A 56156-nucleotide genomic window follows, 5' to 3' on the forward strand; every position below is an offset into this window, starting at 1 on the left:
GGATCCGCGACGCGGAGATCAGCTCCATGGCGCGCGTGACCTTCTTGGTCGTCTGCGCCGAGCGGATGCGCTGCCGGTAGACCCGGAGTTGTGCTCCCATTGCTGTCCGTTCTTGTTCGGGAGGTGGAGATCGTCAGGACGCGCGGACCCGGAGGTCAGCGGCGTCCGCGGACGATCTGCTCCTGATCGACGTCGTCGGCGTCCGCTGCGGCGAACTGCTCGTTCCCGACCGAGGCGAGCGTCTTGCCCTCGCCCGTCTGGAACCCCTTCTTGAAGTCGTCGATCGCCGCACCGAGCGCCGAGATCGTGTCGTCGTCGAGGACGTTCGTCTCGCGCAGCGTGTCGAGGATCGACGTGTTGCGCTTCAGGTGGTCGAGCAACTCGGCCTCGAACCGGAGGACGTCCGACACCGGGACCTCGTCGAGCTTGCCGTTGGTGCCGGCCCAGATCGAGACGACCTGGTCCTCGACGGGGTACGGCGAGTACTGCGGCTGCTTGAGGAGCTCGGTGAGCCGGGCTCCGCGGTCGAGCTGACGACGCGAGGCCTGGTCGAGGTCCGAAGCGAACATCGCGAAGGCCTCGAGCGCCCGGTACTGGGCGAGTTCGAGCTTGAGCGTCCCGGAGACCTTCTTGATCGACTTGACCTGGGCGTCGCCCCCGACGCGCGACACCGAGATGCCCACGTCGACCGCCGGACGCTGGTTCGCGTTGAACAGGTCCGACTGCAGGAAGATCTGGCCGTCCGTGATCGAGATCACGTTCGTCGGGATGTAGGCCGAGACGTCGTTGGCACGGGTCTCGATGATCGGCAGGCCCGTCATCGAACCGGCACCGAGCTCGTCGGACAGCTTCGCGCAACGCTCGAGGAGCCGGGAGTGCAGGTAGAAGACGTCACCCGGGTAGGCCTCGCGCCCCGGCGGACGACGGAGGAGGAGGGACACCGCGCGGTAGGCCTCGGCCTGCTTCGACAGGTCGTCGAAGATGATGAGGACGTGCTTGCCGCCGTACATCCAGTGCTGACCGATGGCCGAGCCGGTGTACGGGGCGAGGTACTTGAAGCCCGCGGGGTCGGAGGCGGGGGCGGCGACGATGGTGGTGTACTCCATCGCGCCGGCGTCCTCGAGCGCACCCTTGACGGAGGCGATCGTCGAACCCTTCTGGCCGATCGCGACGTAGATGCAGCGCACCTGCTTGTCGACGTCGCCGGACTCCCAGTTGGCCTTCTGATTGATGATCGTGTCGATCGCGATGGCCGTCTTGCCGGTCTGGCGGTCGCCGATGATGAGCTGACGCTGACCGCGGCCGATCGGGATCATGGCGTCGATGGCCTTGATGCCGGTCTGCATCGGCTCGTGCACCGACTTGCGGGCCATGACGCCCGGAGCCTGGAGCTCGAGGGCGCGGCGGCCCTCCGACGCGATCTCGCCGAGGCCGTCGAGCGGGGTGCCGAGCGGGTCCACGACGCGCCCGAGGTACCCGTCGCCGACGGGGACGGAGAGCACCTCGCCGGTGCGGGTGACTTCCTGGCCCTCTTCGACGCCGGCGAACTCGCCGAGCACGATGACGCCGATCTCGTCCTCGTCGAGGTTCTGCGCGAGGCCGAGCGTGCCGTCCGCGAAGCGGATCAGCTCGTTGGCCATGACGCCGGGGAGGCCCTCGACGTGGGCGATGCCGTCGGCTGCGTCGATCACGTGACCGACCTCGGCCGTGGAGGCCTTCGTCGGCTCGTAGTTCGAGACGAAGTCCTTCAGGGCATCACGGATCTCATCGGGGCTGATGGTGATGTCTGCCATGGGGATATTCCTTGTTGGTTTTCGAGACCGATGGCCCCGAGGTGTGTGTGCCCGTTCGAGTCGGACCTCGACGGCCCCACCCTGGTTCATCTCGGACGCGTTGCTGCTGACCGTGTGGTGTCGAGGGTACGTCCTGCCCCCGACCTCGTGCTCAACCGGCGAACTCGAGGCGCAACTGCTGGAGCCGCGTGTTGACGGTGCCGTCGATGACGTCGCCGCCGACCTGGACCCGGATGCCGCCGACGACGGTGGGGTCCACGACCTCGTTCAAGTTGATCGTGCGCCCGTACCGGTTGGCGAGCGTCCGGCCGAGGCGATCCCGCTGCTCGTGCTCGAGCGGTGCGGCGCTGATCACCACGGCGACGACCTGGTCCGCCTCCGCGGCGACGATCTCGGACGCGGCCCGCACGATCTCACCGATCCGGCGACCGCGCGGCTGCTGCACGAGGGCCGACAGGATCGCGATGGTCTGCGCCGAGGCCTTGCCGTCGAGCAGTCGCTCCACCAGTGCCGCCTTCTGCTCGGGGCTCCCGAGCTTCGTGCCGAGTGCGAGCTCGAGGTCGGCATCGGAACGGACGGCGGTCTCGAACGTGAAGAGCTCGCGCTCGATCGACGTCTCGGGTCCGGCACTGCGCGCGAGAGCGCGGATGCCCGCGTCCTCGATGCCCGCGAGGAGGTCCAGGTGCGACGACCACCGCTCCGCGACGACCGCCGAGAGCACCGCGCGGACCGCGTCCGAGCGCGAGGCGAACACCCGCTGGACGAGCGCACGCTTGCCGTCGGCGTCCGCCGTGGCGTCGCCGAACACACCGAGGAGCTGGGGAGCGCCGGCGATGGTCCGGCCCGCCGAGAGGATCTCGACACCGGCGGACAGGTCCGCGGCGTCTCCGAGCTCCGCGAGGGTCTCGCGGACGGCCTCGAGTGCGGTCCTGGTGGCGCTGCGCATCCTCAGTGCTCCGTTCCGGCCTCGGACCGCGCGGACGACGCCTCGAGGTCGGCGAGGAACCGATCGACCACCGCGGCGGCCTTCGCGTCGTCCTTGAGGGACTCGCCGATGACACCGGACGCGAGGTCGATCGCGAGCGATCCGACCTCGGAGCGCAGCGACTGCACGGCGCTCGCACGCTCGGCCTCGATCTGGGCCTGCGCGTTCGCGGTGATACGAGCGGCGTCGGCCGCGGCCTGCTCGCGGACCTCGTTGCCGATCGCGGTCGCGTCGGCACGGGCCTGCTCACGGATGCGCGCGGCCTCGGCACGGGCGTCGGCGAGCTGCTTGTTGTACTCGTCGAGCGCGGCGACGGCCTGCTGCTGGGCTGCCTCGGCCTTCTTGATGCCGCCCTCGATGGCCTCCGTGCGCTCGTCGAGCATCTTCGTGATGCGCGGCGTGACGACACGCCAGAACACGATGAAGATGATGATGAACGCGACGAGCGACCAGAGGATGTCATACGTCTCGGGGAGGAGCGGGTTGTGCGTCTCCCCGGCCGCGGTGATCAGTGCGTTCTGCATCGGGAGCCTTACGCGAAGATGTAGTACGTGGCGATGCCGATGAAGGCGAGCGCCTCGGTGAAGGCGATACCGATGTACATCAGGGTCGTCAGGCGGCCCTGGAGCTCGGGCTGGCGGGCGACCGACTCGATCGTCTTGCCCACCACGATGCCGACGCCGATGGCCGGGCCGATCGCCGCGAGGCCGTAGCCAACCGTCGCGATGTTGCCGTTGATTGCCGCGAGAACGGTCGTTGCGTCCACGTGTTTTCCTTCCTGGGGGTCGGTCCCGGCGGACGCCGGGACCGGAGTGAGGTTCGTTAGTGCTCGTCAGCCAGCGCGAGCTGGATGTACACAGCGGTGAGGAGCATGAAGACGTAGGCCTGGAGGAGCGCCACCAGGATCTCGAAGAAGCTGAACGCGATCCCGAACGCGAGCGTCCCGATCCCGAAGACCTTGAACAGGCCGTGCGACTCCGTGAAGAAGAACCAGGTCGCCGAGAAGAACAGGACGAGCAGGAGGTGCCCGACGACCATGTTCATGAGGAGTCGCAGCGTGAGCGTGATCGGCCGGAGCACGAACGTCGAGACGAACTCGATCGGCGTCACGATGACGTACAGGTACCAGGGCACACCGGGCGGGAACAGCGCGTTCCGGAGGAACGTCCCGGCGTGCTTCCGGAGTCCGGCGTAGATGAACGCGATGTAGGCGATCACCGCGAGCAATGCCGGCATCGCGATGCGGCTGGTGCCCTGCAGGTTGAGACCCGGGATGAGTCCGCTGAGGTTCATGAACAGCACGCCGAAGAAGATCGAGGCGAGCAGCGGCAGGTAACGCCGACCCTCGCGCTCGCCCAGGTTGTCGAACGCGTTGCGCCGCACGACGTCGAAGCCGTACTCGATCATCGCCTGCCCACGGTTCGGGACGAGCTTGAGCGCCCGGGTCCCGGCGAAGGCGAACACGAGCAGCACAGCGACCGCGATGAACCGGATGATGACGAGCCGGTCGATCTCGATCGGGGTCCCCGCGAAGAAGATCGGGTCGGGGAAGAACTCGTTGATCGAGGGACCCTGGAACGTCGCGGCGTCACTGCTCCCCGCCGCGACGGTCGAACCCGCAGCGGTGAGGGACAGGGGAAGAGCGTGGGATAGCAGCGCTGTCTCCTGTGTCGAGCGCGCAATGAGCACGCGGAGGTGGACTGAGTGGAGGCGATCCGATCGGAGCAACGGGGCTCGGCGACACGGACTTCCAGAAGCCTATCAGGTGTGGGAGCCTTCTCGGTCTCTCAGGCGCGAGGGTCCGACCGGCCGTCGCGGTCTCCCGGCAGCGGCACGTCGATGGGCACACGAGCCCGCGCGACCGCCGAGACGTCGATGACGAGGCTCCCGACGATGCCGACGATGATCGCGATCGCCATGACGACGCGGTCCACCCAGTCCTGGTCCCGCAGGACGGCGAGGATCACCACGAACAGGATGAACTTGACGAGCCAGGTACCCATCACGATGCCAAAGAAGGCACCGCTGATCATCTGCCCGCGGGAGACCCGGAGCGCGACGAGCACGCTCGCGGCCGTCAGGCCCAGGAACACCACGCTCATCACGGCGCCGACGAGACCACCGGCCAGGCCGGGACCACCCGCGACGAGGAGCCCGACGACGCCGCCGACGACGGCGAGGACGACCGCGAGCACGGCTCCCTGGACGAGGATCCGGCGGAAGACGGGGCGGACGTGGTCGAGCGCGTTCGGCGCGGGGGTGCTCATCAGCGGGACTCTCCGGTGGTCGGTCGGCGCGGCGATGGCGCCGCGTCCGGGATGGTGCGGGCGCCGTCGCGGCGGGACGCGGCGCGGTCGAGGGGATCGAGGGCCGGGTCGACCGGGACCTCGCCACCCGCCGCGCTCTGGGCGACGATCTCGGCGCGTTTCCTGCCGAGGGGCGCGAACGTGACGACGGCGCACACGAGGAAACCGACCGTCACGAACGCGAGCACCCAGTACCAGGGCAGGAACAGGAACAGCAGGCCTCCGACGGCCACGACGGCGGTCCAGCCGTAGAAGATGAGCACCGCGTGGAAGTGCGAGTGTCCCATGTCCAGCAGCCGGTGGTGGAGGTGCTTGCGGTCGGCCGAGAACGGGGACTTCCCCGCGCTCACCCGGCGGAACACCGCGAGTCCGAAGTCGAGCATGGGCACGACGAGGATCGCGAACGGCAGCAGGATCGGGATGAACACCGGGAGCAGCTGCGTCCGCGTGTGCACCGCCGCGGGGTCGATGTTGCCCGTGAGCGACACCGCGCTCGTCGCCATGAGGAACCCGACGAGCAGCGCTCCGGCGTCACCCATGAACAGCTTGGCGGGATGCCAGTTGAGCAGCAGGAAGCCGAAGCAGGCACCGACGAGGACCGCGGTCAGGAGGGACGGCAGGTTGAAGAAGAACTCGGTCTGCACGACGATGCGGTTCACGAAGAAGCTGTACAGGAAGAACACGCCGCCGCCGATGATCGCGACGCCCGCGACCAGCCCGTCGAGACCGTCGATGAAGTTGACGGCGTTCATGACGAGGACCACCGCGAGCACCGTGAAGATGAGCGACATGTAGCTCGAGCCGACCGTGAGCGAGTTGCCGATCGGGAGCGACACGATCGCGACGCCCTGCCAGGCGAGGATGCCCGCCGCGATGATCTGCCCGGCGAGCTTCGTCATCCAGTCGAGGTCCCAGATGTCGTCGGCGACCCCGAGCACGACGATGATCGTGGCGCCCGCCAGGACCGCCAGGACACGACCGGGCTCGGCGAACACGAGCCGGAAGTAGTCGACGCCCGCGATGTGCGGGAACACGAACCACGCGCACAGCAGCGACACGATGATCCCGAGGAACATCGCGATCCCGCCGAGGCGCGGGGTCGGCGTCCGGTGGACGTCACGCTCGCGGACCTTCGGGTACCACCGGTACCGCATCCCGAGCTTCCACACGACCCAGCTCAGCCCGAAGCTCACGGCGGCCGCGATGGCCCCGGCGAGCAGGTAGTACCTCATGTGACGAGGTCGCCACCGGCGACGCGCTCGATCTCGGCGTCGGGGATCACCCCGTGCCGGACGATGCGGAGCCCGCCCCCGGTCGCGAGACCGGTCGCGTCGACGATGGTCGAGCCGGTCGAGGCCGCGACGCCCTCGTGCGGGGCGAGCCGGCCACCGTCGAGGTACACCGCGACGCTGTCCCCGAGCATGGCCTCGGCCTCGTCGACGTCCATCGCGGCGGGCACGCCCGTGGCGTTGGCGCTCGACACCGCGAGCGGACCGACCTCGTGCAGGAGTTCGAGCGCGATGCGCTGGTCCGGCATGCGCAGCGCGACGGTGCCCCGGGTCTCGCCGAGGTCCCAGTCGAGCGACGGCTGCGCCGGGAGGATGACCGTGAGGCCGCCCGGCCAGAACTCCGCGACGAGATCACGCACGACCTCCGGGACCTCGGCGGCGAGGGCGTCGAGCGTGGCGATCCCGGGGATGAGGACGGGTGGCGGCGACTGCCGCGTGCGGCCCTTGGCGTCGAGCAGTCGCTGCACGGCCTTCGCCGAGAAGGCGTCGGCCGCGAGACCGTAGACGGTGTCGGTGGGGACGACGACGAGCTCCCCGCGACCGAGCGCGGCCCGTGCGAGCCGCATGCCGGTCAGGAGTCCGTCAGCATCGGAGCAGTCGTGTCGGGAGGCCATGGCCCGCCCATGATAGTGCGGGAGGATGGAGGCATCGTGGACCACCAACACCCTGTCTCCGGCGCGTCCTCGCACGCGACCGCCCCGGCACCGTCGCTCCTGTTCCTGTTCGACATGGACGACGTCCTCTACCGGTACGACTGGCGCACCCGCATGGCGGGCATGACGGCGCTCACCGGGCACGACCTCGACGAGCTGCGCCGACGGTGGTGGAACGACGAGGGTGAGTGGCGGGCCGAGGCAGGACACTGGCCGGACGGCGACTCGTACCTCGCGGCGCTCGAGACCGCGCTCGGGTGCCGCGTCCCCGAGCAGGAGTGGTCACGGATCCGCGGCTCGGCGATGACCCCGATCCCCCGCGCCCTCGACGCCGTCCGCACCGCCGCCCGGGCCGGGCGCGTCGCGCTGCTCACGAACAACGGCCCCCTCGCGGCCCGGCACATCGCGCGTTGGGCACCCGAACTCCCCGCGCTGTTCGGCGAGCACCTGAACACCTCGAGCGACTTCGGTGCCCGCAAGCCCGACCCCGAGGTCTTCCGCAGCGCCCTCCGTCACCACGGCGTGCCCGCCGTCCGCACGTTCTTCGCCGACGACCGGGTCGAGAACGTCGAGGGCGCGCGGCACGTCGGCATCACGGCCGTCCACGTCACGCCCGAGACGGACCTCGTCGCCGCCGTCGCCGCGTTCGTCGCCGGGCACGGCCGGTCGGGAGGCCCAGAGCAGCAGGACTAACGGGTCGCGGTGGTCGTGCGGTCCCGCCCGGTGAGGTCCTGGTGGGTCTCCGGACGCCGGAACCCCTCGGCAGCGAGCACGTCGCGCACCGCCGCCCCCTGGTGCTCCGCGTGTTCGACGACGAGTGCGCCGCCGGGCACGAGCAACCGGCGGGCCGTCCGGGCGAGCGCACGGACGGCGTCGAGACCGTCCGGGCCTCCGTAGAGCGCGACCGCCGGGTCGTGGTCCCGGACCTCGGGATCACGAGGCACGGCGTCGTCCGGCACGTAGGGCGGGTTCGACACGACGACGTGCACGGTCCCGTCGAGGTCGGGCACCGCGTCGGCGAGGTCGCCCTCGACGAGCCGGACCGCCCCGCCGTGGGCGTCGATGTTCCGGCGCGTCCAGGGCAGCGCCTCGGGTGACCGCTCGACGGCGACGACCCGGGCGGTCGGGACCTCGGTGGCGACCGCGAGGGCGATGGCGCCGCTCCCCGACCCGAGGTCGACCACGACGGGCTCCGCGACGGCCGTGGCCCGCGCCGCGTCGATCGCGAACTGCGCGACGGACTCGGTCTCCGGACGGGGCACGAACACCCCCGGGCCGACCGCGAGCGTCAGCGCACGGAAGTGGGCCTCGCCCGTGATGTGCTGCAGCGGTTCGCGGATCCGTCGGCGCGCCACGGCCAGCCGGAAGGCCGCGACGTGCGCCGGCTGGACGAGACCGCCGGTGACCGCGCGGGCGAGCACCGCCCCGCGCGACGTCGTGGTCGCCCACGCGAGCAGCAGCTCGGCGTCGACGTCCGGGGACGGCACACCGGCCGCGGCCAGCGCGGCAGCCGCTTCCCGCAGGAGGCGATCCGCCGCGAACGCGCCGTCGGCCTCGGTCGACTGCCGGACCTCCCCGTCGGAGCGCCCGCCCGGGGTGCTCACGCCGTCTGGTCCCCGATGTCGGCCAGGCGCGCCTCCTCGTCCATGCGGATGCAGGACTCGATCACGGGCTCGAGGGCGCCGTCCATGACCCGGTCGAGGTCGTACGACTTGTACCCGGTGCGGTGGTCCGCGATCCGGTTCTCGGGGAAGTTGTACGTCCGGATGCGCTCGGAGCGGTCCATGCCGCGGATCTGCGACCGACGGGCGTCGGAGGCCGCGGCGTCGAGTTCCTCCTGCTGCCGCGCGAGGATCCGCGCGCGGAGGACGCGCATGGCGGCCTCGCGGTTCTGCAGCTGCGACTTCTCGTTCTGCATCGACACGACGATGCCCGTCGGCAGGTGCGTGATGCGGACCGCGGAGTCCGTCGTGTTCACGGACTGACCGCCGGGGCCGGAGGACCGGTACACGTCGATCTTGAGGTCGTTCTGGTTGATCTCGACCTCTTCGGGCTCGTCGACCTCGGGGAACACGAGCACCCCGGTCGTCGACGTGTGGATGCGGCCCTGCGACTCGGTCGCCGGCACGCGCTGCACGCGGTGCACGCCGCCCTCGTACTTGAGGTGCGCCCAGACGCCCTGGGACGGGTCCGTCGCGTTCGACTTGATCGCCACCTGGACGTCCTTGAACCCACCGAGGTCGGACTCGGTGCGTTCGAGGAGCTCCGTCTTCCAGCCCTTGGACTCGGCGTAATGGGTGTACATGCGCAGGAGGTCGGCCGCGAACAGCGCGCTCTCGGCGCCGCCCTCGCCGCCCTTGATCTCCATGATGACGTCACGGCCGTCGTCCGGGTCGCGCGGGATGAGGAGCCGCCGCAGACGCTCCTGGGTCGCCTGCAGGTGCTCCTCGAGCGCGGGGACCTCCTCGGCGAACGCGTCGTCCTCGCGCGCGAGCTCGCGGGCGGCAGCGAGGTCCTCCCCCGCCGCCTCCCACGCCTCGTACGCCGACGTGATCTGGCTGAGCTCCGCGTATCGACGGTTGATCTTCTTGGCCCTGGCCGCGTCCGCGTGGACGGCGGGATCCGACAGCTGACGCGTCAGGTCCTCGTGTTCGGCCAGCAGCACCGCCACCGACTCGAACACCCGTTACTCCTGGTGGCCGTTGTGGCCGCTCGTCGCGGGCACCGACTTCTGGACCTGGACGAGGAACTCGACGTTCGACTGCGTCTCACGCAGGTTCCGCAGCACGATCTCGAGCGCCTGCTGCGGATCGAGACCGGCCAGCGCCCGACGGAGCCGCCAGGTGATCTTGACCTCGTCGTTCGAGAGCAGCATCTCCTCGCGACGCGTGCCCGACGCGTTCACGTCGACCGCAGGGAAGATCCGCTTGTCCGCCAGGTGGCGGTTCAGCCGGAGCTCCATGTTGCCGGTGCCCTTGAACTCCTCGAAGATCACCTCGTCCATCTTCGACCCCGTCTCGACGAGCGCGGTGGCGAGGATGGTGAGCGAGCCGCCGTTCTCGATGTTCCGTGCCGCGCCGAAGAACCGCTTGGGCGGGTACAGCGCCGACGAGTCGACACCGCCGGAGAGGATCCGGCCCGACGCCGGGGTCGCGAGGTTGTACGCGCGGCCGAGGCGGGTGATCGAGTCGAGCAGCACGACGACGTCGTGACCGAGCTCCACGAGCCGCTTCGCCCGCTCGATGGCGAGCTCGGCGACGGTCGTGTGGTCCTCGGCGGGACGGTCGAACGTCGAGGCGATGACCTCGCCCTTGACCGTGCGCTGCATGTCGGTGACCTCTTCGGGACGCTCGTCGACGAGCACGACCATGAGGTGGACCTCGGGGTTGTTCTTCGAGATGGCGTTCGCGATGGCCTGCAGCGCGACCGTCTTACCGGCCTTCGGCGGCGAGACGATGAGGCCGCGCTGGCCCTTGCCGATCGGCGACACGAGGTCGATGATCCGGGTCGAGAGCTTGCCCGGCTCGGTCTCGAGGCGCAGGCGCTCCTGCGGGTAGAGCGGGGTGAGGTCCCCGAACTCGACCCGCGCGGCGGCCTCGTCGACCGTCTGGCCGTTCACGGAGTCGACCTTGACGAGCGCGTTGTACTTCTGGCGGCCCTGGTGGTCGTTCTCGCGCGGCTGCTTGATCGCGCCCACGACGGCGTCGCCCTTGCGCAGGTGGTACTTCTTCACCTGTCCGAGGGACACGTACACGTCGCTCGGCCCGGCGAGGTACCCCGTGGTCCGCACGAAGGCGTAGTTGTCGAGGACGTCGAGGATGCCCGCGATCGGGATGAGGACGTCGTCCTCGGTGATCTCCGGCTCGAAGTCGTCGCCCTGACCGCCGCGCCCGCGCTTGCGGTCGCGCTGGCGTCGGGAGCGGGACTCCTCCTGCTGCTGCTCCTGCTGGCTGCCGCGACCGTTGCCGCCCTGGCCCTTGGCCTGGTCGCGCTGGCCGTTCTGCTGCCCCTGGTCACCCTGGGAACGGGCCTGCTCCTGCTGGCCCCGGCCCTGCTGCTGCTCGGCACCCCGGCCGGCACCGTTCGGGCCGCCACCGTTCTGGCCGCCACCGTTCTGGCCGGCCGCGTTCTGGCCGGCCGCGTTCTGGCCAGACGCGTTCTGGCCGGCGCCGTTCTGGCCCGCCGTCGCGGCGCCGTTCTGCGCGTCGGCGTTCTGGCCGCCACCGTTCTGGCCCTCTGCGCCGTTGCGGTCACGGTTGCGCCCACGACCACGGCTGCGGCGACCGCGGCGTTCGCCCTGCCCGTCACCCTGGCCGTCGGCCTGAGCGTCGGCGCCGGCCTGCTCGGACGGCTGGCGGTCGGTGCCCTGCGGCTCGGCCGGCGAGCCGGTGCCGCCCTGCTCGACGATGTCGGCGGTGTCGGCCTCCACCGCGGATCCGGCGTCGGCCGGGGCGGTCGTCGTCGGGGCCTCGGTCACAGCGGCCGGGTCCTGGCTGGTGGCACGGCGGCGACGCCGCGGCGTGCCCTCCTGCTGGGCGTCGCGCTCGGCGCGGACGGCGTCGAGTCCGGCGAGCAGGTCCTCGGTGCCGGTGTGGCCGGCGTTGGCGTGGGTGCCGGCGGGCGTGGGCTCGGTCGAGACCGTGCCGCCGCTCGTGGCTCGACGCGACCGCCCGCGACCGGTGGCGACGGCACCGGCCGGGGCGAGGTCGGCGCTGTCCGTGACCTCGGCGCCCGCGTCGTGGTGCTCGTGGCGGGCCGGCGCGGCGGTCTCGGAGACGGCGGCGGCCTCGCTGCCGGTGGCCGACTCGGGCTCGCCCGTCGGGTGCACCTCGGTCGGTGCCGACTCGGCGCGCTTGTCCTCGATCGCGGCGATGAGGTCGCCCTTGCGGAGCTTGGAGAGGCCGGCGATGCCGAGGCCGGCGGCGATGCGCTGGAGCTCCGGGAGGCGGAGTGCCCGCAGGTCGGCTGTGGTGTCCGCCGCGGAGCCCGCAGCGGTGGTGACGTCGGTCAAGATGGATTTCCTTTCGGACCGCAGAACGCGGAGAAATTCGCCGTCCCCCGCGCGGGTACGCCACGACCGCCGTTCAGACGACGATCGGGAGACGGCTTCTGAAAGAGATGGTTCCCGATGCACCGGGCCCTGGGGATCCGCAGGACGTCAGACGCGGGCGATCGGGTTGTTCGCGATCACTTCGAGACGGGTACGACGAGCGGCACATTCGCCCCTGGGGCCGGGTGCGGCACCACTGTAGCACCTCCGAGGTCGACGGCGAGCATGAGCGGCGTCCAGGACGTGTGCGCGTGTCGCGCCACGAGATCGGCCGCCCGGAGGCGCTGCGCCGGGTCGCTCCCGAGCACGAGGAGGCTCGGTCCGGCCCCGCTGACGACCGCCGCGAGCTCGTGCTCGCGGAGCATCCGGATCAGCCCGTCGGTCTCGGGCATGGCGCTCGCGCGGTAGCTCTGGTGGAGGCGGTCCTCCGTGGCCGCGAGCAGCAGCTCCGGGCTCTGGATGAGGGCGGCGACGAGCAACGCCGACCGCGACACGTTGAAGGCAGCGTCGGCATGGGGCACGGATGCGGGCTGGAGGCTCCTCGCCAGCTTGGTCGAGAGCGTCGACGTGGGGACGAACACCACCGGTGACACCCCGCGGTGCACGAGGAGGCGCTTGTACGCCGGCCCGTCGGGTGTCATCCACGCGATCGTGAGACCACCGAAGAGCGCCGGGGCGACGTTGTCCGGATGCCCCTCCATCTCGGTCGCGACGGCGAGCATCGTGGACGCGGAGAGCTCGGTGACGCCGTCGAGCAGGCCCCGCGCCGCCATGAGCCCGGCGACGATCGCGGCCGCCGACGAACCGAGCCCGCGACCGTGCGGGATCGCGTTCGTGGCGCGGAGTTCGAGTCCGGGCTGCTCGACGCCGGCTGCCGCGAACCCGTGACGGACCGCTCGCACGACCAGGTTCGTCTCGTCCTCCGGTACCTCGCCGGCGCCGACGCCCGACACCGACACGACGAGCCCCGGCTCGGGCAGCACCCGGACCGTGACCTCGTCGTACAACGACAGGGCGAGCCCGAGCGAGTCGAACCCGGGCCCGAGGTTCGCCGTGGTGGCGGGGACACGGACGACGACGGTCCGTCCGGCCGGTGCAGTTCGGAGACCGCCGCCGGACCCGGACGGCGTCTCCTGCCGATCGTGTCCGGGGCGGTCCGCGCTCACCGAGGCGCCCCGACCAGGCCGAGCACGTCCGCCACGGCCGCGGTGTCCACGGGCACGGTCGTCGGCGTGACGTGGGTGCCCTCGGGGCCGCGCAACGCCCACTGCGGGTCCTTGAGACCGTGGCCGGTCACGGTGAGGACGACCCGCGCGCCACGCGGGACCGCGCCGGCCTCGGCCTGCTGGAGCAGTCCGGCGACGCTGATGGCGGACGCCGGCTCCACGAACACGCCGACCTCGGCGGACAGGATCCGCTGCGCGGCGAGGATCGCGTCGTCCTCGATCGCGCCGAAGTGTCCGTCGGTCTCCTCGCGGGCCTCCAGCGCGAACTGCCAGGAGGCCGGGTTCCCGATCCGGATCGCGCTCGCGACGGTCTCCGGGTGCTTGACGACCTCACCACGGACGATCGGCGCGGCGCCTGCCGCCTGGAAACCGAACATGCGCGGCAGCCGGGTCGTCCGTCCGGCGGCCAGGTCCTCGCGGTAGCCGCGCGCGTAGGCGGTGTAGTTGCCCGCGTTGCCCACCGGCAGGAAGTGGAAGTCGGGCGCGTCCCCGAGGACGTCGACGATCTCGAACGCGGCGGTCTTCTGTCCCTCGATGCGGTCGTTGTTGACCGAGTTGACGAGGTGCACGAGGTAGTTCGCCGCGAGGTCCCGGGCGATGTCGAGGCAGTCGTCGAAGTTCCCCTGCACCTGCAGCAACTGCGCGTCGTGCGCGACGGCCTGGCTCAACTTGCCCATCGCGATCTTGCCCTCGGGCACGAGCACGGCGGCGGTGATGCCGGCATGTGCGGCGTACGCGGCGGCCGAGGCGCTCGTGTTGCCCGTCGAGGCGCAGATGACGGCCTCAGCGCCGTGCTCGACGGCCTTCGAGATGGCCATGGTCATCCCGCGGTCCTTGAAGGACCCGGTCGGGTTCATCCCCTCGAACTTGACGTACACGTCGGCGCCCGTCCGCTCCGACAGCGCGCGGGCCCGGATGAGCGGGGTGCCGCCCTCGCCGAGGCTCACGACGGGGGTCGCGTCCGTGACGTCGAGACGGTCGGCGTACTCGCGCAGGACACCCTGCCACTGGTGGGCCATCAGGCTCCCTCTACTCTCAGGACACTCGTGACCGCGGCCACGACGGGTTCGGCTCGGAGTGCCACCACGGTCGCCGCGAGGTCGTGCTCGCGGGCCCGGTGCGTGCCGATCACCAATGTAGCGGTGGCCCCGGGGGTGCCCGCGTCCGACGCCGGGGCAGCCCCGGCCACGGTCTGCTCGACGGTCTCGACGCTGACCGAGTGCCGCGCGAGGACCCCCGCCACGGTGGACAACACGCCAGGGGCGTCCGTGACGCGCATCGTGATCTGGTACCGGGTCGAGACGACGCCGATCGGGAACACCGGCAGGTTCGACTGCGTCGACTCCGCCACACCGGGTCCGCCGATCACGTGCCGCCGTGCCGCCGACACGAGGTCGCCGAGCACGGCCGACGCGGTCTCGACGCCGCCCGCGCCGGCCCCGTAGAACATGAGGTCGCCGGCGGCCTCGGCCTCGACGAAGACGGCGTTCTTCGGGCCGTGCACGGCTGCCAGGGGGTGCCCCTCGGGCACGAGCGCCGGGTACACGCGTGCGCTCACGCCCTCGCGGCCGTCCGCGTCGGTCAGGCGCTCGCACAGCGCGAGGATCTTGACCACGTAGCCGGCCTTGCGGGCCGCGCGGACCTGCTCGATCGTGACGCTGGTGATGCCCTCGCGGTGCACGGCGGCCAGCGGCACGGTGGTGTGGAAGGCCAGGGACGCCAGGATCGCGGCCTTCTGGGCCGCGTCGTAGCCCTCGACGTCCGCCGTGGGGTCGGCCTCCGCGTAGCCGAGCCGGGTGGCCGTGGCGAGGGCGTCCTCGAAGCTCTCGCCCTCGCGGTCCATCCGGTCGAGGATGAAGTTCGTCGTGCCGTTGACGATGCCCATGATGCGGTCGATGCGGTCCCCCGCGAGCGAGTCGTGCAGCGGCCGGATGATCGGGATCGCCCCCGCGACCGCCGCTTCGTAGTAGAGCTGTGCGCCCACCTGCTCGGCGGCCGTGAAGAGCTCGGGGCCGTGGGTCGCGAGCAACGCCTTGTTGCCGGTGACGACGTCGGCGCCGGAACCGAGCGCCTGCAGCACGAGGGTCCGGGCCGGTTCGATGCCGCCGATGAGCTCGACGACGATGTCCGCGCCGAGGATGAGCGACTCGGCGTCCGTCGTGTACAGCGACCGCGGCAGGTCGACGTCACGGGGCGCGTCCACGTCGCGGACCGCGATCCCGACGAGTTCGAGCCCCGCTCCCGCCCGTGACGCGAGCTCGTCGCCGTGCTCGAGCAGGAGTCGCGCCACCTGGGCGCCGACGGAGCCGGCCCCGAGGAGCGCGACGCGGACGTTGCGGTATTCGATCATGGGGGTTCGTGTACCTCGTGCGGGTCGGGCGCGGACGGTGGTCAGGATGCGTCGCCGCGGACGCCGTGGGCGGTCGGGCCGCCGAAGGCGCCGCCGCTCGGGACGAGGCCGGCGTCGCGGGCGAGCAGGTCGTCGACCGTTTCGCCCCGCACGAGGATACGGGCGACGCCGTCGGCCACCGCCACCACCGCCGGGCGCGCCACGTGGTTGTAGTTGCTCGAGAGGCTCCAGCAGTAGGCGCCGGTCGCCGCCACCGCGAGCAGGTCACCCCGGTGGACGTCACCCGGCAGGTAGTCGTCCCGCACCACGACGTCGCCGCTCTCGCAGTGCTTGCCGACGACGCGCACGAGGACCGGGGCGGCGTCGGAGGTGCGGGCGAGCCGGGCCGTGTAGTCCGCGTCGTAGAGCGCGGGCCGCGCGTTGTCGCTCATGCCCCCGTCGACGCTCACGTACGTCCGGACGGCGGTCGGTCCGAGGGGACGGTGCTCGGCGGTCTCAACCGGCCCGTGCGGCGCCTCCTCGGCACGCACCGGGTCCTCCGCTCCGGACCCGTCGCCCGGTGCAGCGGTCGAGGCGTCGAGTGCGAGTTCGACGGGCTTGACGGTACCGACGCGGTAGAGCGTGATGCCGGGCGGCCCGACGATGTACCGCCCGGGTTCGACGGCGACGACCGGCACGGGGACGTCCCGTGCCGCGCAGGCGTCCGCGATGATCCGTGCGAGGGCCTCGGCGATGTCCTCCGGCTCGAACGCCCGGTCCGACTCCGTGTAGTCGATGCCCCAGCCACCACCGAGGTTGAGCTCCGGCACGGGCCCCTCGGCGGCGAGGGCGGCGTGGACCTCGACGAGGCGACGGGCGGCCTCGCGGAACCCGCCCTCGTCGAAGATCTGCGACCCGATGTGCGAGTGGAGCCCGACGAACGCCAACGCCGGCTCCGCCCGGACCGCCCGGCCCGCGGCCACCGCCTCGGTCAGGGGGATGCCGAACTTCTGGTCCTCGCGAGCGGTGGCGAGGTACTCGTGCGTCGAGGCGTGTACGCCGCTGTTGATCCGGATGCGGACGCGCTGGACCGCTCCTGCGCGCTCGGCGATCCGCGCGACGCGGCCGATCTCCTCGACGCTGTCGAGCACGATCGTGCCGAGTCCGACCTCGACGGCACGCTCGATCTCGGCGTCGGACTTGTCGTTGCCGTGGAACCCGAGCCGTCCGGGATCGACGCCGCCCGCGAGCGCCACGGCGAGCTCACCGCCCGTGCAGACGTCCACGCGGAGGCCGGCTTCGGCCATCCACGCGGCGACCTGGGTCGTCAGGAAGGCCTTCCCGGCGTAGTAGACGTGCGCCGTCGAACCCACGCGGGCGAAGGCGTCCTCGAACGCGTCACGCACGCGCGCCGCCCGGGCGCGGACGTCGGAGGCGTCGACGACGTACAGCGGGGAACCGTGGCGCGCCACGAGATCGGACGCGGTGACCCCGCCGACGACGAGGTCACCGTCGTCCGTCCGTGTCGCCGAGGCCGGCCAGATGCGGGCGACCAGGGCGTTCGGGTCGTCGGGGACGGACAGACGTGCGGGGGCGAGGGGGTTGCCGGTCACGGGGGCCTTCCGGGGTGGTACGGGGCCCGGGACCACCGGGCCGGTCCAGCCTACCGAGCCGCGGCGGGCCTCCCGGCCGGGTGGACGCGAGGCGTCACGACGGGCCGATCCGTGGGATCAGGAGCACGACCCGGTCGTGCGGAGCGCGTCGTCCGACAGCGGCACGTGCGCGGCGTCGATGCGGATCGTGGCGGCCGAGGCCGTGATCGCGATCGACCGCAGACGCAGCGCGGCCGGGAGGTACCGGGCCGTGCACACGTCGACCGGCGTCCCGGAGACGCCGGGGATGCGGCCGCCGACGTCGATGCCGAGCGCGCTGTTCGTGACGCGCACCTGGTGTGGGGTGATCGTCACGCCCCGTCCGCTCGCCGCTGCGGCGACCGCGGCCGTGACCTGGTACCGGATGTCGGTGCCCAGGAAGCGGGTGCGCCCGGCGTACGCGACGCCGCCGTCGCGGAGACGGACGTCCCCCGCCACCTGGTCGAGCACGCCGGCCTGCCGCACCGCGGACGCGGTGAGACGCACCGTGCCGTCGGCGCGACCCGTCCGTCCCGTCCCCCGCACCGGCACGTCGTGCACCGTGGCGTCGACCGCGAGCGGGACGCCGCGCACGGTCAGGTCGTGCGTCATGATGTCGACGTCGTCGAGTCGCCCGGCGACGAGCTGCGGGATGACCACGCCGTGCGCGTCGGCGACGACGTGGCCGGCCGTGCCGGACGGGAGGGACGACTCGATCCGGTCGGCGATCGTCCGGTCGACGACGTGCCGCAGGACGAGCTCGGCGACGACCGCCAGGACGGCGAGGACCAGCACGAGGACGACCAGGACGACGACGCCGCGGCGCCCGCGGCGCCGGCCCCGAGCGCCGCCGGCGGTCGCCGTCGCTGCCGACACGCGCTACATCCGCTCGGGTGCGGTGACCCCGAGCATCGTCAGGCCGTTGCGGACGACCTGCCCCGTGGCGTCGTTGAGCCAGAGGCGCGTCCGGTGCAGGTCCGTCACGGGTTCGTCGCCGAGCGGCGTCACGCGGCAGGCGTCGTACCAGCGGTGGTACAGACCGGCCAGCTGCTCGACGTACCGGGCGACGCGGTGCGGCTCCCGGAGTTCCGCCGCCTGGCGCACGACGCGCGGGAACTCGGCGAGCGCGCCGAGCAGTGCGCTCTCGGTCTCGTGGGTGAGCAGCGAGCCGTCGAAGACCGACCGGTCCACGCCGCTCGCCCCGGCGTTGCGGTCCACAGCGCACGTCCGGGCGTGCGCGTACTGGACGTAGAACACCGGGTTGTCGTTCGTGCGCTTGACGAGGAGGTCGAGGTCGATGTCGATCGCCGTGTCGGATGCGAAGCGGACGAGGGCGTACCGGGCGGCGTCGACGCCGACCGCGTCGACGAGGTCCTCCATCGTGACGACGTTGCCGGCCCGCTTCGACATGCGCACGGGCTCGCCGTCCTTGAGCAGGTTGACGAGCTGGCCGATGAGGATCTCGAGGTTGACGCCGGGTTCGTCGCCGAAGGCGGCGCACATCGCCATCATCCGGCCGATGTAGCCGTGGTGGTCGGCGCCGAGCATGATGAGGTTCCGCTCGAACCCGCGTTCGCGCTTGTCGAGGTAGTACGCGATGTCGCCCGCGATGTACGCGGGCTCGCCGTCGGACTTGATCACGACGCGGTCGCGGTCGTCACCGAACGTGGTCGTGCGGAGCCACAGGGCGCCGTCTGCCTCGTACATGTGCCCGAGCTCGCGGAGGCGGGCGATGGCGCGCTCGACGGCCTTCGACTCGTGCAGCGAGTTCTCGTGGAAGTAGACGTCGAAGTCGACGCCGAAGTCGTGCAGGGACGCCTTGATGTCGGCGAACATGAACTCGACGCCCTCGCGCCGGAAGAGCTCCTGCGCCTCGTCCCGCGGGAGGTCGGCGACGTCGCCGTCGAAGGTGGCGAGGACCCGGGCGGCGATCTCGGTGATGTAGGCACCGCCGTAGCCGTCCTCGGGGGTGGGTTCGCCGAGGGCGCTCGCGATCAGGCTGCGGGCGAAGCGGTCGATCTGGCCGCCGTGGTCGTTGAAGTAGTACTCACGGGTGACGAGCCCGCCCTGCGCCGTGAACACGCGCGCGAGGCTGTCGCCGACCGCGGCCCAGCGGACGCCGCCCATGTGGATCGGGCCGGTCGGGTTCGCGGAGACGAACTCGAGGTCGATCCGGACGCCGTCGTAGAGGTCGCCGCGCCCGAACGCACCGCCCTCCTCGACGATGGTCCGCGCGATCGCTCCGGCGGCGGCGGCCTCGAGCGTGATGTTGATGAAGCCGGGACCGGCGACGTCCACCGCGTCGACGCCGTCGAGCTCGGTGAGCTCCCCGGCGATCTCGGTGGCCAGCTCACGCGGGTTCGTCCCGAGGCGCTTGGCGAGCTGCATGGCTGCGTTCGAGGACCAGTCCCCGTGTGCCCGGTTGCGGGGGCGTTCGAGGGCCGCGTGGGACTCCCCCACCACGACGGTGTCGGCGGCGCCCCGTCGCTCGACGATCCCGGCGAGGATCGACAGGTACGCGGCGGAGAGTTCGGCTGGGGTCACGGCGGTCGAGTCTACCGGGGCGTCGTCGCACGGTCCGCGCCGCGGCGACGGCTCGTGCGCGCCGCGCTGCGAGCGGGGTTCGCGCGTCGGGGACGGGGTGCGTCATCATGGTCGGATGACCTCCCGCACCCTCGTCCGGGCGATCACCACGGTCGCGATCGCCGCTGCGAGCGTGCTCGCCGTCAGCGGGTGCACCGGTGGCCACGCGTCCTCCGCCGGACGGAGCGGGACGACGTCCTCCTCGACACCCCCGGCGCCGATCGGCACCCGCGTCGACGTCCCCTGCGCGGCCCTGGTGCCCGAGCAGGTGCTCGCCACGTACGGCCGGACCTTCACGCTGGACACGGACGCGACACCGGCGCACGGCAGCACGGCGGCCGGCATCGCGGCCGAGCGCGGGGACGTCTGCACCTGGCGGGACGCCAGCGGCGGCGCTCGTCTGACGCTGGCGGTCGCCTCGCTGCCGGAGTCGACCCTGACGAAGCTCAAGGACACCCTGTACGAGGACAGCAACAGCGTGCCGACGTACACCGTCGAGGGCTACTTCGAGGCGCGGAAGGGCATCGGGCGGGCCGATGCGTTCACGGATCCGTACTGGATCCACGTGGAGTCGACGGTGTTCGGTGAGCCGGGCGACGCGCAGCCGGTCGTCGACGCGGTCCGCGCGGTCCTCTCGTCCGCCACGGCGAGCGCGTCCGCGACGCCGCAGGCCGGGTAGCGCGGTTCAGAGGCCGATGTGACACGTGCCCTCCGGGGCCGGGCAGGGGACAGTCCGTCGACCGCCTCGTGGCACGCAGCGGTGGCCCGGCCCCGGCGCTGACGTCGACGACGGCGAGCAGCGGGCGACGGATCGGAGCGGGTCGTCCATCCGCTGCCCGGGCACCGTCACCGGTGTCCGGGAGCGGTCGTGGGACCTGCTACGGTGGGAGCACCCCGGGCCCCCATAGCTCAGGGGATAGAGCACTGCCCTCCGGAGGCAGGGGCGGAGGTTCGAATCCTCCTGGGGGCACCATCGGTCGCTCAGGGCCGTCCGTCGCTAGGCCGTCCGTCGCTCAGGGCCGTCCGTCGTTCACGGCACGACCACGATCCGCTGCCCCGGCTCCTCGTCCCGACCCCACGCCTGCTCGATCTCGCCGAGCGCGACGGGAACGGGCTCGACCACGATGCCGCCCGCGTCGATCTCCGCGACGAGGGACGGCAGCTCGGCCAGGTAGCCCGCCGGCGAGACGGCACCCTGCCCGTTGCCGAGCAGCCGGAGGTCTGCGCCGCGGAGCACGGCCGACGGCAGCGTGATGTCGGGACCGGCCACGGACCCGATCTGGATCCAGTGGAGCGCGGCGCTCCGGTCCCTCCTGGCGGTGAGGACGGCGCGGATCGCCTGTTCGGTCGGCGCGCCCCAGAGGTAGTCGAGCACGATGTCGACGTCGGCGGCCGCCGCACCGAGCGCGGCGTCGGCGGCCGGTACCCCGAGCTGCACGAGGCTGTCGGCGCCGACCTCGGCGAGGGCGTCGAGGCGCCGCCGGTCCCGACCCGCCGCGACGACCCGCCCCGCGCCGAGGTGCTTCGCGATGCGGACCGCCATGGAGCCCGCGCTGCCGGTGGCGCCGAGCACGAGCACGGACTGTCCCGGGCGGACGGGGACGCGGCGGCGGAGCGCGACCCACGACGACATCGCGGGGTTCATGGTGGCGGCGACGCGGAGCGGGTCGATGCCGTCCGGCAGGACGACGGAGCGACGACGGTCGACGACGGCTCGCTCGGCCATCGTCCCGATCACGTCGTCGTCCGCGACGAAGTACACGAGCGCCCCGTCCGCGCGCCGTCCGACGGCGTCGACGCCGGGGACCATCGGCAGGACGCCGGTGCTCGTGTAGTGGGCACCCGCCGCACCCGAGCGGGTGCGCGGATGGAGGCCGACGGCGACCACGTCGACGAGTTCCTCGTGGCCGGAGCGCGGTTCGGGGACCGGGACCGCACCGCTCCGGGGTGGCTCGCCGAACGCGGTGACGACAGCGGCGTGCATGGTGGGCATCGGTTCCTCCTCGCGCCACACCAATTTGGTACGTGGCACAAACCAGTTTAGTTGGTGCCACGTACCACCACAAGTACGATGTCCGTGTGACCACTGCTCCGGACCCCGACCTCGGGATCGTCGACGCACTCGCACAGCTGTCGTTCCTCGTCCAGAACACGCTCGCCCGCACCGCGGACGCCGACGACCTGTCGCTCGTGCAGACCCGCCTGCTCGGCGTGCTCCGCGACCGGGAACCGGGCATGCGAGAACTCGCGGCCCTGCTCGACCTCGACAAGTCGAGCGTGACCGGACTCGTCGACCGAGCGGAGCGGCGCGGCCTGGTCCAGCGCGTGCCGTCCCGGGAGGACCGACGCATGGCCCACGTGCGACTCACCACCGCCGGACGCGACGTCGTGGACCGCGTCACGGCCGCCTTCGGTCGGGAGGTCGAGGACATCGTCGCTCCGCTCGGACGGGACGACCGCGACGTACTCCGAACGCTCGCCACCCGGGTGCTCGCCGCTCGGGCGGAGACGACCGGCGTCGAGCTGGTGCCGACCGCACCGCGTCCCTAGGCTCGGCATGTGTTCACGTTCCCCGAGCCCGACGTCCCTCCGCTCCGCGGTGGCCCCGCCCTCCGGTGGGGCGTGATCGGGCCCGGGGAGATCGCGAACGACTTCACCGCCGCCCTGCACGCGGCCACCGACCAGCGCGTCGTCGCCGTCGGATCACGATCGCGTGACCGGGCTGCGGCCTTCGCCGACCGGCACGGCGTGCCCCGGGCCCACACCTCGTACGAGGACCTCGTCGGCGACCCCGAGGTCGACGTCGTCTACGTGGCGACCCCGCACGTGCACCACGCCGAACAGGCACTCCTCGCGATCCGCGCCGGCAAGCACGTGCTCGTCGAGAAGCCGTTCACGACCTCCGCCGCAGACGCCGTCCGGGTCGCGGACGCCGCACGAGCGGCAGGGGTGCTCGCGATGGAGGCGATGTGGACGCGGTACCTGCCGCAGTCGGCCGTCCTCCGGGCCTGCATCGACCGTGGCGACCTCGGCGAGGTCCACCTCGCGCTCGTCGACGTCGGCTGGCCGCACGACCTCGGCGGCCTCGACCGCATCACGGACCCGGCGCTCGGCGGCGGCGCGCTGCTCGACGCGGGCGTGTACGGCCTGTGGTTCGCACAGTTCGCGACGGGGGCACCGGTGCGCATCGACGCGACGGGACGGACCAGCCGAAGCGGGGTGGACCTCCAGTCCGTCGCCGTGCTGACCGGCGCGACCGGCGCTCAAGCGTCGGTGACGACCACCATGCTCGCCTCGACCGACGGGCTCCCGACCATCGCGGGCACCGAGGGCACGGTCCGGTTCACCGAGCACTTCGTGTTCCCGGCCGCGTTCACGCTCCGCCTCGGGGACACCGTGCACGCCTGGCGCGACCGCTCGGGCCTCCGCGGCCGGCAGGGACTCGTCTGGCAGGCCGTCGCCCTGGCGGCGTGGGCCACCGAGGGCCGCACGGACTCCCCCGTCCACTCACTCGACGACTCGATCACGCTCATGCGCACACTCGACGAGGTCCGACGACAGGTCGCGCTCGCGCGCACGTGATCCCGCCGCGCGCCACACCGTCGCCCGCGCCGATGCCCCTGACGACGGGCCCGGGCGGCGTCGGCCCACCACCGCACGAAGCGGGGCGGGCCGACGACGACGGGGCCGCTGATCAGGCGTGGGTCAGCCCGATCAGGCGTGGGTCAGGGCGATGAGCGCGACGTTCATGGTGGAGTACATCCCCTCGGACCGCGTCGCCTGACGCACCCGTCCTCGGAGGACCTCGTACCGCCCGTCGCGCTCGCGCACGAACCCGATGACACCGCTCGCCGGTGTCGACACCCGGTGGAACCCGTCCTCGAGGGGGACGACTTCTGTCCTGGTCGCTCGCTCCATTGCCCGCTCCCTTCGTCGCCGATGCCGGTCCATGCTACTCCCAACTCGGGGGACATGGACGCCGGACCCGGAGGTCCTGCCCGGGACCCGCGGGAGGAGCGACGCGCCCCGACGGGGTACGAACGCCACCCCGCGCGGACGCGGTCCACCGACCGCCCGGCGACACGGCCACCCAGCGGTGCGGCTCGCTAGACTCCGGGGTCCCAGGGTCCTGCGGCCCACCGCCCGCGGCACGAGGAGGACGGATGCGCGGAACCCGCGACGGCAGCACACGACGAGGACGACACCCGTACGCTCGTCGGGCCGCCGGGCTCGTCACCGTGCTGCTCGCGGCGCTCACCGTCCTCGGGCCGGCCGCCGGCGCATCGGCCACCGCACCGGTCGACCTCGACGGCGCCTACGTCGTCGACGACGCGAACGCCCTGAGCACCGCCCAGGAGCACCGGGTCCGGAAAGCGCTCGACGACCTCTACGACCAGACCCACACCCGGCTGTTCGTGGTCTACGTGCCGCGGTTCACGGACCCGTCCGACCAGGCGGCGTGGGGACGCGCGACGCTCGAACGGAACCAGCTCGACACCGACAGCGTGCTGCTCTCCGTCGCGGTCGACGATCGCGTGTACAACGTCACGCAGTCGGACACGTCCACGACCCTCTCGAAGGACGACGTCCGGACGGCCACCGACGACGACCTCGTCCCGAGACTGCGCGCCGACGACTGGGACGGCGCCGCGACCGCGTTCGCGCAGGGACTGGCGGCCACCCAGGCACCGCCCGACCTGACGTGGCTCTGGGTCGTGCTCGCGGTGGTCGTGGCCGGTCTCGTCGTCCTCGTGCTCGTCATCCGGGCCCGGAACCACCGCCGCGCTGCCCGTGCCGCCGCTGCCGAGGCCGCGGACCTCGCCGCCCTCGAGCGTCGTGCCGGTGTGGCCCTCGTCACCATCGACGACGAGATCCGCAGCGCCGACCAAGAGGTCGGGTTCGCCGTCGCACAGTTCGGCACCGACGCCGCCGCACCGTTCACCGCAGCACTCGACCGCGCCCGACGCGCGGTGCGCGAGGCCTTCACGCTCCGCCAGCAGCTCGACGACGAGGTGCCGGACTCCCCCGCCGACCGTGCCGCGTGGTCGCGGCGCATCGTCGAGATCTGCTCCCGCGTGCACGGGGAGCTCGCCGAGCAGACGGCGGCGTTCGACGCGCTGCGCGCACTGGAGGACGGCGTCGAGGCGAACGCGGCCCAGGTGACCGCCGCGCTGCCCACGGCGAGACGGCAGGTCGCCGACGCGGACGCCACGCTCACCACGCTGCGCGGCCGGTGGACCGGACGCACCATCGCGACGGTCGACGGCAACGTCGACCAAGCACGCGACGTCCTCGCGTACGCCGACGAGCGCGCACGCGCCGCGACGGACGCCATCGCGAGCGGCGACCGTGGTCAGGCGGTGATCGCCGTCCGCGACGCGCAGCACGCCCTCGCCCAGGTCGCCCAGCTCGCCGGGGCCGTCGCGAGCGCACCTCGGACCTTCGACGAGACCGCCGGTCGTGTCGAGGCCCTCCGTGCCGATGTCGAGGCCGACGTCGCAGCCGGTCGATCGCTCCGCGACCCCGGTCCGGACGTCACGACCGCCGTCGCGCGCGCCGCGACCGTGCTCCGCCAAGACCTCGACCCCCGCGATCCGATCAGTGCGCTCGACCGCCTCACGCAGGTCAACGCCGCCATCGACACCGCACTCGCTGCCGCCCGGTCGCGCGAGGAACGCCGCCAGCGGGCCGCGGCCGCGCTCGACGCCGCACTCCGTGACGCCCGGGCCCGGATCGACCAGGCACGGGACTTCATCTCGATGCGGCGTGGCGGCATCGGGCCCCGCGCCCGGACCCGCCTGTCCGAGGCCGAGCGCGCCTTCGACGACGCCGTGCGCGCCGCCACCTCCGACCCCGACACGGCGATCCGCGCAGCGCGCGCCGCCGAGCAGTACGCCGCCGCGGCGATGGACGAGGCCGACCAGGACATGGGCGGTTGGCCGGGCGGCGGCGGCTCGAACGGCGCGCAGCTCGGCGGGCTCGTGACCGGTCTCGTGCTCGGCGGCATGTTCGGCGGTCGCGGCGGGGGCGGGAACGGCGGCGGCTTCTCCGGCGGCGGCCGGTTCTGATGACCAACCGGACGCACGGGCGTTCCGGGACCAGTGACGACACCACCACCAGAAAGGACACGACCATGGCGAAGCAGACCATCTTCGGACGGATCGCGCAGCTCGCGAAGGCGAACATCAACGCGATCATCGACAACGCGGAGGACCCCAAGCTGGCGCTCGACCAGCTCGTCCGCGACTTCACGAACAACATCGCCGACGCCGAGAGTGCGATCGCCCAGACGATCGGGAACCTCCGTCTCCTCGAGCAGGACCACGCGGAGGACGTCGCCGCCGCCGCCGACTGGGGCCAGAAGGCAGCGAGCGCGAGTGCCGCAGCGGACCGCTACCGCGCCGAGGGCAAGACCGCGGACGCCGACAAGTTCGACGACCTGGCCAAGATCGCGCTCGGTCGGCAGATCAGGAGCGAGCAGGAGGCGAAGGACGCCGAACCGCAGATCGCCGCGCAGACGGAGGTCGTCGATCGGCTCAAGTCCGGACTCGAGCAGCTCAAGCAGAAGCTGGTCGACCTCAAGGCGAAGCGCGACCAGCTCGTCGCGCGGCAGAAGACCGCCGAGGCGCAGTCGCGCGTGAACGAGGCCATCGGCAGCATCGACGTCATGGACCCGACGAGCGATCTCGCCCGGTTCGAGGACAAGATCCGCCGCGAGGAGGCCCGGGTGCTCGGGCAGCAGGAACTCCAGGCCTCGAGCCTCGACGCGCAGTTCCAGAGCCTCGACGACCTCGGCAAGGACGCCGAGGTCGAGGCGCGACTGGCGGCCCTGAAGAACGGACACTGAGCCGCACCGCCCCGCTCGGCGACGACGCCGGACCGAACTGACAGGATGGGGACGTGCAGTTCCTCGTGGTCGGTCAGTGGCAGGGTTCGGCGTCGTCCCGCGCGATGCGACTCGCCGACGGCGCGAGCGCGATCGCCGCGGACCTCCCCCGGTCGGCCACCACGACCGTTCCGGTCCCGGCGGGCGCCGGCGACCGGCTCGAGACGGCCGTCGCCCGCTACACCGCGGTCCGCTCCGTCGCCGAGGCGGTGAGCGAAGAGGTCCGGGTGGCCACCGAGCCGGTCCTCACGATCGGTGGGGACGGCGCCGTGGTGCTCGGCGCGACCGCCGTGTGCACGCCGACCACCGCCCTGGTCCGCCTGTCCGGGTCGAGCGGGTTCCGGCCCCTGAACCGCGCGCAGCCCGTCGCCGCCGAGACCGCCGCGGTCCGCCTGCTGGTCGACCGCCCCGACGACCTGTTCCCGGAGGCGGTGACGTTCGCCGCGCCGATGGTCGTCATCGCGGGTACCCGCGGCCTCGACGACGTCGAACGTGCGGCGCTCGCCCGTGCCGACGTGCGCGCCCTCGACGCGGACGACACCGACACGGCCTCCCTCCGCGCGGCTGTCGTGGCCACCGGGGCCGACAGCGTCTTCGTGCACGTCGACCTCGACGTCCTCGACCCGTCCGAGGTGGACGGCCTGCTCGAACCCGTGCCGTTCGGTCTGGGCGGGGGGACGCTCGTCGACCTCATCGCCGCCGCGACGGACGGCCGACGCCTCGTGGGCGCCGCATTGACCGGCTTCGCGCCGGTGGATCCCGACCGGGCCGTCGACGACCTCGGTGTGATCCTCCGGGTCGTCGGGGCGTTGTCCGCCGCCGCACGCATCTCCTGACCCGTCCGCACCAGCCGGGAGCCCGCCCGGAGCGGAGCGCCCCGTCTCGCGTACGCTCAGCGGCATGACGGACTACGACCTCATCGTGATCGGCGCCGGAGCGGTCGGCGAGAACGTGGCGGACTACGCCCACAAGCGTGGCCTGTCCACCGCCATCGTCGAAGCGGAACTCGTCGGGGGTGAGTGCTCGTACTGGGCCTGCATGCCGTCCAAGGCACTCCTCCGCAGCGGGCACGCGGTCCGCGCCGCCCAGCGGCTCGGCGGCGCGGCGGAGGCCGTCACCGGGACGGTCGACCCCGCGGCCACGTTCGCGCGCCGCAACGGGTTCACGAGCAACTGGCAGGACGACAGCCAGGTGTCGTGGCTCGACTCGGCCGACATCGCCCTCATCCGCGGCCACGCCCGCATCACCGGACCGCGCACCATCGAGGTCGACGGCGTCGAGCACCGGGCACGTGCCGCCGTCGCCGTCGCCACGGGCTCCCTCCCGCAGCTCCCCGACATCCCGGGGCTCGCCGACGCGGCGCCGTGGGGCACCCGCGAGGCCACGAGCGCCCAGTCAGCGCCGGACAGCTTGCTCGTCATCGGCGGCGGGGTCGCCGGCTGCGAACTCGCCACCGCGTACGCGTCGTTCGGCACCACCGTGACCCTCGTGGCCCGCGGCGGCCTCCTCGGTGCGATGGAGCCCTTCGCGGGCGAGATGGTCACCGACGCACTCCGCGAGCTCGGGGTCGACGTCCGCATCGGCGCGACGCCCGTCCGGGTGGATCGCGACGAGCACGGACTCGTCACCGCCACGTTCGAGGACGGCTCGACGCTCGTCACGAGCGAGGTCCTCGTCGCGACCGGACGGACCGCGCACACCGCGGAGCTCGGCCTCGAGACGGTGGGCCTGACCCCCGGCGCGTGGCTCGACGTCGACGACACGATGCTCGTGCACGGGACCGACTGGCTGTACGGCGTCGGTGACGTCAACCACCGCGCGCTCCTCACGCACCAGGGCAAGTACCAGGCCCGGGCGGCGGGCGAGGCGATCGCCGCCCGGTTCCAGGGGACGCCCCTCCAGACCGCTCCGTGGGGCGCGCACGTCGCGACCGCCGACCACGCCGCGGTCCCCCAGGTCACGTTCACCGACCCGGAGGTCGCGAGCGTCGGACTGACCGAAGCGGCCGCCCGGCAGCAGGGCCTGAACGTCCGCGCGGTCGAGTACGACCTCGGTGCCGTCGCCGGCTCGGCGCTGCAGGCGGACGGCTACACCGGACGGGCGAAGGCCGTCGTCGACGAGGACCGCCATGTGCTCGTCGGCGTCACGTTCGTGGGGCAGGACGTCGCCGAGATGCTGCAGGCCGCGACGGTCGCCGTGGTCGGGGAGGTCCCGATCGACCGGCTCTGGCACGCGGTCCCGGCGTACCCGACGATGAGCGAGATCTGGCTCCGACTGCTCGAGACCCTCGGCCGACCGTAGTCGGAACGGAGACGACGCCATGCGGACCGACCACCCCCGTACCATCGCCCTCACCGGCGCCAGCTCCGGCATCGGTGCCGCCGCGGCGCGCGCCCTCGTCGCCGACGGCCATCGCGTCGTCGTCATCGGGCGCGACCCGGATCGCACGGCCCGGATCGCGGACGAACTCGGGATGCCGCGGTTCGTCGCGGACCTCGACCGCCTGGAGGCCGTGCACGGCCTCGCGGCGGACCTGCGGCGGGAGGTCCCGGACCTCGACACCCTCGTCAACAACGCCGGTGGCCTCGTGTCCCACCGCTCGCGGACCGTCGACGGGTTCGAGACGACCCTGCAGCGCAACGTGATCGCGCCGTTCGTGCTCGCGAACGCACTCGCGGACGTGCTCACCGCGGCACAGGACGGTCGGATGGTGGTCACCGCGAGCCTCGCGCACCGCTTCGGGCACGTGGTGCTCGACGACCTCGACGGCGCGCGGCGACCCTGGTTCGGCGGCTGGCGCGCGTACGGCACCGCCAAGCTCGCAGCCGTCCTCCTGACCCGGCAGTGGACCCAGCGCACCGGCGTCCCGGCGTACTCGTACCACCCGGGGCTCGTCGCGACGGGCTTCGGGGCCGACTCCCCCTCGATGCGGCTCATGTCGTTCGCGACGGGTGGGAACTACGGTCTCTCGCCGGAGGCGGGTGCGGTCGGACTCGTCCGGCTCGCTGGCGACGACGTGGTCGAGGAGCGGCCCGGCACGTACCTCGACGGGCTCAACGCCGGGACGCTGTCCCGCGAGGCCCGGGACGACCGCGTGGGTGCCGAGCTCTGGGAGCGACTCGCGGCCGTGGTACCCGGCTGGAACTGAGGCGGGTCAGTCCGCCTCGCGGACCGTCGCCGACTCGGCGTCCCCACGGACGGTCGAGGCGGCGCGCCCGCCGGTGCCGTCAGCGCCCCGTGCGGCCGAGCGCGCGGCCGCGGCGGCGCCCGCGCGCGGGACGACGAGCGGCGTGCCGGTCTCCGGGTCCGGGACGACGACGCACGGCAGACCGAAGACCCGTTCGACGAGGTCGGCCGTGAGCACCTCGGCGGGCGGCCCCTGCGCGACGATCCGCCCGCGGTCCATGGCCACGAGGTGCGTCGCGTACCGGGCGGCCTGGTTGAGGTCGTGCAGCACGGCGACGACGGTGCGCCCTGCCGCGTGCAGCGAGGCCGCGAGCTCGAGGACGTCGTACTGGTGTGCGATGTCGAGGAACGTCGTCGGTTCGTCGAGGAGCACGACGTCGGTCTGCTGGGCGAGGACCATCGCGATCCACACCCGCTGGCGCTGGCCACCCGAGAGCTCGTCCACGCTCCGGTCGGCGAGCGCCGCGGTGCTCGTCTGCTCGAGCGCCGCGTCCACGGCCGCGCGGTCGTCCGCGGACATCGGGTGCCAGAGGTCCTGGTGCGGGTAACGACCGCGCGAGACGAGGTCGCGCACCGTGATGCCGGCCGGCGCGACGGGGGTCTGCGGGAGCATCGCCACGCGTCGGGCCACGGCCTTCGACCGGTACGAGCGGATCGGCCGGCCGTCGAGGGACACCGTGCCCGCGGTCGGGGTGAGCGTGCGCGCGAGCGCCTTGAGCAGCGTCGACTTGCCGCAGGCGTTCGGCCCGACGATGACGGTGAGCTCCCGGTCCGGGACGTCGATGTCGAGCGACTCGACGACGACGCGGTCGTCGTACGCGAGGGTGAGCCCCCGCGCCGCGAGCACCGGGCTCGGTGTGCCGGTCGTGGTCCCGCTCAGCACTCGGCGCGCCCGCGGCGCCAGTACCCCATGAAGGCCACGGAGCGCCGGTCCATGCCGGCCCCACGGACGAGGTGGCGGCGGATCTCCTTGACACATCCGGCCTCGCCCGCGATCCACGCGTAGACGCTGTCGTCGGCACGGTCGTCGTCCGGGACCTCCCAGAGGATCCCGTTGTCGACGTCGACGTCCGCCAGGACCGGTGCCGCGGTCGCGGCAGCCCGGGAGGCCCGGTGTGCGAGCGCCCACGACCGCACCTGCTCCGTCATGTGGAGGCCGTGGTCCGCGCCGTTCCGCGGGAGCCAGGTGACCTCGACCCCGCGCGGTGCGGCCACCGGAAGCCGGTCGGCCTCGGTCGGGACCTCGATGAAGACGTGCCCGACGGTCCCCGCGTCGAGGGCTTCGAGGATCGCGCAGATGGCCGGGGCGGCGGTCTCGTCGCCCGCGATCATGACGCGCTGCGCGCTCCCGGGTGCGAACTCGGCGGCGCCCCGTCCGGTGTCGGCCTCGGCGCGGGTCCCCCGCGCGACGACCGGTCCGACGACGCGGAGCTCGTCACCGACCGTGGCGCCACCGACCCAGCGCGACGCCGGTCCGATGTCGCCGTGGTCGACGAAGTCGATGTCGAGCTCGCGCGCGGCCGGCCGGAACGACCGGACCGTGTAGGTGCGGATCGGGTTGCGGCGCTCGTCGGGCAGCGCACGCCAGGCGGTGAACCAGTCCCCGGCGTCGTCGCCCGGGACGCTCTCGTAGCCACCGTGCGGCAGTGGCAGGACGACCTTGATGCGCTGGTCGAGACCGACGGCGGCGAAGTCGGCGAGTTCGTCACCCGTCAGCGTCACGCGGACGAAGTGCGGCGTGAGGGGCGTGATGCGCAGGACGCGCACCGCGAAGGTCCTGTACCGGGTCGACACCATCCGAGTATGGCATGCCTTACCTAAATCACCGCAGCCGGTCCAGCAGGTGATCGGCGGACTGCCAGGATGTCGGGGTGACCGAGCCCGACCCCGACGAGTTCAGCGACCTTCCCGCACTCGCGGCGCACCTCGGCGTGACGGAGCCGCTCCGGGCCTCCCGGCTGACCGCGACCGTCGGCGACGGTGCCACGGTGAGCGCCGTCCGCTGGCGCGCCACCGCCGCGGCGACCCGGGATGCCCACGACGTCCGCGTCGTGTTCCTGCACGGCGTCGGACTCGAGGCGCACACGTTCGACGCGACCGCGCTGCTGCTCGGCGTACCGGCACTCGCGGTCGACCTGCCCGGACACGGCCGGTCCTCGTGGCGGGCGGACGCCGTCTACTCGGCGGACACCGTCGCGCCGGCCGTCGTCGACGCGCTCGACGCGCTCGGCACGCCCCCCGTGGTGCTCGTCGGCCACTCGCTCGGTGCGATCGTCGCCGCCCGCGTCGCCGCGATCGCGCCGGGCCGCGTGACCGGTCTCGTGTTGCTCGACATGTCACCGGACTTCACCCAGCGCGCCGTGGACCGCATCGTCCGCGCCCTCGAGGAGGAACCCGACTTCGCCGACCTCGACGAGGTGGTCGTGCGGGCCCTGGCACTCCGGCTCGGCGACGACCCCGTCGCGCTCGCCCGGGAGGCCCGCCACGCCACCCGTCGCGCCCCCGACGGCCGGTGGGTGCGGCGGCACCACTTCCCGCACCTCGAACCGGGGGCGGCGCACATCGGTCGGTTCGCCGACGCGTGGGACGACCTCGAGTCCCTCCCAGTGCCCGTCCTGCTCGTGCGCGGGGACCGCGGCTACGTGTCCCAGGCCCTCGCCCGCCGGTTCGCGGAGCGATTGCCGTCGGCCCGGATCGTCACGGTCCCCGCGCGACACACGGTGCAGACCCAGGCGCCGCGGGAACTCGCGGACGTGCTCCGGCGTTGGGAGCCGTCGAACCCCCGGTGACCGCCTGCCGGTACGCTCGTCCGAGCGCACCGCGGCGACCGCCGCCGTCCGCACGGAAGGAACCCCCACGACATGCGTCCGCTCCGCAGCTCCGGGCCGCGCCGCTCCGGCCTCATCGCCGCCGCACTCGCCCTCACCGCGGCACTCGCCCTGACCGGCTGCTCCGGCGCGTCGGACGACACCTCCGGCGGCCGGGACGCCACCGTCCGGGTGGGCCTGGTGCTCGAGCCCACGAGCCTCGACATCCGGAAGCAGTCGGGCGCCGCGCTCGACCAGGTGCTCCTCGACAACGTGTACCAGGGCCTCGTCGGACGCACGCAGGACGGTGGCATCCGGAACGTGCTCGCGTCGAAGCGGTCGGTGTCGGCGGACGGTCGCACGTACACGTTCACGCTGCGGAACGGCATCCGGTTCCAGGACGGCACCCCACTCACCGCATCGGACGTCGCGTGGTCGCTCGACGACTTCCGCGCGAGCTCGACCTACGTCGACGCGGGTGACCTCGCGTCGGTCTCGGACGTCACGGCGCCGGACGACCACACCGTGGTGGTGCGGCTCGCCCGTCCCGACTCGAACCTGCTGTTCGCGCTGACCGGTCGCGCGGGCGTCGTCCTCGAGCGTGGCGCCCACAACGACCGCTCGGACAGCGCGATCGGCACGGGGCCGTTCCGGGTCAGCAGCTGGAAGCAGGGCGACTCGCTGACGTTCACCCGCTGGAAGGGCTACTGGGGCGCGAAGGCGAAGGTGGCCAAGGTCGTCTTCCGCTACATCACCGAGGCGTCGACCGCCGTCAACGCCATGGCGAACGGCGACCTCGACGTGGAAACGGCGGTGGACGGCACCCTGAAGGGCCAGCTCCAGGGCGCCTCGGGCATCACGCTGCACACCGGCGAGACGACCGACAAGTACACCCTCGCCTTCAACGACCGCGAGGCGCCGTTCACGGACGTGCGGGTCCGGCGGGCCATCCGCGAGGCCATCGACCCGAAGGCGCTCATCAAGGCCATCGGCGGCACGGGCGTCGAACAGGGCGGACCGATCCCGGCGCTCGACCCGGGGTACCAGGACCTGACGGACATCGACGCGTACGATCCCGCCGACGCGCGGAAGCTCCTGCAGCAGGCGGGGAAGCACGACCTCGACCTCACGCTCACGTACGCGAACATCTACCCGTCGACGATCGGCGACGTCCTCACCTCGCAGCTCGCGAAGGTCGGGATCACCCTGCACGTCAAGCGCGTCGACTTCACCACCTGGCTCGACCAGGTGTTCGGGAAACACGACTTCGAGTTGAGCATGGTCGACCACACCGAGTCGCGCGACTTCGGCAACTGGGCGAACCCGGACTACTACTTCGGGTACGACAACCCGCGGGTGCAGCAGCTCTACGCCGACTCCCTCGCCACCACCGACACGAGCGAGCGGGACGCGGACCTGCGGAAGGCCGCCCGCATCGTCAGCGAGGACGCCGCGGGCGAGTGGCTCTACACCGCGACGACGATCACCGCCATCCGCCACGGCGTGACCGGCTTCCCCACGAACTCGACGAGCACGCGACTCGACCTGTCGAAGCTCGCCGTCACGGGGTGACGCCGCTCGTAGGCTTGACCCCGTGACCCGATTCCTCGTCGGGCGGCTGCTCCTGCTCGCCGTCGGCCTCCTCGTCGCGAGCGTCATCGTCTTCGCCGCGCTGCGGGTCCTGCCCGGCGATGTCGCACAGGTCGTCGCCGGGACGCAGGTGTCGGCCGCGCAGGTGTCCGCCGTCCGTCGGCAACTCGGGCTCGACCGTCCGCTCGTCGTGCAGTACCTCAGCTGGATCGGTGGGGTCCTGCACGGCGACCTCGGCCGTTCCCTCGTCACGGGTGGCGCGGTGGCACCGCAGATCGCGCAGAAGCTCGCCGTCACCCTGCCGCTCGCGGGCCTGTCCCTGCTCTTCGCCCTCGTGCTCGGGGTGCCGCTCGGCGTGGTCGCCGCGGTCCTCCGACGTCGACCCGCCGGCGTGGTCATCTCGATCGTGGCGCAGGCCGTCGCCGCGATCCCGGTCGTCTGGGCCGCCATGCTCCTGGTCGCCGTGTTCGCGGTGCGGCTCCGGCTCCTGCCGACCCAGGGGTTCCCGCTCGACGGCTGGCACCAACCGGGGCGCGCGTTCGCCGCCCTCGTCCTGCCGGCGCTGACGATCGGCGCGGTCGAGGGTGCGGTCGTCCTCCGGTTCACGCGCTCCGCGACGCTCGGCGTCCTCGGTGCCGACCATCTGCGCACCGCGGCGGCGGTCGGGCTCACCCGGCGGGCAGCGCTCCTGCGGCACGGGCTGCCGTCGGTCGCGCTCACCGTGCTCGCGGTCCTCGGCGTGCAGATCGCGGGGCTGCTCGTCGGCGCCGTCCTCGTGGAACAGGTGTTCGCCCTGCCGGGCGTCGGACGCATGCTCGTCACGGACGTCGGTCGCCGGGACCTGACGAAGGTGCAGTCCGAGCTCCTCGTGCTCACCGGGCTCGTGCTCGTCGTGGGCTTCGCGGTCGACGTGGCGCACCGCCTCCTCGACCCCCGTCTCCGGGAGGCAGCGTGACCGCCCGGGCCGCGGGACGGGGCGAGCGCGGCTTCCTCCGACGACTCGTCACCCGGCCGTCCGGCGCGGTGGCGGTCGTCGTGCTCGGGCTCCTCGTGGTGGCCGCGGTCGTCGCGTCGTTCTGGACGCCGTACGACCCGTTCGACACCGACCCGTTCCACCAGTGGCGAGCCCCGAGCGCCGCCCACTGGTTCGGCACCGACGCCGTCGGCCGCGACATCGCGAGCTACGTGCTCGCGGGCGCGCGGACGACGGTCCTGGTCGCCCTGGGGTCCGGCGTCATCGCCTCGGTGGTCGGGATGCTGCTGACCGCCGTCGGGTCGTTGACGAGCCGGTGGGTCCGCGAGGGCATGGCCGTGCTCCTCGACGTGCTCGTCGCGTTCCCGACGCTCCTCACGGCGATGCTCCTGACGGCCGTGTTCGGCGGCTCGCTCGGCGTCGTCGTCGTGTCGGTCGGCCTGAGCTTCGGCGTGACGATCGCCCGGGTCGCCCGCGGCGAGATCCGCCGCATCGCACGGAGCGACTACGTGACCGCGGCACGCGCCGCCGGCGTCGGGCCGGTCGGCGTGCTCCTCCGCCACCTCGTGCCGAACGCGGCACCGCTGTTCACCGTGCAGCTGTCGCTCGCCATGGCGACGGCCGTGCTCGCCGAGGCCGGGTTGTCGTACCTCGGGTACGGCGCGTCGTCGTCCACCGCCTCGTGGGGCAGTCTCCTCGCCGACCTGCAGACCTACATCGGCGTGCACCCGTGGAGCGCGGCCTGGCCGGGTGCGGCGATCGCCCTCGTCGTCGTCGCGCTGTCCCTGCTCGGCGACGCCGTGCGCGACGCGTCGGACCCACGACTGACCGGACGACGGCGCGACCTCGATGCCGACACCGGCGCGACCGCCGGTGCGGCCGACGCCCGGGAGGCCCGTCGTGCGCCCGCAGTGATGCCCGCCACCGCCGACGCCACGGTCGAGGTCCACGGAGGGACCGCATGACCGCCGTCGACCGCGCCGAGCACGCCGGCGGTCCGGGTCGTGGCGCGACGACGGACCTCACCGTGCGCGGCCTCACCGTGCGGATCGGCGGGCGGACCGTGCTCGACGACGTCTCGTTCGCCGTCCCCGCCGGGGCCCGTGTCGGTGTGATCGGCGCGTCGGGGTCGGGCAAGTCGATGACCGCGTTGGCGGTGATGGGCCTGACGCCCCCGGATGCCGCCGTCTCGGGCAGCGTGCGCCTCGGCCCCGACGAGCTCGTCGGTCTGTCGGACCGCGAGCACGCCCGCTACCGCGGTCGTCGGATCGGCATGGTGTTCCAGGAGCCCGGGACGGCACTCGATCCGATCCGGCGGGTCGGGTCGCAGATCGCGGAGCCGCTGCGGCTGCACCGCGGACTCGACCGCCGCGCCGCCGCCCAGGCCGCCGTGGACCTGGCGGTCGCGGTCGACCTGCCCGACCCGGAGCGCCTGCTGCGGCAGTACCCGCACCAGCTGTCCGGCGGCCAACGGCAGCGCGTGTGCATCGCCATGGCCCTCGCGGGCGAGCCGGCCTTCCTCCTCGCGGACGAACCGACGACGGCGCTCGACGTGACGACGCAGGCCCGGGTCCTCGAGCTGTTCGACCGCACCGCCGACGAGCGGGGCACCGGTCTGGTGTTCGTCACGCACGACCTCGCCGTCCTGGCGCGCATCGCCGACACCGCGGTCGTGCTCGACGCGGGACGAGTGGTCGAGTCGGGTCCGGTGACGGGCCTCCTGGCCGCGCCGCGGCACCCCGCGACCGCCGCGCTCGTCGCGGCCGCCGCCGCCACCGCGAGGAGGACCCCGTGAGCGAGGACACCACGAGCGGCGGGAGGGGGGTCGGGACCGCCGCGGCGGGGCACACCCAGCACGAGGACTCGCCCGCGCTCGAGGCGCGCGGACTGTCACGGACCTACCGGCTCCCGCGTCGCGGCCCGTTCGAGCCCGGCGCGACGCGGACCGCCGTCGACGCCGTCGACCTCGCCGTCCCCGCGGGTGCGCGCCTCGGCGTCCTCGGCGCGTCGGGCTCGGGCAAGTCGACGCTCGTCCGCCTCCTCACCGCGCTCGAGGCACCGACGTCCGGGAGCGTCAGCGCCTGGGGTCGCCCGCTGTCGGCAGCCGCCTCCGCGCGCACGACGCGCTGGTTCCGGCGCCGCACGGGCATCGTGTTCCAGGACCCGTACGCGTCGCTCGACCCGCGCATGCGCATCGGTCGGACCGTCGGTGAGCCGTTGCGCGCCCTCCGCGTGCCGGGCGACCACGCGGCGCTCGTCGCCGAGGCCCTGCGCCGGGTCGACCTGCCGGACGACGCCGCGGACCGGTTCCCCCACGAGTTCTCCGGCGGTCAACGCCAGCGCATCGCGATCGCGCGCGCAGTGGTGCACCGGCCCGCGCTGCTCGTCGGCGACGAACCGATGAGCGCGCTCGACGTCGTCGTGCGTGCCCGGGTGATCGACCTGCTCGACCGCCTGACCGAGGACCTCGGGATGACGCTCGTGCTCGTGTCGCACGACGTCGGCGTCGTGCAGCGGCTGTGCGACCGGGTCGCGGTGATGGACGCCGGGCGGATCGTGGAGCAGGGCCCGGTGACCCTGCTCGACGACCCGCGGCACGACGTCACGCGGGGACTCGTCGCGGCCGCGCCGACGCTCCCGCCGGTCTGAGGTCCGGCCCGACCGCTGCGCCGGACGGGAGGCCGTCGCCCTGCACCGCGGACGGCGTCCGGCCCACCGACCTCACCACTGCGGCGGGTGCCGCCGCTGCCATCGCACCCGACGCTCGAGCTGGGCGCCGAGGGCGAGGACCGTGCGCTCCCCACCGGGGCGGCCGATGAGCTGCACGCCCATGGGGAGGCCGGCGTCCGTGGTCGACACCGGCAGCGTGATCGCCGGCAGCCCGGCGACGTTGCACATCGAGGTCCACGGCGAGTACCGGCACTGGTCCGCGAAGTTCTCCTCGGGGTCGTCCGAGTACCAGCCGAGCGGTCGCGGGGGGAGCGCGAGCGTCGGGGTGAGCACGGCGTCGTACGACGCGAACGCCTGCACCAGGGCGACCGAGAACGCATCGAGTCCGGCCATGGCCTCGAGCACCGCCACGCCCGAGAGCTCCCGTCCGCGTTCGACGAGCCACGCGGTGAGCGGTTCCAGGCGTGACGGGTCGAGACCGGGCACGTCCGGGATGCGTGCCGCGGAGGCCTGCCAGGCGACACGGAACCACCGGGCGTACTCCACCCGCGGCATCGCGACGTCCTCGACGCCGTGCCCGAGCGCGTCGAGGAGCGCCAGGGTCTCCGCGACCGCCGCGGCGGCCTCGGGACTCGTCCGCACGTCGACGGCGTCGTCCCACGGTGACCCCTGCAGGAGCCCGACCGTGAACCGGCCCTCGCCGCGGGTCGCCGCGGCCGTGAAGGGACCGTCGCCCTCGTCCGGCGTGCGGAGCGCGAACGGCTCCGGGACCGCGCGACCGCTCGGCGCCACGAGGGCGTCGAGCAGCATCCCGGCGTCCGCGACCGACCGCGTGATCGGCCCGGCCACCACGAGTCCGCCGAGTCCGGCGCGCCCGGGCATCGCCGGCACCCGCCCGCGGGACGGCTTGAGCCCGACGAGGCCCGTCGCGGCGGCCGGGATCCGCACCGACCCGCCGCCGTCGGACCCGACCGCGGCGGGCAGCAACCCGGCCGCGACCGCCACCGCCGCACCACCGCTCGACCCACCCGGGCTCGCCGACGTGTCCCACGGGTTCCGCGTCGCACCGGTCGCGAGCGATTCGGTCGTCGACGACAAGCCGAACTCCGGGGTCGCGGTGCGGCCGAGGGACACCGTCCCGGCGTCGTCGAGCGCCCGCACGAGCGGGCTGTCCGCGACCGCCGGCGTCGCGGCGACCGCTCGGGAGCCCGCCCGCGTCACGAATCCGGTCCGGTCCACGAGGTCCTTGTCACCGCTCGGGAGGCCCCACAGCGGCCTGGACGTCGGCACCCGTTCGGCGAGGTGGGCAGCACGATCACGGGCGGCGTCGGCGGTCACCGCGGTGAACGCCCCGAGTCCCGGGTCGATGCGCTCGATCCGGCCGAGGTAGTGCTCCGCGACCTCCAGCGGGGAGGCCTCGCCCCGACGGATCCAGTCCCACAGGTCCTGCGCGCTGAGGTGGTGGAGTTCGAACACGGCTCCCGAGCCTAGCCAGCGGCGCCGGCGGCGGCGCGGAGGCGGAGGCTCCCGGCGGTGCGGACGGTCATGCGAGCGGGCGTCGGCCCCGGCCGCCCCGCAACCGGAGCTGCATGGTGACCGTCCCGAGCCACCGTTCGTACTTGTAGCCGACGCGCGCCATCCGTCCGGTCTCGGTGAAGCCGAGCGACGCGTGCAGCCGGATCGACGCCTCGGCGGCCCGGTCGGCGATCACCGCGACGACCTCGCGCACCCCGGCGACCGCACTCTCCTCGAGCAGCGCGGTCAGCAGGGCACGTCCGAGCCCCTTGCCACCCGACGCCGGGCGGAGGTAGATCGAGTCCTCCACCACGCGGTTCGAGCGGTCCCGGGGGTTCCAGGGCGTCACGAGCGCGTACCCGAGGATCTGCCCCGAGGGGTTCTCGGCCACGAGGAACGGCAACCCGCGGCGGCGCACGTCGTCGTAGCGCTGCTTCCAGGCCGCGAACGAGAACGCCGACGCGTCGAACGTGACCGACGAGTTCCGGACGTAGTGGCCGTGGATGTCACGGACGTCGGGCAGGTCGCTCGGCTCGGCCGCCCGGATCACGTAGGTGAACGCCGGTTCGGGTGTGGTCGCGGGCCGGAGGTGCCGGGGCAACCGCCGACGCGGCTGGTATTCCTCTTCGAGCACCGCACCCGTCCCTCCCGGCCGCGGTGGCCGCGACGCCCGCCAGCCTACGGACCGGCGAGGCGGGGCGTCCGGCGCTCACACCGTGTCGGGGAGGGTCCAGTCCATCGGCTCCGCGCCCTGTGCCTCGAGCAGCGCGTTCACGCGCGAGAACGGGCGCGAGCCGAAGAAGCCGCGTGCGGCCGACAGCGGACTCGGGTGGGCCGACGCCACCACCGGTGTGTCCCCGAGGAACGGCTGCACCGCCGCCGCCTGCGCACCCCACAGCACCGCGACCAGGGGCGCCTCGCGGGCGGCGAGCGCCCGCACGGCCTGCTCGGTCACGCGCTCCCAGCCCCGCCCGCGGTGCGACGCCGGCGCGCCGACACCGACCGTGAGCACGCGGTTGAGGAGCAGGACGCCGCGCGACGACCAGGCCCGGAGGTCGCCGTGCACCGGCGGCTCGACGCCGAGGTCGTCCCGGAGCTCCCGGTACACGTTCGCGAGGCTCCGCGGGACCGGCCGGACGTGCGGGTCGACGGCGAACGACAGACCGATGGGATGCCCCGGCGTCGGGTACGGGTCCTGACCGAGCACGAGCACGCGGACGTCGTCGAACGGGTCGGCGAAGGCCCGCAGGACGGACGGCCCCGCCGGCAGGTACGGACGTCCGGCGCGGACCTCCTCCCGGAGCCACGCCCCGATCGCGTGGACGTCGTCCTCCACGGGTGCGAGCGCCCGCGCCCAGCCGGGGTCGACGAGCTCGGCGAGGGGGTGCACCGCGACGCCGTCGGTCATGCGCCGATCGTCGCCACCGAGACGAACTGGTCGCCCTCGCCGTCCTCCGATGCGATGACCCGCCAGACGCTGCCCGAGCCACGGACCTCGAGCGCGCCCTCGCCGACGATGAGGACGGTGTCCTCGTCGATGGCGACACCACCCGCGACGACGCCGGCCTCGGCGGCTGCGACGAGCCGCGAGAGCGTGCCCGCCTGCGCCGCGTGGACGTCGATCGCGAGGTCGACGAGGCCGAGGCCCTCCTGCAGCGTGACCTCGTCGAGGCCCTCGCTGGTCCACTCCGGCGAGACGTCCACCCCGCCGATGCGGAACCCGCCGACGAGCGCTCGGTCCGCCGCGATCATCGCGCCCGCCGAGTACCCGAGGTACGGCAGCGAGTCGGCCACGAGCAACCGGATCTGGTCGACGAGCGGCACCGTCGCCGTCACGTAGTCCGGCGTGCGACCACCCGCGATCACGAGGCCGTCGACGTCGCTGAGCACGCGGGTGTCGAACGTGGCGCCGGCCGCGACGACGTCGGGGAGGAGGTCGCCACCGCCCGCCTCGCCCAGCAGCGCGACCAGGGTGTCGGCCGCGTCGGGTGCGCCGACCGCGAGGACGGCGACCCGCGGCGCGGACCGGCCGACGATCGCGCCGCGCTGTGTCGCCTCGGCGAGGAACCGTCCGTACACGTCGGAGGCCTGGGTGGCGTCGGTGCCGCCACCGACCAGGTGGACGCTCACGATTCGGCCGTCACGGGTGCGAGGGCGCTCCACGGGAACGTGATCCACCCGGAGACGCGCCGCCACACGTGGTCGGGCTCGAGGACGGTTCCGGGCTTGGAGTAGAGGCAGGCGCTCCGGACGTCCGCCCCCGCCTGCCGGACGATGTCGACGACGAGCGCGAGGGTGCGGCCGCTGTCCGACACGTCGTCGACGACGAGCACGCGCTTGCCGGCCAGGCTCGGCGCGTCGAGTGCCGGGGGCAGGACGATCGGCGCGGCGAGCCGTTGCTCGACGTCGGTGTAGAACTCGACGTTGATCGACCCGCACATCTTCGTGCCGAGGGCGTAGGCGACGGCACCGCCGATGAGGAGCCCGCCGCGGGCGACCGCGACGACGACGTCCGGCACGAACCCCGCGTCGAGGACGTCCTTGGCGAGGTGCCGCGCGGCGTCCCCGAACTCGAGCCACCCGAGCACCTCGGCGTGGGACGGGGGTGCGTCGGCACCCGCGGACGTGACGGTGGCGGGCGCCGGATCGGCGGGCGCTGCCGCGGGGACGGCGTCGGCGGGGCAGGTCATCCCGCCACGCTATCGCCCTCACGGTCCGCGGGCGCTACCGGGTGCGGAGTTCGCCCCGGGCGACCTTGTGCTGCGCGGACTGGGCGACGGGCTTGATCGTCACGAGGTCGAGGTTGACGTGCGCGGGGAGCTCGACCGCGTGCACGATGGCGGCGGCGACGTCCTCGGCGACGAGCGGGTCGGCGACGCCCTGGTAGACGGCGTCCGCGCGGTCCTGGTCGCCGCCGAACCGCACGAGCGAGAACTCCTCGGTGCGGACCATCCCCGGGGCGATCTCGACGACCCGGATCGGCTCGCCGCTCAGCTCGAGGCGGAGGACCGCGACGAGCGCGTGCTCCGCGGCCTTCGCGGCGTTGTAGCCCGCGCCGCCCTCGTACGGCACCGTCGCCGCGGTCGACGTGACCGTCACGACGTCCGCGCCGCCCGTGACGTCGGCCCGGGTCCGGAGATGGGGCAGCAGCGCGCTCGTCACCTGCTTCGTGCCGATGACGTTGACCTCGAACATGGCACGCCAGTCGTCGACGCTCGAGGTCTCGACCGGCTCGAGCCCGAACGCGCCACCCGCGTTGTTGACGAGGGCGTCCACGCCGCCCAGCTCCCCGACCCGTGCGGCGAGCGCCGCGACGGCCGATGCGTCGGTGACGTCGGCGACGAACGCCTCGCAGTCGGTCTCCTCGGCGAGCGCCGTCAGCCGGTCCTCGCGCCGGGCGACCGCCACGACCTCCCATCCGTGCGCGCGGAACAGGCGGACCGTCGCCGCTCCGATGCCCGAACTCGCTCCCGTGACGACCGCGCGTCGTGCTGCCATGTGCTGTGTCCTCCTGTGCCGACTCCGGTGCCGACTCCTGTCGTCCAACGGTACCGGGGCGACCCCGAGGGGGCGGTCATCATGGTGCGCGTTCGGGTAGCGTGGCGGGGCATGAGCACGGACGTCCTCTCGACCGCGCCCTCGGCTCCTCCGGTCGCTCCCGACGGGCCTGCACCAGCGCGGGTGCGGGTGCCGTTGTGGGACACCGCGCGGTTCCTCGCGGTGACGCTGGTCGTCATCGGGCACGCGATCCAGCGGCAGACGACCGCGAGCGACCACGCGATGGCGCTCTACACGTTCATCTACGCGTTCCACATCCCGGCGTTCGGTGTGATCAGCGGGTACTTCTCGTCGTCCGCGACCCCGACCGCCGTGCGGATGCGACGCACGATCGCCGAGATCGTCGTGCCGTACATCGTCATGCAGACGATCTGGACGGTGGTGGAGTCGATCGTCGAGGGCCGGAAGCAGTTCAACCCGACGCAGCCGACGTGGACGCTCTGGTTCCTGCTCGCGCTCGGGATCTTCCGACTCGTGCTCCCCTACCTGGCGCAGCTCCGGTGGCCGCTGCTGTGGACGGTCGCCGCGAGCATCGGCGTCGGGTACCTCGACAACGTCGACTCCACCCTGTCGCTGTCCCGTGCGATCGGACTCATGCCGTTCTTCGTCCTCGGCTGGCAGCTCAAGGGCTGGGGGGTGATGGACCGGTGGGCCGGCGCGCCGCGGCGGGTGGTCGTGTGGGTGCGGTCGGCCGCGGTCGTGGTGCTCGCGGCGTGGGGCTCGGCGTGCGTCGTGTTCGTCCGGCCGTTCCGCTCGTTCGAACTGCACCACTGGTTCTTCTACGACGACTCGTACTCGGGGCTCGGACAGGACGCCTGGTGGGCCGGGTTCCTGCGACTGGGGCTCATGGTGCTGGCGAGCGCCCTCACGGCGTCGTTCCTGCTGCTCGTCCCGCGGCGGCGGGTGTGGTTGTCGGCCTTCGGGCAGGCGACGATGTACGTGTACCTGCTGCACACCTTCGTGCTCTACCCGATCCGGGAGTCCGGGGTGCTGTCGGGTCCGCACTCGGCCTGGCCGTACCTGCTGCTCATGGTGGCGCTCGCGATCACGGTGGCCGTGCTGCTCGCGACGCCACCGGTCCGGGCCGCGACCCGGTGGCTGCTCGAGCCGCGGGTGCCGCTGCTGTTCCGGCGCGACCCGGACCAGGAGCCGACGTCGGAGGCGACGCGCGCCTCCTGACCCGACCCGCGCCTCCCGACCCGACCCGCGCCTTCCGGAGCGGGTCGCCGACGAGTCCCGACGCCGCCGTGTTACGCGCGCTGACGCCCGACGTTGCCGTGGGTGGAGGGCGGTCCTAGCCTGGCCGGACCGCGAGGGTGCGCCGTCCCTCCCGACGTCACCACGGCGCGTGCGGACTGCGAGGACGGACACCATGACCGAGACCACCGACCCGACGACCTGGCGTTTCGAGACGACGCAGGTGCACGCGGGTGCCCGGCCGGACCCGACGACGGGGGCGCGCGCGACGCCGATCTACAAGACGACGTCGTACGTCTTCGAGAGCTCGGACCACGCCCGCGACCTGTTCGCCCTGGCCGCGCCGGGCAACATCTACTCGCGGATCATGAACCCGACGAACGACGTCGTCGAGCAGCGCATCGCGGCGCTCGAGGGTGGTACGGGCGCCCTGCTCGTGTCCTCCGGGCAGGCGGCCGAGACGTACGCCGTGCTCAACATCGCGGGCGCCGGCGACCACATCGTGTCCTCGTCGTCGATCTACGGCGGCACGTACAACCTGTTCAAGTACACGCTCGCCAAGCTCGGCATCGAGACGACGTTCGTCGAGGACCAGGACGACCCGGACGAGTGGCGCCGGGCCGTGCGGCCGAACACGAAGCTCTTCTTCGCCGAGACGATCGGCAACCCGAAGATCAACGTGCTCGACATCGCGACGGTGTCCGGCGTCGCCCACGACGCCGGTGTGCCCCTCGTCGTCGACAACACCATCGCGACGCCGTACCTCATCCGTCCGTTCGAGCACGGCGCCGACATCGTGGTGCACTCGGCGACGAAGTTCCTCGGCGGCCACGGCACCGTGATCGGCGGCGTGCTCGTGGACGGCGGCCGGTTCCCGTGGTCACAGCACGCCGAGCGGTTCCCGGAGCTGAACCAGCCCGACCCGTCGTACCACGGCGCCGTGTTCACGCAGGCGGTCGGCGACGGCCTCGCGTACGTCGTCAAGGCGCGGGTGCAGCTCCTCCGCGACCTCGGTGCTTCGAACTCGCCGGACACCGCGTTCGCGCTGCTCCAGGGCATCGAGACGCTGAGCCTGCGGATCGAACGACACGTGCAGAACGCGCAGGAGATCGCGGAGTGGCTCGACCGTCACCCGGACGTGGCGACGGTCGCGTACGCCGGACTGCCGACGAGCCCCTGGTACGCCGCGGCCACGAAGTACGCCCCGAAGGGCGTCGGCGCGGTGCTGTCGTTCGAGCTCAAGGGCGGCGTCGACGCCGGCCGGGCGTTGGTCGACAACCTGTCGCTGTTCAGTCACCTGGCGAACATCGGTGACGTGCGGTCCCTCGTGATCCACCCGGCGTCGACGACGCACTCGCAGCTCACGCCCGAGCAGCAGCTCACCACGGGCGTGACGCCGGGTCTCGTCCGGCTGTCGGTGGGCATCGAGAACGTCGCGGACCTCATCGCCGACCTGGAGGCCGGGCTCGCCGCCGCGCGTCGGGTCGCCGAGGCGGGCCTCACCGCCTGACGACCGACCGGGCCCGGCTCGACGCCCTCCCGCCGAGATCGCGCAACACGCCGCTTCGACCGCTGCGACAACGGCGTGTTCTGCGATCTCGGCTGAGGAGGGCGAGCGGCGGCGGGCCCGGCCGACGAGGGCTAGCGGCGGCGGCCCCGGCCGACGAGGAGCGCCTCGGCGACGCCGAGCCCCACCGCGATCACGAGCTGGGACGCCCCGAGCCGTCGCCACCGACCGCCGACGAGCAGCAGCGGCAGCATCGAGACCGCGTGGGTCGCATCGACCACGGCGGCGACCGTGTGCGCGTCGGGGGTGTCGACCCGACGCAGCACCACGGCCTCGACGAGTTGCCGCAGCCCGAGCACCCGGTGGAACGCGGCGACCCCGCCCCGACGCGCACCCGTTGCCCGGTCGGGTGCACCACCTCGCGCCGCGAGGAGGTGCAGGACGCCCAGGCCGCCCCGCATCACCTCCACCCCGGCGGCGGAACCGGGCCCTGCGGACGGGTGCCGGGCCTCCCGACCGGTGCGGCGCCCCGGTGCTGCACCGAGACTCATCGGCCGCGACCCACGGAACGGGTGGCGGTGGCGACGACGCCGGCCACGCCGATCGCGCCCGCGAGGATCGCGGAGCCGAGGCGGCGGTGCTCGACGAACCAGGTCTGCGGCGACCACGCGTGGGCGGTGTCGTCGAAGATCCCGTGCGCACCGTGGTCCCCCGGCACCGGCTCGTAGAGGTTGTCGGGCAGCATCGGCTCGTCCTTCTGCGGCGCCTGCTGGCCGTCGACGAGCGTGCGGGCGGCGTACCAGTCCGCGAACCGGCCGCTGATCCGGTTCCCGATGATCGTGTAGACGGTCGACTCTCCGACCCACGTCCGCGGGCGTGGCCGCTCGGCGACGGTCGCGATGGCGCGGGCCCCGACCTCGGGCTGGTAGATCGGCGCCACGGGCTGCGGGTGGTGTGGCAACTTCGACTTCACCCAGTTGAACTGGATCGTGTTGAGCGCGGGCATGTCGACCCGCGAGACCGTGACGTTGCTGCCCTCGTTGCGCAGCTCGCTGACGACCGACTCGGTGAACCCGACGATCGCGTGCTTCGCGCCGCAGTACGCCGCCTGCAGCGGGATCCCGCGGAACCCGAGCGCGGAGCCGACCTGGATCACCTGTCCACGGTCCCGCGGCCGCATGTGACGCAGTGCGGCACGGGTCCCGTTGACGAACCCGAAGTACGTCACCTGGTTCGCCCGCGCGAAGTCGTCCGGGTCGGTGTCCATGAACGAGCCGAACACGCCGACCATGACCCCGTTGACCCACAGGTCGATCGGCCCGAGCTCGGCCTCGACGCGGTCGGCGGCGGCCTCGACGGCCTCGCGATCCGCGACGTCCGCGACGAGCGCGAGGCCGCGCCTCCCGGCTCGCCGCACTTCGGCGACCGCCGCGTCGACGCCCTCCTGCCCGCGGGCGAGGACGGCGACGTCCCAGCCCCGTGCGGCGAGTTCCCGCACCGTCGCCCGGCCGAGTCCGGCCGAGCCTCCCGTCACCACGGCGATCCCACGAGCCATCCGGTCCTCCTCGCGTCCTGCCGTCGCCCGAGCGGCGCGGCCCTCCACGTCTACCGGACGGCCGTCGGCGGCGCTCAGCGAGCGTGGGGCGGCACACGTCCGATCGCCCCGCTCCCTCAGACGGACGTGGATCCCGGCCGGGGCCGGCCGGGAGGCCCGGAGCCCGCCCGCCACGCCCCTCGCGTAACAAAGCACCCACGCCGTCCGCGACCCCGGGAGAATGGGCGGACGATGGACTGGCAGACGACCCCGGAGGACTCGGTCCCCTCGACCCTGGTCCCCGGTCCCGCCCTGCTCGGTGGCGGCCTCGGGATCGTCGGCAAGCCACCGGTGACGGGCGCCTGGCGACCCGGCGACCCGGCGGGCTCCCGCCGGTTCCTGGACCTCGGCGCCGTGACCGTCCGCGGCGGGGTGCTCCCGTCGACCCGCGTCGCCTACGAGACCTGGGGCGAACTCGACGCCGAGCGCTCGAACGCCGTGCTCGTGTTCCACGCGCTCACCGGCGACTCGCACGTCACCGGCCCGGCGGGGCCCGGACACCGGACGGCCGGCTGGTGGGAGGACGTCGTCGGCCCCGGTCGGGCGATCGACACCGACCGGTGGTTCGTCGTCGCGCCGAACATGCTCGGCGGCTGCCAGGGCACGACGGGGCCGTCCGCACTCGCCCCCGACGGCGTCGAGTGGGGGTCGCGGTTCCCGTTCCTCACCGTCCGCGACCAGGTGGGCGTCCAGGCGCGCCTGGCGGACCACCTGGGCATCGACCGGTTCGCGGCGGTCGTCGGCGGTTCGATGGGCGGCATGCACGCCCTCGAGTTCGCCGTGACGTACCCGGAGCGGGTCGAGCGGCTGGCGGTGCTGTCGGCACCGGCGCAGACCACGGCGGACCAGATCGCGGGGAACTCCCTGCAGCGCGCCGCGATCCAGATGGACCCCGGGTACGCCGGCGGCGACTACTTCGACGCCGAACCCGGCGACGGCCCGCACCGCGGCCTCGCGCTCGCCCGCCGGATGGCGCTCCTGACCTACCGCGCTCCCGACGAGCTCAACGGGCGGTTCGCCCGGAGCTGGCAGAGCGATGTGTCGCCGCTCGGCGACGACGGACGGTTCTCGGTCGAGAGCTACCTCGACTTCCACGGGAACAAGTTCACCCGCCGGTTCGACGCCGACTCGTACCTGACGCTCCTGCACGCGATGGACTCCCACGACGTCGGGACCGGCCGAGGCGGCGTCGTCCCGGCACTCGGGCGGGTCCGTGCCCGCACCCTCGTCGTCGGGATCACGAGCGACCGCTTGTTCCCCCTCGAGGACCAGGACCGCATCGCCGCGGGCATCCCGGACACCCTCGACGGCGACCGCGCGACGGTCATCGCGAGCGCGTACGGACACGACGGCTTCCTCATCGAGCACGAGGCCGTGGGGCGGCACCTCCGGCGGCTGCTGCACGACGCGTGACCGCCGCGATCGTTCGCTGGTGATAACGATTCAGCACCAGACCGGGGACCCGGACCGTGCCGGATCCCCTCGAACGGGTGCCGTCTGTGCGAGCATGGTCGAACGCGAAGGAACCACCTCGCGGATCCGTTTCCCCCTGCAGGACATCGATGGACCTCATCGCGCAAGAACGTGACCGGTTGCTCCGGACGACGACGCGCGTTGTCGGCATCGTCTGCGCACTCGTCAGCGTCGTGGCGGTCCTGTGCGCGGGCAGCATCCCGACCGCGCCGCTCGTCGTCGGGCTCCTCGGCGTCGCGGTGCTCGTCGGCGCGCTCTGGGGTGTCGGTGCGAACGGCGCCTGGTACTGGACCGTCCTGGCGGTCGTGGGCGGGGTCGGTGCCCTCGTCGCGCTCACCCAGTCGGTCGGCGACGCCGGCGACCGCGACGTCGTCGCCGCGGGCCTGGTCCCCCTCGCCGCGGGTGGCCTGTCGTCGCTCGTCATGTCGCAACGCGGCCGTCCGGAGCTGCTCGTGCTCGTGCTCCTGTCCGGCGTCGCCGCGGTCGGCATCGTCGTCTGGACGTGTCGCTCGCCGTTCGCGAGCCCCGTCGGCGGCGTGCTGCTCGGCTGGGTGCTCACCTGCGTCATCGCCTACTGGGTGTCGCTGAGCATCCCGCGGGTCGCTCGCAGGATCTTCAGCATCGGCAACGCACACCGCGCCGAGCGGCAGGCGAGCGAGACCGAGGCCCAGCGTCGCCAGGGGGCCCGCCTCCTGCACGACACCGTCCTCGCGACCCTGACGCTCCTCGCCCACTCCGGGGTCGGCGTCTCGGAGCAGGCGATGCGCGAGCAGGCAGCGGAGGACGCCCGACTGCTCCGCCACCTCCGCCTCGGCGCGACCCCGCAGCCCCAGGAGTCGAACGGCTACACGCTGACCCAGACCGAGGAGTCACCCCTCGGGCAGACCCTCGAGTCCGTCAAGCAGCGGTTCGGCCGCATGGGACTCGAGGTGAGCTGGCACGGCACCGGACAGGTCCTCCTGCCCACACACGTGCTCGACGCATTCCTGCTCGCGCTCGCCGAGTGCCTGGAGAACGTGCGCCGCCACGCGGGTGTCGCCGAGGCGCACGTCACGATCGTCCACGACACGAGCATGGTCCGCGCCATGGTGACCGACTCCGGCGTCGGATTCGAGATCGACTCCATCAACGAGGAGCGCCTCGGGTTCAAGGAGAGCGTCGTGAACCGCCTCCGCGAGGTCGGCGGCGACGCCCGCCTGTTCTCGGCGCCCGGCTCGGGCACGACGGTCGTCCTGGAGGCCCCGCGATGACCTTCCCCGAGGACACCATCGGCCGCGAGACCATCGGCAGCCGGGAGGAACCCCCACGCACACGGCGCGAGGCCCGCGAGCGCGCGAAGGGCAACGACCGGCGCCAGGCGCGTGGTCTGCCGTCGACCTCGACCGGGGCGCGCTCGTTGCAGCAGGCGGCGCAGCCCGGGGCGTCGCTCGGCACCGGTCACCTCGGCCTCGGTGCGGCCGTGCTCACCGCCCTGCAGGCCGTGTCGGGCATCGTGCTGTTCCTCGTGCACTGGCCCGACTACAGCGACCCGTACGCCGCCGCGGCCGCGTGGCTGCTCTACATCGTCGCCGCGATCGGGGTGACCGCGACGGTGCTGACGTACGGCGAGCGCCTCACCGGGCTCGCGTTCACGCTCATCTGCCTCGTGCTCGCCTGCGTCGTCGCCCTCGACTTCATCGCGGTCTGGCCCGAGCACGACATCGCCCACACCGCGACCGCGTCGATCGCCGCCGGATTCGCGCTCCTGCCGATGACCACGCTGCGTCCCGCCCGCGAGGTCGTCGTGGCGATCGTCGCGCTCGGTGTGGCGTTCGTCGTCATGACGTTGGTCTCGACGCCGATCGACCGGACGACCCTGCCCGGGCAGGTCTCGATGCTCGCGCTCGTCCTCGTCCCGCCGTCGGTCGCGCTCTTCATCGTGCATCGGTTCCGACAGCTCGTGCAGCGCGAACTCGACCGCGTGCTCGTCCAGAGCACCGTGACGGCGCCGCAGTTCGCCGTGGGGATGCTCGCGTCCGAGGAACTCGCGCGCCTCGACCTCGCCGCCGAGAAGCTCCTGGACAGCGTCGCGAACGGCACCGATCCCCTGCCGCTCTCCCCCGCCAGTGCGTCCGTGGCCGCGCAGCTCGCCACCGAGCTCCGGCTGCACCTCATCGAGGGGCGCCGGGAGACCTGGCTGTACCACGCGATCACGGAATCCGACCACCTCGGGCGCGCCGTGAGCGTGACCGATCCGGGCTCGCTCGCCGGCCACCTGACCCCCGCGCAGCGCGACGGTCTCCTGCAGGCGATCTGGCTCATGGTCGGCGACGGACGCGCCGCGACGACCGGCAGCGCGACCGTGTCGGTGACCCTCGGTCCGATGGGCGCCGCCGGTCATCCCGTGTCGGACGAGACGATGGACGTGCCCGTCGTCATCGAGTCACGCGGCGTCCCACGACGTCGGCTCGGCCCGGCGGCGTGGAGCGCGCTCCAACGCGTGGGGCCGTACACGGACACCGTCCGCGACGGCGTCCTGCACGTCGTCGTGCACTGCGTCGTCAACCGACACCCGTCGATGTGACCGCCGTCACCGGATCCCGGGCACCAGCCGCGACACACTGACCGCCTGTTCCTCCACCGCCGATCGATCCACCTAGGATCCCGGTACCGCCAAGAAAGGACGCCGCTCGTGGCAGCTCCCGAGGACCCCATCCGACTCGCACTCGTCGACGACCACCGCATGCTGCTCGGAGCGCTCACGGAGTGGATCCGTGGAGCCGCCGACGACATCACGCTCGTCGCGGCGGTCACCACGTGGCCCGAACTCCTGACCAATCCGGCGTTCCCCGTCGACGTCGTGCTCCTCGACCTCGACCTCAAGGACTCGATCCCGATCTCCCTCAAGATCTCCACGCTGAAGACCGCGGGCGTCACGACCGTCGTCATGAGCACCTACTCGGAGCCGAACGTCGTGCGCGAGGCCCTCGGCTCCGGCGCGATGGGCTACCTCGTCAAGAGCGAGGGCGCCGAGATGATCGTCGAGGCGATCCGCTCCGCGCACCGCGGCGAGCCGTACATCTCCGCCGAGCTCGACCTGGCGCTCAACGCCGGGGACGTCGGCGGCGTGCCGAAGCTGAGTGCCCAGGAGCGCCGCGTCATGGCGCTGTACGGCGGTGGCGAGCCGGTCAAGAGCGTCGCCTACCAGCTGGGGATCTCGGAGGAGACCGCGAAGAGCTACCTCAAGCGCATCCGCGAGAAGTACCGGGTCGCGGGCTTCGACGTCGGCACGAAGGTCGCCCTGCGGAAGCGTGCGATCACCGACGGCATCATCATCCAGACGGACGCTCCGCACGGGCTCTGAGGATCCGCGACGGCCGAGACCCCGAGGGGTCTCGGCCGTCTCGCACGTCAGACGGTCGGCACCGGCGACGTGATCGGGCCGGTGCGCGGGTGCTGGTCCCGCGCCAGGGCCGTGCGACGGTTCGTCCGCCGCTCCATCGAGAAGCTGATGGTGATGATGCCGAGGCCGAGCAGTGCCAGGACGATGCCGATCCAGCCCGGGGCGGCGTAGCCCCAGCCGGCGGCGATCGCGCTGCCCCCGAGGAGCGCGCCGAGGCTGTTCCCGATGTTGAACGCCGAGTGGTTGAGCGCCGCGGCGATGCCCTTCGACTCCCCCGCGACGTCCATGAGCCGCGACTGGACACTCGGCGAGATCATGGACGAGGTGGCACCGAGGGCGAACATCCCGACGAACAGCCCGACGACGGTCGCGGCGGTGAGCGTCACGAGCAGGAGCGCGGCGATGAGCGCGGCGAAACCGACGTACGTGGCCCGGCGCAGGTCGACGTCGGCGAAGTGACCACCCGCGATGTTGCCGACCGTCATGCCGACGCCGACGGTGACGAGCACGAACGGAACGAACGACACGGGCAGGTGCGTGACGTGCTGCACCAGCGGTGAGATGTACGAGTACACGGCGAAGAAGCCGCCGAAGCCGATGGCACCGCACGCCATCATGATCCACACCTGCGGGACCCGGAACGCGCGGAGCTCCCGCCGGAACGACGCGCCCGGCTCGGCCGGGTGGAACGGTACGAGCGTGGCGACCGCGACGAAGGTGAGCGCGAACAGCGCCGCGACGATGAGGTACGCGGCGCGCCATCCGGCGTGCTGACCGATGAACGTGACGAGCGGGACGCCGACGACGTTCGCGATGGTGAGTCCGCCGAGCACCATCGACACGCCCTTGCCGCGGCTGCCCGGGCCCATGATCTCCGCGGCCACGAGCGAGGCGATGCCGAAGTACGCCCCGTGCGGCAGGCCGGCCACGAACCGCGCCGCGAGGACGAGGCCGAACGACGGGAGCACCGCGCTGGCGACCGTGGCGAGCGTGAAACCCACGAGCAGGCCGAGCAGGAGCTGCTTGCGGGGGAACCGCGCCGCCGCCGCCGCGATCGTCGGAGCGCCGACGACGACGCCCAGCGCGTAGGCGCTGACCAGCCAGCCCGCGTGGGCGATACCGGCCTCGGGGTCGACCACGTACTGGTGGTGCAGCAGGGAGGACGCGAGGTTCGGCAGGAGGCCCATGGCGACGAACTCGGTCGTGCCGATGGCGAACCCACCGAGGGCGAGCGCGAGGAGCGCCGCGGTCTTGCGCGCGGGCGTGAGCGTGGTCATGGCGTGTCTTCCGGCGGGGGTCGGACGGGATCGCACCGCGGAGCTGGTGTCAGGGCCCCGCTGCTCCCTCGCCGCGCCGACGGGGCCGTCACGACCGGCGGAGCCGGGGCGCTCGGCGGCGAGCATGCCCGTTCGCAACGGGCTCCGTCCATGCTAGGTCGGCATCAGTGGCCTCGGAAGCACAGCTCGGCGTGTCCGGTCGAATCGGTTCGACCTGCTCGACGTCCGGCCCACGCCTCGGTTCGAGCCGTGCATGCGCTCAGGCCGCGCGAGCCGCGACCTCGTTGTCGTCGCTGCGGTCACGGGCGGACGACCTCGGCTCGGGAAGCGCGTCACGCCAGGTCCAGCCGACACCGCACTCGGTGCAGGTCGCCCACGCCTGCTCGCCGTGCTCCGGCCCGTCGCCGGTGTCCACCAGCACGGTCTGCAGATCGCAGTCGGGGCACCATCCCTCGAAGATCATCCGAGCCTCCTGTCCGTGACCACGCCGTGGCCCGTCGCGCTTCGTCCTGTCGACCGGGTCGGGCAGGTCCCTGGTGTGGCGATCACGTCCGCCCCGATGATCCAAGGACACACCCGACCACCGACATCGCCGGAACCACCGCGGCGTGTCGGCCGATCACGCACGCGGCGCTCCCAGGTCTGCGCATGCGCCGCTCGCGGCGAGCACCGGAGCCGGCCGAAGTCGCGGCCAGGTCAGCGCTCAGCCACGGCCCCCGCAGTGCTCAGTCGCGGCGCCAGCAGTGCTCAGTCGCGGCCCAGAGCGCGCTCGAGGCGGGCGAGCTTGCCGTCGATCTCGCCCGTGTGCCCCGGCCGGATGTCGGCCTTGAGCACGAGGGACACGCGCGTGCCGAAGGGTGCGACGGCCTCGGTCGCGGCCTTGACCACGGCCATGACCTCGTCCCACTCGCCCTCGAGCTCGGTGAACATCGACGAGGTGCGGTTCGGGAGCCCGGACGCCCGCACGACGCGGACAGCCGCGGCGACGGCGTCGTGCACCGAGCCGTCCTCGGCGGTGGGACCGCCGGACGGGGCGACGGAGAACGCGACGATCATGCGTCCATCGTGCCACCGACCCGTCGACCGTCCTCCCGGTCGCCGGCGGTGACGGGACGTCGCATGCGGACGAGCGCGACGACCGCCCACACGAGGATCGCCAGCTCGAGCGCGTTCCGCACGGACAGGACCGCGAGGGTCACCGGGTCGAGCGCCAGCAGCCGGTCGTACGGGGCGGGGTACACCAGCTGCGTGGTGAACGCGGTGACGAGGGCGAGCCCCGCCGGCGCCAGGAAGCGCAGGGCGCTCGCCCGACCCGCCAGGAGGCCCCACACCACCGGCACCGCGAACCACCCGATGTACTGCGGGGACCCGACCTTGTTCGTGACGAGCAGCGCGCCGACGAGCGCGGTCGCGAGGACCGGAGCGACCTCGGCTCGTCGTGCGCCGCCGGTCACGGCCCACAGGGCGAGGAGCACCACGGCCACGACGACGAGTGCCATGAACGGTGTCGAGAGGGCGGCGGCGGCGGCCGTCCCGGATCCACGCACCTGGAACGTCAGGATCGTCTGGTCGTAGTACACGACGGTGCCGGGCACCCCGGCGTGCGCGCGCCACAGGAACGCGGTCGCCAGCGGCGCCTCGATCTGGAGGCCCCGCCCGGTCTGCTGCCCGACGAACGACAGCAGGTGGGCGCCCCCGCCGAGCACGAGGTCGACCAGCACCACGACGAGGGTCGTCGCCCCGGCCGCCATGAGCACCGGCCGACGACCGCGCCGCAGGAGCACGAGCGTCCCGACGAGCACGGCCGGCCAGACCTTGATCCAGGCTGCGAGGGTGAACAGGGACGACGCGACGGCCGGACGCGCGGCGAGGACGACCACGCCGGCGAGGGCGAGACACGTCGCCACGGTGTCGATCCGACCGAGGGCGATCGGTCCGAGCGCCACGAGGAACACCGTCCACCACCACGCAACGCGCACCCCGAGGACGCGGTGCCGCCAGAGCAGCACGAACACCCCGAGGTCGAGCACGGTCATGAGCACGAGCCAGCCGGTGCCGATGGTCGCGACACCCCCCGCCGCGGCGAGCACCATCGGCACGAGGGCGACCACCGGGTAGACCCAGTCGCGGTCGATGCCGACCCAGGTGCAGGATGCGGCGCCCTCGGCGACCCAGTTCCGGTAGGTGTACGTGACGTCGCCGAGCGGCAGGTTCGGGAGCACGCGGTCGAGGTACCAGAGCAGTGCGTGCACGCCGAGGAACGCGACCACGAGCGCGATGTCCGCCGAGCGGGCGACGAGGGCGCGACGCGCGTGCGACGCGACGGCGTCAGGCGGGGCGGTCACCACCGGACGAGCGTAGCGGTGGCCGGTGCGGGTGCCCGCGGCGACGGGCGGCGTTCCTGCGGTCCGTGGCGGGGTCTCCAGGGGCCTCCCAGGGGTGACGCAGCGCGCCGTGCCACGGTTCGGCCATGCGCAAGCGGACGATCTGGATCGGCATCGGCGTCGTCGTGGTGGTGTTCGCGGTGATCGCCGCGGTCGTCGGCCCCGTGGTGTACCGGAACCACGTGGATGCCCAGGCCGAGGCGACCCCGAGCGTCGCCGCGAGCCGGGCACCGTCGACGCTCCACACCGCGGAGATGGACGGCACCTGGCGCGTGGCGAGTGGCTCGACCGCGGGGTACCGCGTGCACGAGG

General features: G+C 73.0%; 56 protein-coding genes and 1 tRNA gene (2 of these 57 only partly in view). 23 read left to right on the forward strand and 34 right to left on the reverse strand.

The window, feature by feature from the left end; translation table 11 throughout:
• The 9 genes from DEI86_RS03645 to DEI86_RS03685 form a co-directional block, all read right to left on the reverse strand.
• Positions 1–100, reverse strand: the 5' end (the start) of a protein-coding gene (locus tag DEI86_RS03645; RefSeq protein ID WP_111013230.1) for a F0F1 ATP synthase subunit gamma. It extends 803 nt beyond the left edge of the window; the window shows 100 of its 903 coding nt (coding positions 1–100); it begins with the start codon at positions 98–100; the stop codon falls past the left edge of the window.
• A gap of 55 nt (positions 101–155) precedes the next feature.
• Positions 156–1793 (reverse strand): F0F1 ATP synthase subunit alpha, encoded by a 1638-nt coding sequence (gene atpA / locus DEI86_RS03650; protein ID WP_111009193.1) that lies wholly within the window; start codon positions 1791–1793, stop codon positions 156–158.
• A 151-nt stretch (positions 1794–1944) separates the two neighbouring features.
• Entirely contained in the window at positions 1945–2739 is a 795-nt protein-coding gene (locus tag DEI86_RS03655; protein WP_111048836.1) for a F0F1 ATP synthase subunit delta, read from the reverse strand.
• Between the two features lie 2 nt (positions 2740–2741).
• On the reverse strand, positions 2742–3302 hold the full coding sequence (locus DEI86_RS03660; protein ID WP_111009195.1) for a F0F1 ATP synthase subunit B: 561 nt from the start codon (positions 3300–3302) through the stop codon (positions 2742–2744).
• Positions 3303–3310: 8 nt separating this feature from the next.
• Positions 3311–3544 carry an ATP synthase F0 subunit C gene (gene atpE, locus DEI86_RS03665; protein ID WP_092096151.1) on the reverse strand — a complete coding sequence of 78 codons (234 nt, stop codon included), beginning with the start codon at positions 3542–3544 and terminating at the stop codon, positions 3311–3313.
• 56 nt (positions 3545–3600) lie between these two features.
• Complete coding sequence (gene atpB, locus DEI86_RS03670) at positions 3601–4461, reverse strand: F0F1 ATP synthase subunit A (protein WP_111013381.1); 861 nt, start codon at positions 4459–4461, stop codon at positions 3601–3603.
• Between the two features lie 104 nt (positions 4462–4565).
• Positions 4566–5045, reverse strand: coding sequence for a hypothetical protein (locus DEI86_RS03675; protein ID WP_111013228.1), 480 nt, complete (start codon positions 5043–5045; stop codon positions 4566–4568).
• Positions 5045–6316 (reverse strand): MraY family glycosyltransferase, encoded by a 1272-nt coding sequence (locus tag DEI86_RS03680; RefSeq protein ID WP_111013227.1) that lies wholly within the window; start codon positions 6314–6316, stop codon positions 5045–5047. Before DEI86_RS03680 ends, DEI86_RS03675 begins: the two co-directional genes overlap by 1 nt.
• Positions 6313–6987 (reverse strand): L-threonylcarbamoyladenylate synthase, encoded by a 675-nt coding sequence (locus DEI86_RS03685; protein ID WP_111009198.1) that lies wholly within the window; start codon positions 6985–6987, stop codon positions 6313–6315. The genes DEI86_RS03680 and DEI86_RS03685 overlap by 4 nt, the downstream gene beginning before the upstream one ends.
• A gap of 36 nt (positions 6988–7023) precedes the next feature.
• On the opposite strand from DEI86_RS03685, the gene DEI86_RS03690 reads away from it, so the two are divergent.
• The gene (locus DEI86_RS03690) at positions 7024–7719 is read left to right on the forward strand and encodes an HAD family phosphatase (protein WP_258370144.1); all 696 of its coding nucleotides are present in this window, start codon (positions 7024–7026) and stop codon (positions 7717–7719) included.
• On the opposite strand, the gene prmC is transcribed toward DEI86_RS03690, so the two are convergent.
• The 9 genes from prmC to argS all read right to left on the reverse strand — a co-directional run bounded on the left by prmC (position 7716) and on the right by argS (position 19806).
• On the reverse strand, positions 7716–8549 hold the full coding sequence (gene prmC / locus DEI86_RS03695; RefSeq protein WP_181435107.1) for a peptide chain release factor N(5)-glutamine methyltransferase: 834 nt from the start codon (positions 8547–8549) through the stop codon (positions 7716–7718). The genes DEI86_RS03690 and prmC overlap by 4 nt on opposite strands.
• Before the next feature lie 77 nt (positions 8550–8626).
• Positions 8627–9709: a peptide chain release factor 1 gene (prfA, locus tag DEI86_RS03700; protein WP_111009201.1), complete on the reverse strand. Its 1083-nt coding sequence runs from the start codon at positions 9707–9709 to the stop codon at positions 8627–8629.
• Positions 9710–9712: 3 nt separating this feature from the next.
• Positions 9713–12037 carry a transcription termination factor Rho gene (gene rho, locus DEI86_RS03705; protein ID WP_111048838.1) on the reverse strand — a complete coding sequence of 775 codons (2325 nt, stop codon included), beginning with the start codon at positions 12035–12037 and terminating at the stop codon, positions 9713–9715.
• A gap of 176 nt (positions 12038–12213) precedes the next feature.
• Positions 12214–13242, reverse strand: a complete 1029-nt coding sequence (gene thrB / locus DEI86_RS03710) for a homoserine kinase (RefSeq protein ID WP_111025668.1) — start codon at positions 13240–13242, stop codon at positions 12214–12216.
• Entirely contained in the window at positions 13239–14321 is a 1083-nt protein-coding gene (gene thrC / locus DEI86_RS03715; protein ID WP_111048839.1) for a threonine synthase, read from the reverse strand. Before thrC ends, thrB begins: the two co-directional genes overlap by 4 nt.
• The gene (locus DEI86_RS03720) at positions 14321–15652 is read right to left on the reverse strand and encodes a homoserine dehydrogenase (RefSeq protein ID WP_111009205.1); all 1332 of its coding nucleotides are present in this window, start codon (positions 15650–15652) and stop codon (positions 14321–14323) included. Before DEI86_RS03720 ends, thrC begins: the two co-directional genes overlap by 1 nt.
• Positions 15653–15693: 41 nt before the next feature.
• A complete protein-coding gene (locus tag DEI86_RS03725) occupies positions 15694–17244 on the reverse strand; it encodes an alanine racemase (protein ID WP_111048840.1) in 1551 nt (516 codons plus the stop codon).
• 117 nt (positions 17245–17361) lie between these two features.
• The gene (locus DEI86_RS03730) at positions 17362–18138 is read right to left on the reverse strand and encodes a hypothetical protein (protein ID WP_111048841.1); all 777 of its coding nucleotides are present in this window, start codon (positions 18136–18138) and stop codon (positions 17362–17364) included.
• Positions 18139–18141: 3 nt separating this feature from the next.
• Entirely contained in the window at positions 18142–19806 is a 1665-nt protein-coding gene (gene argS / locus DEI86_RS03735) for an arginine--tRNA ligase (protein ID WP_111048842.1), read from the reverse strand.
• Between the two features lie 115 nt (positions 19807–19921).
• On the opposite strand from argS, the gene DEI86_RS03740 reads away from it, so the two are divergent.
• On the forward strand, positions 19922–20524 hold the full coding sequence (locus tag DEI86_RS03740; protein ID WP_111035926.1) for a hypothetical protein: 603 nt from the start codon (positions 19922–19924) through the stop codon (positions 20522–20524).
• A 219-nt stretch (positions 20525–20743) separates the two neighbouring features.
• A tRNA-Arg gene (locus tag DEI86_RS03745) sits at positions 20744–20818 on the forward strand.
• Positions 20819–20875: 57 nt separating this feature from the next.
• On the opposite strand, the gene DEI86_RS03750 is transcribed toward DEI86_RS03745, so the two are convergent.
• Positions 20876–21838: a zinc-binding alcohol dehydrogenase family protein gene (locus DEI86_RS03750; protein WP_258372349.1), complete on the reverse strand. Its 963-nt coding sequence runs from the start codon at positions 21836–21838 to the stop codon at positions 20876–20878.
• An 86-nt stretch (positions 21839–21924) separates the two neighbouring features.
• Between DEI86_RS03750 and DEI86_RS03755 the strand changes: the two genes are divergently transcribed.
• Positions 21925–22395 (forward strand): MarR family winged helix-turn-helix transcriptional regulator, encoded by a 471-nt coding sequence (locus DEI86_RS03755; RefSeq protein WP_111009210.1) that lies wholly within the window; start codon positions 21925–21927, stop codon positions 22393–22395.
• A gap of 9 nt (positions 22396–22404) precedes the next feature.
• Positions 22405–23427 carry a Gfo/Idh/MocA family protein gene (locus tag DEI86_RS03760; protein ID WP_111013771.1) on the forward strand — a complete coding sequence of 341 codons (1023 nt, stop codon included), beginning with the start codon at positions 22405–22407 and terminating at the stop codon, positions 23425–23427.
• Positions 23428–23559: 132 nt separating this feature from the next.
• On the opposite strand, the gene DEI86_RS03765 is transcribed toward DEI86_RS03760, so the two are convergent.
• Positions 23560–23763: a hypothetical protein gene (locus tag DEI86_RS03765; protein ID WP_111013770.1), complete on the reverse strand. Its 204-nt coding sequence runs from the start codon at positions 23761–23763 to the stop codon at positions 23560–23562.
• Positions 23764–24008: 245 nt separating this feature from the next.
• Here DEI86_RS03765 and DEI86_RS03770 point away from each other — a divergent pair, with 245 nt between their 5' ends.
• From DEI86_RS03770 to DEI86_RS03790, 5 genes are all read left to right on the forward strand, one after another.
• Positions 24009–25913 carry a YgcG family protein gene (locus DEI86_RS03770; RefSeq protein ID WP_111048843.1) on the forward strand — a complete coding sequence of 635 codons (1905 nt, stop codon included), beginning with the start codon at positions 24009–24011 and terminating at the stop codon, positions 25911–25913.
• Positions 25914–25978: 65 nt separating this feature from the next.
• Positions 25979–26692 (forward strand): PspA/IM30 family protein, encoded by a 714-nt coding sequence (locus DEI86_RS03775; protein ID WP_111013768.1) that lies wholly within the window; start codon positions 25979–25981, stop codon positions 26690–26692.
• A gap of 53 nt (positions 26693–26745) precedes the next feature.
• Entirely contained in the window at positions 26746–27567 is an 822-nt protein-coding gene (locus tag DEI86_RS03780) for an arginase family protein (RefSeq protein WP_111048844.1), read from the forward strand.
• A 64-nt stretch (positions 27568–27631) separates the two neighbouring features.
• Positions 27632–29032 carry an NAD(P)/FAD-dependent oxidoreductase gene (locus DEI86_RS03785; RefSeq protein WP_111048845.1) on the forward strand — a complete coding sequence of 467 codons (1401 nt, stop codon included), beginning with the start codon at positions 27632–27634 and terminating at the stop codon, positions 29030–29032.
• Between the two features lie 19 nt (positions 29033–29051).
• Positions 29052–29879 carry an SDR family NAD(P)-dependent oxidoreductase gene (locus tag DEI86_RS03790; RefSeq protein ID WP_111013765.1) on the forward strand — a complete coding sequence of 276 codons (828 nt, stop codon included), beginning with the start codon at positions 29052–29054 and terminating at the stop codon, positions 29877–29879.
• A 6-nt stretch (positions 29880–29885) separates the two neighbouring features.
• Here the strand turns inward: DEI86_RS03790 and DEI86_RS03795 are convergent, their stop codons facing one another.
• Positions 29886–30797 carry an ABC transporter ATP-binding protein gene (locus DEI86_RS03795; protein ID WP_375342162.1) on the reverse strand — a complete coding sequence of 304 codons (912 nt, stop codon included), beginning with the start codon at positions 30795–30797 and terminating at the stop codon, positions 29886–29888.
• Complete coding sequence (locus tag DEI86_RS03800; RefSeq protein ID WP_111013763.1) at positions 30794–31714, reverse strand: siderophore-interacting protein; 921 nt, start codon at positions 31712–31714, stop codon at positions 30794–30796. Before DEI86_RS03800 ends, DEI86_RS03795 begins: the two co-directional genes overlap by 4 nt.
• A 74-nt stretch (positions 31715–31788) precedes the next feature.
• Between DEI86_RS03800 and DEI86_RS03805 the strand changes: the two genes are divergently transcribed.
• The 6 genes from DEI86_RS03805 (at position 31789) to DEI86_RS03830 (ending at position 37936) form a co-directional block, all read left to right on the forward strand.
• Entirely contained in the window at positions 31789–32706 is a 918-nt protein-coding gene (locus DEI86_RS03805) for an alpha/beta fold hydrolase (protein WP_111009219.1), read from the forward strand.
• Between the two features lie 72 nt (positions 32707–32778).
• Positions 32779–34296, forward strand: a complete 1518-nt coding sequence (locus DEI86_RS03810; protein ID WP_111048846.1) for an ABC transporter substrate-binding protein — start codon at positions 32779–32781, stop codon at positions 34294–34296.
• A gap of 22 nt (positions 34297–34318) precedes the next feature.
• Entirely contained in the window at positions 34319–35269 is a 951-nt protein-coding gene (locus tag DEI86_RS03815) for an ABC transporter permease (RefSeq protein WP_111048847.1), read from the forward strand.
• Positions 35266–36252, forward strand: a complete 987-nt coding sequence (locus DEI86_RS03820; RefSeq protein WP_111013760.1) for an ABC transporter permease — start codon at positions 35266–35268, stop codon at positions 36250–36252. Before DEI86_RS03815 ends, DEI86_RS03820 begins: the two co-directional genes overlap by 4 nt.
• The gene (locus DEI86_RS03825; RefSeq protein ID WP_111013759.1) at positions 36249–37082 is read left to right on the forward strand and encodes an ABC transporter ATP-binding protein; all 834 of its coding nucleotides are present in this window, start codon (positions 36249–36251) and stop codon (positions 37080–37082) included. The genes DEI86_RS03820 and DEI86_RS03825 overlap by 4 nt, the downstream gene beginning before the upstream one ends.
• A 92-nt stretch (positions 37083–37174) precedes the next feature.
• On the forward strand, positions 37175–37936 hold the full coding sequence (locus DEI86_RS03830) for an ABC transporter ATP-binding protein (protein WP_111013781.1): 762 nt from the start codon (positions 37175–37177) through the stop codon (positions 37934–37936).
• 72 nt (positions 37937–38008) lie between these two features.
• On the opposite strand, the gene DEI86_RS03835 is transcribed toward DEI86_RS03830, so the two are convergent.
• From DEI86_RS03835 to DEI86_RS03860, 6 genes are all read right to left on the reverse strand, one after another.
• Positions 38009–39433 carry an amidase gene (locus DEI86_RS03835; RefSeq protein ID WP_111048848.1) on the reverse strand — a complete coding sequence of 475 codons (1425 nt, stop codon included), beginning with the start codon at positions 39431–39433 and terminating at the stop codon, positions 38009–38011.
• A 67-nt stretch (positions 39434–39500) separates the two neighbouring features.
• Complete coding sequence (locus DEI86_RS03840; protein ID WP_111013757.1) at positions 39501–40106, reverse strand: GNAT family N-acetyltransferase; 606 nt, start codon at positions 40104–40106, stop codon at positions 39501–39503.
• Positions 40107–40181: 75 nt separating this feature from the next.
• Positions 40182–40880 (reverse strand): uracil-DNA glycosylase, encoded by a 699-nt coding sequence (locus DEI86_RS03845; RefSeq protein WP_111013756.1) that lies wholly within the window; start codon positions 40878–40880, stop codon positions 40182–40184.
• A complete protein-coding gene (locus tag DEI86_RS03850; RefSeq protein ID WP_111013755.1) occupies positions 40877–41602 on the reverse strand; it encodes a Type 1 glutamine amidotransferase-like domain-containing protein in 726 nt (241 codons plus the stop codon). The genes DEI86_RS03845 and DEI86_RS03850 overlap by 4 nt, the downstream gene beginning before the upstream one ends.
• Positions 41599–42162, reverse strand: coding sequence for a phosphoribosyltransferase (locus DEI86_RS03855; protein WP_111009228.1), 564 nt, complete (start codon positions 42160–42162; stop codon positions 41599–41601). Before DEI86_RS03855 ends, DEI86_RS03850 begins: the two co-directional genes overlap by 4 nt.
• A 34-nt stretch (positions 42163–42196) precedes the next feature.
• The gene (locus DEI86_RS03860) at positions 42197–42970 is read right to left on the reverse strand and encodes an SDR family oxidoreductase (RefSeq protein ID WP_111009229.1); all 774 of its coding nucleotides are present in this window, start codon (positions 42968–42970) and stop codon (positions 42197–42199) included.
• A gap of 111 nt (positions 42971–43081) precedes the next feature.
• On the opposite strand from DEI86_RS03860, the gene DEI86_RS03865 reads away from it, so the two are divergent.
• Together DEI86_RS03865 and DEI86_RS03870 are read left to right on the forward strand one after the other, a co-directional pair.
• Positions 43082–44209, forward strand: coding sequence for an acyltransferase family protein (locus DEI86_RS03865; RefSeq protein ID WP_111009230.1), 1128 nt, complete (start codon positions 43082–43084; stop codon positions 44207–44209).
• 193 nt (positions 44210–44402) lie between these two features.
• Complete coding sequence (locus tag DEI86_RS03870; RefSeq protein WP_111013753.1) at positions 44403–45737, forward strand: bifunctional o-acetylhomoserine/o-acetylserine sulfhydrylase; 1335 nt, start codon at positions 44403–44405, stop codon at positions 45735–45737.
• A gap of 131 nt (positions 45738–45868) precedes the next feature.
• Here DEI86_RS03870 and DEI86_RS03875 read toward each other — a convergent pair whose 3' ends face one another.
• Both DEI86_RS03875 and DEI86_RS03880 read right to left on the reverse strand, forming a co-directional pair.
• Positions 45869–46285, reverse strand: a complete 417-nt coding sequence (locus tag DEI86_RS03875) for a hypothetical protein (RefSeq protein WP_146244857.1) — start codon at positions 46283–46285, stop codon at positions 45869–45871.
• Positions 46282–47289, reverse strand: coding sequence for an SDR family oxidoreductase (locus DEI86_RS03880; protein ID WP_111009233.1), 1008 nt, complete (start codon positions 47287–47289; stop codon positions 46282–46284). Before DEI86_RS03880 ends, DEI86_RS03875 begins: the two co-directional genes overlap by 4 nt.
• Positions 47290–47520: 231 nt before the next feature.
• On the opposite strand from DEI86_RS03880, the gene DEI86_RS03885 reads away from it, so the two are divergent.
• From DEI86_RS03885 to DEI86_RS03900, 4 genes are all read left to right on the forward strand, one after another.
• A complete protein-coding gene (locus tag DEI86_RS03885; RefSeq protein WP_111013751.1) occupies positions 47521–48741 on the forward strand; it encodes a homoserine O-acetyltransferase in 1221 nt (406 codons plus the stop codon).
• Positions 48742–48890: 149 nt separating this feature from the next.
• A complete protein-coding gene (locus DEI86_RS03890) occupies positions 48891–50051 on the forward strand; it encodes a sensor histidine kinase (protein ID WP_111048849.1) in 1161 nt (386 codons plus the stop codon).
• Complete coding sequence (locus tag DEI86_RS03895; RefSeq protein ID WP_111009236.1) at positions 50048–51364, forward strand: hypothetical protein; 1317 nt, start codon at positions 50048–50050, stop codon at positions 51362–51364. The genes DEI86_RS03890 and DEI86_RS03895 overlap by 4 nt, the downstream gene beginning before the upstream one ends.
• A gap of 108 nt (positions 51365–51472) precedes the next feature.
• Entirely contained in the window at positions 51473–52144 is a 672-nt protein-coding gene (locus DEI86_RS03900; RefSeq protein ID WP_111009237.1) for a response regulator transcription factor, read from the forward strand.
• A 47-nt stretch (positions 52145–52191) separates the two neighbouring features.
• Here the strand turns inward: DEI86_RS03900 and DEI86_RS03905 are convergent, their stop codons facing one another.
• The 4 genes from DEI86_RS03905 to DEI86_RS03920 form a co-directional block, all read right to left on the reverse strand.
• Positions 52192–53460 carry an MFS transporter gene (locus DEI86_RS03905; protein ID WP_111009238.1) on the reverse strand — a complete coding sequence of 423 codons (1269 nt, stop codon included), beginning with the start codon at positions 53458–53460 and terminating at the stop codon, positions 52192–52194.
• Positions 53461–53719: 259 nt separating this feature from the next.
• Positions 53720–53923, reverse strand: a complete 204-nt coding sequence (locus DEI86_RS03910; RefSeq protein ID WP_111013750.1) for a hypothetical protein — start codon at positions 53921–53923, stop codon at positions 53720–53722.
• 284 nt (positions 53924–54207) lie between these two features.
• Complete coding sequence (locus tag DEI86_RS03915; RefSeq protein WP_111048850.1) at positions 54208–54516, reverse strand: thiamine-binding protein; 309 nt, start codon at positions 54514–54516, stop codon at positions 54208–54210.
• Positions 54513–55805 carry a glycosyltransferase 87 family protein gene (locus tag DEI86_RS03920; RefSeq protein ID WP_146244858.1) on the reverse strand — a complete coding sequence of 431 codons (1293 nt, stop codon included), beginning with the start codon at positions 55803–55805 and terminating at the stop codon, positions 54513–54515. The genes DEI86_RS03915 and DEI86_RS03920 overlap by 4 nt, the downstream gene beginning before the upstream one ends.
• A 125-nt stretch (positions 55806–55930) precedes the next feature.
• On the opposite strand from DEI86_RS03920, the gene DEI86_RS03925 reads away from it, so the two are divergent.
• Positions 55931–56156, forward strand: the beginning of a protein-coding gene (locus DEI86_RS03925; RefSeq protein WP_111048852.1) for a YceI family protein. The gene runs 464 nt beyond the window's last position; 226 of the gene's 690 nt are visible here — the first part of the coding sequence; it begins with the start codon at positions 55931–55933; the stop codon falls past the right edge of the window.

The sequence above is a fragment of the Curtobacterium sp. MCBD17_028 genome, from assembly GCF_003234875.1.
GTDB lineage: Bacteria > Actinomycetota > Actinomycetes > Actinomycetales > Microbacteriaceae > Curtobacterium.

Excerpts from the sequence above, each read along its gene's own strand:
- DEI86_RS03870 (WP_111013753.1), top strand. The coding sequence starts at position 44,403 with ATGACCGAGACCACCGACCCGACGACCTGGCGTTTCGAGACGACGCAG.
- atpA (WP_111009193.1), bottom strand. The coding sequence starts at position 1,793 with ATGGCAGACATCACCATCAGCCCCGATGAGATCCGTGATGCCCTGAAG.
- DEI86_RS03655 (WP_111048836.1), bottom strand. The coding sequence starts at position 2,739 with ATGCGCAGCGCCACCAGGACCGCACTCGAGGCCGTCCGCGAGACCCTC.
- DEI86_RS03905 (WP_111009238.1), bottom strand. The coding sequence starts at position 53,460 with ATGACCACGCTCACGCCCGCGCGCAAGACCGCGGCGCTCCTCGCGCTC.
- DEI86_RS03685 (WP_111009198.1), bottom strand. The coding sequence starts at position 6,987 with ATGGCCTCCCGACACGACTGCTCCGATGCTGACGGACTCCTGACCGGC.
- DEI86_RS03885 (WP_111013751.1), top strand. The coding sequence starts at position 47,521 with ATGGACTGGCAGACGACCCCGGAGGACTCGGTCCCCTCGACCCTGGTC.
- DEI86_RS03855 (WP_111009228.1), bottom strand. The coding sequence starts at position 42,162 with ATGACCTGCCCCGCCGACGCCGTCCCCGCGGCAGCGCCCGCCGATCCG.
- DEI86_RS03750 (WP_258372349.1), bottom strand. The coding sequence starts at position 21,838 with ATGCCCACCATGCACGCCGCTGTCGTCACCGCGTTCGGCGAGCCACCC.
- DEI86_RS03890 (WP_111048849.1), top strand. The coding sequence starts at position 48,891 with ATGGACCTCATCGCGCAAGAACGTGACCGGTTGCTCCGGACGACGACG.
- DEI86_RS03875 (WP_146244857.1), bottom strand. The coding sequence starts at position 46,285 with ATGAGTCTCGGTGCAGCACCGGGGCGCCGCACCGGTCGGGAGGCCCGG.
- DEI86_RS03810 (WP_111048846.1), top strand. The coding sequence starts at position 32,779 with ATGCGTCCGCTCCGCAGCTCCGGGCCGCGCCGCTCCGGCCTCATCGCC.
- thrC (WP_111048839.1), bottom strand. The coding sequence starts at position 14,321 with ATGGCCCACCAGTGGCAGGGTGTCCTGCGCGAGTACGCCGACCGTCTC.
- DEI86_RS03865 (WP_111009230.1), top strand. The coding sequence starts at position 43,082 with ATGAGCACGGACGTCCTCTCGACCGCGCCCTCGGCTCCTCCGGTCGCT.
- DEI86_RS03895 (WP_111009236.1), top strand. The coding sequence starts at position 50,048 with ATGACCTTCCCCGAGGACACCATCGGCCGCGAGACCATCGGCAGCCGG.
- DEI86_RS03720 (WP_111009205.1), bottom strand. The coding sequence starts at position 15,652 with ATGATCGAATACCGCAACGTCCGCGTCGCGCTCCTCGGGGCCGGCTCC.
- DEI86_RS03800 (WP_111013763.1), bottom strand. The coding sequence starts at position 31,714 with ATGGTGTCGACCCGGTACAGGACCTTCGCGGTGCGCGTCCTGCGCATC.
- DEI86_RS03775 (WP_111013768.1), top strand. The coding sequence starts at position 25,979 with ATGGCGAAGCAGACCATCTTCGGACGGATCGCGCAGCTCGCGAAGGCG.
- DEI86_RS03790 (WP_111013765.1), top strand. The coding sequence starts at position 29,052 with ATGCGGACCGACCACCCCCGTACCATCGCCCTCACCGGCGCCAGCTCC.
- DEI86_RS03825 (WP_111013759.1), top strand. The coding sequence starts at position 36,249 with ATGACCGCCGTCGACCGCGCCGAGCACGCCGGCGGTCCGGGTCGTGGC.
- DEI86_RS03860 (WP_111009229.1), bottom strand. The coding sequence starts at position 42,970 with ATGGCAGCACGACGCGCGGTCGTCACGGGAGCGAGTTCGGGCATCGGA.
- DEI86_RS03660 (WP_111009195.1), bottom strand. The coding sequence starts at position 3,302 with ATGCAGAACGCACTGATCACCGCGGCCGGGGAGACGCACAACCCGCTC.
- DEI86_RS03785 (WP_111048845.1), top strand. The coding sequence starts at position 27,632 with ATGACGGACTACGACCTCATCGTGATCGGCGCCGGAGCGGTCGGCGAG.
- DEI86_RS03845 (WP_111013756.1), bottom strand. The coding sequence starts at position 40,880 with ATGACCGACGGCGTCGCGGTGCACCCCCTCGCCGAGCTCGTCGACCCC.
- DEI86_RS03765 (WP_111013770.1), bottom strand. The coding sequence starts at position 23,763 with ATGGAGCGAGCGACCAGGACAGAAGTCGTCCCCCTCGAGGACGGGTTC.
- DEI86_RS03740 (WP_111035926.1), top strand. The coding sequence starts at position 19,922 with ATGACCTCCCGCACCCTCGTCCGGGCGATCACCACGGTCGCGATCGCC.
- DEI86_RS03910 (WP_111013750.1), bottom strand. The coding sequence starts at position 53,923 with ATGATCTTCGAGGGATGGTGCCCCGACTGCGATCTGCAGACCGTGCTG.
- DEI86_RS03675 (WP_111013228.1), bottom strand. The coding sequence starts at position 5,045 with ATGAGCACCCCCGCGCCGAACGCGCTCGACCACGTCCGCCCCGTCTTC.
- DEI86_RS03915 (WP_111048850.1), bottom strand. The coding sequence starts at position 54,516 with ATGATCGTCGCGTTCTCCGTCGCCCCGTCCGGCGGTCCCACCGCCGAG.
- DEI86_RS03680 (WP_111013227.1), bottom strand. The coding sequence starts at position 6,316 with ATGAGGTACTACCTGCTCGCCGGGGCCATCGCGGCCGCCGTGAGCTTC.
- DEI86_RS03880 (WP_111009233.1), bottom strand. The coding sequence starts at position 47,289 with ATGGCTCGTGGGATCGCCGTGGTGACGGGAGGCTCGGCCGGACTCGGC.
- DEI86_RS03770 (WP_111048843.1), top strand. The coding sequence starts at position 24,009 with ATGCGCGGAACCCGCGACGGCAGCACACGACGAGGACGACACCCGTAC.